Below are 56,847 nucleotides of genomic sequence, written 5' to 3' on the forward strand. Positions count from 1 at the left end.
CTGCCCATGGCGCACAACTTCACCCTCTGCTGCCCCGGGGTGATCGGCACCTTGCTCGCCGGTGGCCGGGTGGTGTGCAGCCGCCGCCCCGACCCGGACACCTGCTTCGCCTTGATCAGCGCCGAGCGGGTCACCGTCACCGCCCTGGTGCCGCCGCTGGCCATGCTCTGGCTCGACGCCCAGGCCCAGCGCCAGGCCGATCTGTCGAGCTTGCGACTGCTCCAGGTCGGCGGCGCGAAGCTGCTCAGCACTGCTGCGGCGCGGGTCAAACCGGTGCTCGGCTGCACCTTGCAACAAGTGCTGGGCATGGCCGAGGGGCTGCTCTGCTACACCCGCCTGGACGATCGCGAGGAATTGCTTCTGCACACCCAGGGCCGGCCACTGTGCGCCGATGACGAGCTGCGCATCGTCGACGAACAGGGCCAGCCAGTACCCGACGGTGTAGTCGGCGAGCTGCAAGTGCGCGGCCCCTACACCATTCGCGGCTACTACCGGCTGCCCGAACACAACGCCAAGGCCTTCACTGCTGATGGTTTCTATTGCAGCGGCGACCGCGTGCGGCGCACCGCCGAGGGTTACCTGGTGGTCGAGGGGCGGGACAAGGACCAGATCAACCGCGGCGGCGAAAAGGTCGCCGCCGAAGAAGTGGAAAACCTGCTGATCAACCATCCCCAGGTGCATGACGCGGCGCTGGTGGCGATGCCCGACGCGGTGCTGGGCGAGTCCACCTGCGCCTTTATCGTCGCCCGCGATCCGGCGCCCTCGGCGTTTGGCCTCAAGCAGCACCTGCGCAGCCAGGGCCTGGCCGCGTTCAAGGTGCCAGACCGCATCGAGTTCGTGGCGCAGTTCCCGCAGACCGGGGTCGGCAAGGTCAGCCGCAAGGACCTGCGCGCAACCCTGCGCCAGGCCTGGCTCGATGCCAACTGTGGGAGCGTCGCCTCGTGATGGCCGGACTGTTGTCCCAGGGCGAGCGCTGGGTGCGCCCCTATCGATTGACGCCGATGCCGCGCTGGCGCCTGGTGTGCTTTGCCCATGCCGGCGGCAGTGCGAGTTTTTTCCGCGACTGGGCCAGCGCCCTGCCCGCCGATATCGACCTGTTGGCCATCCAGTACCCGGGCCGTGAAGACCGCTTCGGCGAAGCCTGCCTGAGCGACATGCCCAGCCTGGCCGAGGCCGCGAGCGTTGCGCTGCGTGGCTATGCCGACCGGCCGCTGGCGCTGTTCGGCCACAGCCTCGGCGCGGTGGTCGCCTATGAAGTGGCGGTGCGCCTGGCGCAGCAGACAATCGCCGTCGAGCAGTTGTTCGTCTCCGCCCACCCGGCGCCGCAGTGCCAGCGTGGCGGGCAGTTGCACAGCGGCCCCGACCAGGCCCTGCTCGACGATGTGCGGCGGCTGTCGAGCCGGCCCAACCCGCTGCTCGAAGACCCGGCCCTGTGCCAGATGTTCCTGCCCAGCCTGCGCCATGACTACCAGATCGTCGAAACCTACAGCCGCGCCGCGCCGCAGCCGCTCAACAGCCGCATCACCGTGTTCTACCCCGAGCAGGACCCGGAGATCGACCTTGACGAAGCCCTGGCCTGGCAAGCCGCCAGCCTCCAGCCACTGCACCTGCAGCGCTGGCAGGGCGAGCACTTCTACCTCATCGAGCAGCGCCAGGCGCTGCTCGATGCCCTGGCGGCCAGCCTGCTCGGCCGTCGCCCGCTGACATCACCTGCCCTTGAGGAAGCCCTCTGATGAAATCCCCTGACGCTTGTGAAGGCCTGCCGGACATCCGGATCGCCATCGATTCACTGGACCACCAGATCATCGAACTCATGCGCCAACGCATGGCTTACGTCAAAGCCGCCGCCCGCTTCAAACCGACCGAAAACAGCATCGCCGCGCCCGAGCGCGTCGCCCAGATGCTCCCGCAACGGCGCCAGTGGGCCGAGGACGCCGGGCTCGATGCACACTTTGTCGAAACCCTGTTTGCCCAGATCATTCATTGGTACATCGCCCAGCAAGTCGTGCACTGGCGCAGCATGAGGGTGCCGGCATGAAAGCCCTGACCCGACTGGAAGAGCACCTCGGCGAGCTGACCCAGGTGTTCGAGCAGGCCCGCCAGCGCGCGGTGCTGCAAGCTGAGCCGGTGCTGGCCAGTTACGCCCTGGCGATCGATGCGGTGGACCTGCTGGAGCTGTTTTGCCGGGTCGACCAGCCCTGCGCCGAGGCCGTGTTCTGGCGCGCCGCCGATGGCGGCAGGAGCCTGTTCGGCTGGGGCGTGGCTGCAGAGCTGAGCGGTGCTGGCGAGCAGCGTTTCGCCAGCGTTGACCAGCAGTGGCAGCACTGGCTGCGCAGCGCGGTGATCCACGGCCCGCAGCCGCCGCTGCTGTGCGGGGGGTTTCGCTTCGACCACCAGGTCCAGGCCAGCAGCGCCTGGCAGGGTTTTGGCGACGCCTCGATGCGACTGATGACCTTGCTGCTGATACGCGACGCCGACGCCTGCTGGCTGCTGTGCCAGCAGTTGGTCGGCCCTGCGGACACTGCCCAAAACCGCTGCGAGCAGGTGCTCAATGAGTGGCACGGGCTGATGGATCGCTACCTGTCGGCGCCGGTTGTCACGCCGCCCGCGCAGCACCGCCGCGACCAGAGCCTGCCGCGCGCCTGCTGGGAGAGCAAAATCGTCCAGGCCCTGGACGCGCTGCGCGATACCTCGATGAAAAAGGTGGTGCTGGCGCGCGAAGTGCTCAGCGAGTTTTCCCGGGCCGTCAGCCCGGGACGCACCCTGGCGCGCCTGGCCAGCAACGATCCGGCGGCCTACCTGTTCGCCTTTCGCCGCCAGCAAAGCTGCTTTATCGGCGCCTCGCCGGAACGCCTGGTCAAGCTCGACGGCGGCCGCCTGCAGACCCTGGCGCTGGCCGGCACCAGCCGCCGCGACCCCGACCCGCAACAAGACGCGCAACTGGCACAGGCGCTGCTGGACTGCGAGAAAAACCGCCACGAACATGCACTGGTGGTGCAGATCATCGAAAGCGGCCTGGCGCCATGGGCAAGCCAGTTGCAGGTACCGGCGACCCCGTCGGTGCAACGCCTGAGTCGGGTCCAGCACCTGAGTACAGTGATCGAAGGTCGCCTGCGCCCGCAAACAAGCCTGCTGCAAGTGGTCGAAGCCCTGCACCCGACACCCGCCGTCGGCGGCCACGAGCGCCAGCAGGCCATGGCGCATATTCGCCACTGCGAAGGTTTTGACCGCGGCTGGTACGCCGCGCCCCTGGGCTGGCTGGACGCGCGGGGCAACGGCGAATTCATCGTCGGCCTGCGCTCGGCGCTGTTGAACGGCGAGCAGGCCCGTCTGTTCGCCGGTTGCGGCATCGTGCCTTGCTCGGACCCGGCCAGTGAATACGAGGAGACCTGCATCAAGCTTGCGGGGATGCAGTTGGCGTTGCAGGCGTGAGTGCGGTTGGGGTTGGGATAAGCCCGCTGCCCCAACGTCCAAACCCAAGGATCAATTTCCCCGGTTTGCGCCAAGAACCTATAATTGAGTTGACCGGTAGCCAACCCGGGCACAGCCCCCTTCGGCGATCCGGACTGCCTCTGACATGAACACTACCCTCTTCACCACCTGCCTGCTCGCCCTCTGCCTGGCACTCACGGCCGGTTGCTCGAGCAAACCCAAGGCCAAATACCTGGCCGCCAATGCCGGTTCCAACTGCCACGCCAAAGCCGTGCCCACAGCCGGCGAAGGTGGCCTGGCGTGGGGCCCGACCTTGCAGATCGCCCGGCAGAAATCCATGAACAACTGCATCCGCTACGCCGGGCGCTCCGGCGGCCAGCCCAGGACCTGCAAGGTGGTGCTGGCCGAATGCAAACGCTGATCCGCATGTAAGCCATACGCTATATAAATTCTTATATAGCGTTGTCAATTTGCTCGCCTGGCTCTAGTATCGGCGGCGTTCTGCCGTTGCGCGTACCCGCTTGATCGATGCGATCAGACGGCTCCGGGGAGGGAGCTGTCGGTCGTTTTGCGCCACGCGCTATATAAAATAATATATAACGATACCGACCAAGGAGCGTCATGACCCCGTTCGCCCCCCGTACCCTGCTGCTCGCCCTGGCCGCCATCAGCGCCGAGGCTGCCGTGGCCGAGCAGAAGAAAACCTTCAGCCTCGGTGAAATCCAGATTTGGGCCCCGCAGGATGAGGCGCTCGCCACCGGCAGCAGCGTCGTCGAGCTCGAAGACATGCGCCTGCATGACCGCGAGACCGTCGACCGCGCCCTGGCCCTGGCGCCTGGGGTGAACCTCGCCTACATGGGCGGGCGCGCCGAGCAGGTGGTGTACGTGCGCGGTTTTGACCGCCTGCAGGTGCCGGTGTATATCGACGGCATTCCCACCTATGTGCCCTATGACGGCAACATCGACCTGGGACGTTTCACCACCTACGACCTGTCGCGCATCGAAGTGGCCAAGGGTTTCGCCTCGCTGCTGTACGGCCCCAATACCCTGGGCGGGGCGATCAACCTGATCACCCGGCGGCCCACCGAAACCTTCGAAGGTGAAGTCGGTGGCGGCCTGGAGCTGACCGACCACGGCAACGTCAACGCCTATCGCAGCTACGCCAACCTGGGTTCCAACCAGGGCAACTGGTGGATGCAGGGTGGCGTATCGTATGTCGACTATGACTACACGATGCTGCCCGACGACTTCGAGCCAACCAACAACCAGCAAGGCAAGGGCCGTCGGGAAAACAGTAACAAGCGCGACGGCAAGTTCAGCTTCAAGCTCGGCTTCACCCCCAACGATACCGACGAGTACGTGCTCGGTTATGTCCAGCAGGAAGGCCGCAAGGGCCAGCCGCCCTACGCCGGCGACCTGCCCGCCAGCGGCCAGCGCAAGCGCTGGTGGGAGTGGCCGCAGTGGGACAAGACCAGCCTGTTCCTGGCCACCAACACCCGCTTCGGCGAGCACGGCCTGAAGACCCGGGTGTTCCGCGACACCTTCAAGAACTCGCTGGAAAGCTTTGTCTACAACAACGGTATCCATGGCGCGATGCAGCCGGGGTTCCCGAGCAAATACGATGACGAGTCCACCGGTTTCTCGGTCGAGGGCGACCTGGCCCTGAGCACCGGCAACCGCCTGGGCATCGCTTATCACTTCAAGGAAGATGTGCACCGCTCGCGCGATGGCAGCGACCCGCAAACCCACTTTCGCGACCAGACCCAGTCCATCGCCCTGGAAGATACCCTGCGCCTGAACGACATCTTCAGCGTGGTCGGCGGGGTGTCGTACAACTACCGCAAGAGCCTTGAGGCCGAAAACTTCGGTACCAGCGCCGCCTCGCCCCGGGTCAAGACCCTGTATGACGAGCCGACCGGCAGCGACGATGCGGTCAACAGCCAGTTGGGCCTGTTCATCAACACAGGCCCCTTGCTGGGCATCGACCACAACGGCCAGGTGCGCCTGACCGTGGCGCGCAAGAGCCGCTTTGCAACCATCAAGGACCGCTACTCGACCCGCTTTGGCACGGTGATCCCCAGCCCCGATCTGAAGTCCGAACGCGCCACCCACTACGAGCTGGGCTACAGCGGCGCGATCAGCCGCCAATGGACCCTCGACACGGCGCTGTTCGTCAGCAACATCGAAGACTCCATCCAGCAGGTCACCGTCGCCCCGGTCGCCGGTTGCGCAGCGCCGTGCGGCCAATACCAGAACATCGCCAAGGCGCGTAACCAGGGTGTCGAACTGGGCCTGCGCGGCGATCTGGGCAACTGGGAATTCAACACCAGCTACACCTACCTCGATCGTGAAAACCGCAGCAATCCCGAGCTGCGCCCGATCGATACACCGCGCCACAACCTGTTCGCCTCGGCCAACCTGAACCTCGACGCCTGGCGCCACACCGCCAGCGTCGAAGCCGCTTCGCGGCGTTACAACATGTCCGATGGCAGCCAGATGAGCGGCGGCTATGCGCTGTACAACCTCAAAAGCGGCTATCGCTTGAGCAATGACGTGCGCATCGAAGCGGGCATCCGCAACCTGTTCGATCGCCTTTATGAATACAGCGAGGGGTACCCGGAAATTGGCCGCAGCTACTTCGTACAGTTCAATGTGCCGCTCTAAGGCCTGGCTGCTGGCGCTGCTGCTGGGCGCAGCCAGTGCCCGGGCGGGCGCGCCGCAGCCGGTGGTGGTGTTGACCAGCTACCCCGAGGAGATGATGACGCGCTTCGAAGAGGCCTTCGAGCGCGCCAACCCCGATTACCGCCTGCAGATCCTCTGGCGCCAGGGCTTCGATGCCCTGCCCTATCTGCGCCAGGCCGACCAGGGCGGGGTCGATGTCTACTGGGCGCCGTCACCGGGCAACTTCAAGCGTCTGGCCCAGGACGCCGGCTGGCAGCCGCTAGGGGTCGAGCTGGACGGTTTGCCGCCGCGCATTGGCGGCATCGCCCTGCGCGATCGCGCGGCGCGCTACCAGGCCACGGAGCTTGCCGGTTATGGCTTTGCCATTAACCCGGAAGAACTGGCCAAGCTGAACATGCCTGCCCCGCAAGACTGGCCGGACCTGCTCGATGCCCGCCTGCGCGGGCGCGTCGCCTTGCCCGACCCTGCGCGCGTCGGCTTTGCCCCAGTGCTGCTGGATATCGTTTTGCAGGCCTACGGCTGGGATCAAGGCTGGGCGCTGTGGAGCGAGCTCGCCGGGCAATCGCGGCTGGTCAGTCGCGGCGGCACCCTGGTCAGTGACGAGGTCGCCAGCGGGCGTTCGGCAGTGGGTGTGTCGATCGACTTTTTCGTGGCTTCGGCGGTGAGTAACGGCGAAGCGGTCGAGTTTGTCTACCCGGCCCACGGCGGGCTCAACCCGGCGCATATCGCCATCCCTCGCCAGGCCAGGCAGGTCGAGGGAGCGCGGGCCTTCGTGCGCTTCGTGTTGTCGCCTGAAGGGCAACGCCTGCTGGCCGACCCGGACATTCGCAAGTTGCCGGTGCGCCCCAGCATTTATGCCGACTTGCCGGCGGGCTATCACGACCCCTTCGCCGCCGCCCGCCAGGGCGCCTATGCCTACACCGACGACAGCTCGCGCGAACGCCTGGCGCTGATCACCTCGCTGTTCGAGCAATGGCTCGGCCAACCCCATGAACGCCTCGCCGTGTTGTGGGCGCGGGTGCATGCCGGTGAAGCCCAGGGCCGCGACCTGACCGCGGTGCGCGAGTTTCTCAGCGTGCCGCCGATCGACGAAGAGCAAGCGGCGTCGGCGCCGTTGCTGGCACTGTTTGCCCAGCGCCAGGACCATGGCATGCAGCGCCAGCCCGCGAGCGACCAGGATGCCCTCGGCCGCGAGGAAATCGCCTGGCAGTTCCATAGCGCCCGGCAACAGGCGCAAGCCGAGCGCCTGCTATCGGCCATGGGCCTGTGAAGCGCGCTATCTGCTTGCTGCTCGCCACGCTGCTGAGCACACCCGCCAGCGCCGCCGTCAGCCGTGAAGCCTTCGCCCAGCCCTTGCCGGGGCTGGACGATGCGCAGCAACTGGAGCGTTTCTTTCACGGCCGCAGCCTGTTCCGCCAGGCCTGGGTGGTGGCGCCTTCGCGGGACGAAGCGGTCGATGGCCTGGGGCCGCTGTACAACCGCATCAGCTGCATTGCCTGCCACCCCAAGAATGGTCGCGGGCAGGCACCTGCCAGTGAACAGCAACCGCTGCGCACGATGCTGGTGCGCCTGTCGCTACCCGGGCACGATGCCCACGGCGGACCGCTGGCGCATCCGGTCTATGGTGATCAGCTCAGCGAATCGGCTGTTCCCGGCGTGGCCGCTGAAGGTCGGGCGCAAGTGCGCTGGCAAGAGCAATGGGTCACCCTGACCGATGGCGAACGCATCGGCCTGCGTTCGCCGCGCCTGAGCTTCAGCGAACTGGCCTACGGCCCGTTGGGTAACGTGCGCACCTCGATGCGGGTCGGCTCGCCGGTGTTCGGCCTGGGCCTGCTCGAAGCCATCGAGGCCAGCACCCTGCAGGCACTGGCCGACGCGCCCAAGCCCGATGGCGTCAAGGGCCGCGTCAACCAGGTATGGAGCGTCGAACGCCAGCGCCTTGAGCCCGGGCGCTTTGGCCTCAAAGCCAACCAGCCGGACCTGCGTCAGCAGATTGCCGGCGCCATGCACGGTGACCTGGGGATCACTTCGCCACTGTATCCCCAACAAAACTGCACGCCGTTGCAAGCGGCCTGTCGCCAGGCTGCCAGCGGCGGCGAACCGGAGCTCGATGCCGTGCAACTGGGCGACCTGCACTTCTACCTGGCCCACCTGGCGCCACCGCCGCGCCGCGACCGGAGCAAGCCCGAGGTGCAGCGTGGCGAACAGTTGTTCAGCCAGGCTGGCTGCGCCCAATGCCACCGCCCGCGCCTGAGCACGGGGCAGCATCCGCTCTACCCGCTGTTGTCAGCGCGGCAGATCGAGCCTTACAGCGACCTGTTGCTGCATGACATGGGCCCGGACCTGGCCGATGGCCGTGACGATTACCTGGCCACCGGCCGCGAGTGGCGCACCCCGCCACTGTGGGGCCTGGGGTTGCTCGAACGGATCAACCCCGGTGCCGGGTACCTGCATGATGGCCGGGCGCGTACGCTTGAGGAGGCGGTGTTGTGGCATGGCGGGGAAGCGCAAGTGGCGCGCGAGCGCTTCAAGGCGCTGGTGGCCGATGACCGCCGGGCGTTGCGGGCGTTTTTGCGGTCGCTGTAATTTCAATCGCGGGCCAGATGCCCTCATATCATTCCCAATGATAATAACCTTCGCCCCATTCGATTCGTCGTTGATAGTTTCAAATCGCAGAATCCGCCCACTATCAATAAATTGGCGGACTCCCCATGGAACAGTCACTCAAACCTTTGCGTTACCCCCTTGCTCTATTGGCTGTATTGGTGATGAGTGCCTGCGGTCGCACCCCGGAGGCCGTGCAGGCGCCGGCGGCGGCCAAGGTCAGCGTGGCCAAGGTGCTGGAACAACCAATCAACGAATGGGACGAGTTCACCGGCCGCCTGGAGGCGCCGGAAACCGTCGAGGTGCGTCCGCGCGTCTCCGGGCAGATCGACCAGGTGGCCTTCACCGAAGGCGCCCAGGTGAAAAAAGGCGATCTGCTGTTCCAGATCGACCCGCGTCCGTTCCAGGCTGAGGTCCGCCGCCTCGAAGCCCAACTGCAACAAGCCCGCGCCACCGCCATCCGCAGCGAAAACGAAGCCCAGCGCGGCGAGCGCCTGCGCAGCAGCAACGCGATTTCCGCCGAGCTTGCCGAGTCGCGCACCAGTGCCGCTGCCGAAGCCCGCGCCGGTGTCGCCGCGATCCAGGCGCAACTGGACCTGGCGCGCCTGAACTTAAGCTTCACCCGCGTCACCGCGCCGATCAGCGGCCGGGTCAGCCGCGCGCAGTTCACCGCCGGCAACATCGTCACGGCTGACGTCACGCCGCTGACCAGCGTGGTCTCCACCGACAAGGTCTACGCCTATTTCGACGCCGACGAGCGCGTGTACCTCAAGTACACCCAGCTGGCGCGCGACGGCCAGCGCGGCCAGAGCACCCCGGTGTACCTGGGCCTGTCCAACGAAAACGGCAACCCGCACCTGGGCCAGATGAACTTCGTCGACAACCAGGTCAACCCCAAGACCGGCACCATCCGTGGCCGCGCGGTGTTCGACAACCGCGACGGGCAGTTCACCCCGGGCCTGTACGCACGCCTGAAACTGGTCGGCAGCGCCACCTACTCGGCGGTGCTGATCAACGACGAAGCGGTCGGTACCGACCTTGGCAAGAAGTTCGTGCTGGTCATGGACAAAGACAACAAGGCCGCCTACCGCGCCGTCGAGCTGGGGCCGAAACTCGAAGGCCTGCGCATCGTGCGCAACGGCCTGAGCAAGGATGACCGCATTGTCGTCAAGGGCCTGCAACGGGTACGCCCGGGCTCGCCAGTCGACCCGCAGGACACGCCAATGGCCAGTGACGCGACCATCGCCGCCCTCGCCCAACAACGTCAGGCGCTCGAAGCCAGTATCCAGGGCAAAACAGTGGCCACCCCCAGCGTAAAACTCGCCAGTGCCTCGGCACCGCGCGGTTAAGGGATCAGTCCGATGAATTTTTCCAAGTTTTTTATCACCCGGCCGATCTTCGCCGCGGTGCTGTCGCTGCTGATTCTGATCGCCGGCAGCATCTCGCTGTTCCAGCTGCCGATCAGCGAATACCCGGAAGTGGTACCGCCCACCGTGGTGGTGCGTGCCAACTTCCCTGGCGCCAACCCGAAAGTGATCGGCGAAACCGTCGCCGCGCCGCTTGAGCAGGCGATTACCGGGGTCGAGAACATGCTCTACATGTCCTCGCAGTCCACCGCCGACGGCAAGGTCACCCTGACCGTCACCTTCGCCCTCGGTACCGACCTGGACAACGCCCAGGTTCAGGTGCAGAACCGCGTGACCCGCACCCAGCCCAAGCTGCCCGAGGAAGTCACGCGTATCGGTATTACCGTCGACAAGGCTTCGCCCGACCTGACCATGGTTGTGCACCTGACCTCGCCGGACAACCGTTACGACATGCTCTACCTGTCCAACTACGCCATCCTCAACATCAAGGATGAGCTGGCGCGCCTGGGCGGTGTCGGTGACGTGCAACTGTTCGGCATGGGCGACTACTCGCTGCGGGTCTGGCTCGACCCGAACAAGACCGCTTCGCGCAACCTCACCGCCAGCGACGTGGTCGCCGCCATTCGCGAGCAGAACCGTCAGGTAGCCGCCGGTCAACTTGGCGCGCCACCCGCACCCGGGGCCACCAGCTTCCAGCTGTCGGTCAACACCCAGGGCCGCCTGGTCAGTGAAGAAGAGTTCGAGAACATCATCATCCGCTCCGGCGCCGATGGTGAGATCACCCGCCTGAAGGACATCGCCCGCGTTGAGCTCGGCTCCAGCCAGTACGCCCTGCGCTCGCTGCTGAACAACCAGCCGGCCGTGGCCATCCCGATCTTCCAGCGCCCAGGCTCCAACGCCATCGAGATCTCCGACGAGGTCCGAGCGAAAATGGCCGAGCTGAAGAAGGACTTCCCTGAAGGCATGGACTACAGCATTGTCTATGACCCAACGGTATTCGTTCGCGGTTCGATCGAGGCGGTGGTCCACACCCTGTTCGAAGCGCTGATCCTGGTGGTGCTGGTGGTCATCCTGTTCCTGCAGACCTGGCGCGCCTCGATCATCCCGCTGGTGGCGGTTCCGGTTTCCTTGATCGGTACCTTCGCGGTAATGCACCTGTTCGGCTTCTCGCTCAACGCCCTGTCGCTGTTCGGCCTGGTGCTGGCCATCGGTATCGTGGTGGACGACGCCATCGTCGTGGTGGAAAACGTCGAGCGTAACATCGGCCTGGGCCTCAAGCCCCTGGAAGCCACACAAAAGGCCATGGGCGAAGTGACCGGGCCGATCATCGCCACGGCGCTGGTGCTGTGCGCGGTGTTCGTGCCGGCGGCGTTCATTTCCGGCCTTACCGGGCAGTTCTACAAGCAGTTCGCGCTGACCATCGCCATCTCCACGGTGATCTCGGCCTTCAACTCCCTGACCCTGTCGCCGGCCCTGGCCGCGGTACTGCTCAAGGAGCACCACGCACCCAAAGACCGCTTCTCGAAAGTGCTCGAACGCCTGCTCGGTGGCTGGCTGTTCGGCCCGTTCAACCGCTTCTTCGACCGTGCCAGCCATGGCTATGTCGGCGCTGTCGGCCGGGTCATCCGCAGCAGCGGCATCGCCCTGTTCGTCTATGGCGGCCTGATCATCATGACCTGGCTGGGCTTCTCGTCGACGCCTACCGGCTTTGTACCGGCGCAAGACAAGCAGTACCTGGTCGCCTTCGCGCAGCTGCCGGATGCCGCCAGCCTTGACCGCACCGAGGCGGTGATCAAGAAGATGAGCGAGATCGCCCTCAAGCAACCGGGCGTGGCTGACTCGGTGGCCTTCCCGGGCCTGTCGATCAACGGCTTCACCAACAGCCCGAACAGCGGCATCGTCTTCACCCCGCTCAAGCCCTTCGACGAGCGCAAGGACCCGAGCCAGTCGGCCGCCGCGATTGCTGCCGCGCTGAACGCGCAGTTCGCCGATATCGAAGACGCCTACATCGCGATCTTCCCGCCGCCGCCGGTACAGGGACTGGGCACCATCGGTGGTTTCCGCCTGCAGATCGAAGACCGTGGCAACCTGGGTTATGAAGCGCTGTACAAGGAAACCCAGAACATCATCGCCAAGAGCCACAACGTGCCGGAGCTGGCCGGGCTGTTCACCAGCTACCAGGTCAACGTGCCGCAGGTCGATGCTGCCATCGACCGCGAGAAGGCCAAGACCCACGGTGTAGCGATCAGCGATATCTTCGACACCCTGCAGATCTACCTGGGTTCGTTGTACGCCAACGACTTCAACCGCTTTGGCCGCACCTACCAGGTCAACGTCCAGGCCGAGCAGCAGTTCCGCCTTGAAGCCGAGCAGATCGGCCAGCTCAAGGTGCGCAACAACCAGGGCGAGATGATCCCGCTGGCGACCTTCATCAAGGTCAGCGACACCTCGGGGCCGGACCGCGTCATGCACTACAACGGCTTCATCACCGCCGAGATCAACGGTGCCGCAGCACCGGGCTACAGCTCCGGGCAAGCGGAAAAGGCCATCGAGAAACTGCTCAAGGAAGAACTGCCCAACGGCATGACTTTCGAATGGACCGAGCTGACCTACCAGCAGATCCTCGCCGGTAACACCGCGCTGTTCGTCTTCCCGCTCTGCGTACTGCTGGCCTTCCTGGTGCTGGCCGCCCAGTACGAAAGCTGGAGCCTGCCGCTGGCGGTGATCCTGATCGTGCCGATGACCCTGCTGTCGGCGATTACCGGGGTGATTCTGTCCGGTGGCGACAACAACATCTTCACCCAGATCGGCTTGATCGTACTGGTGGGGCTGGCGTGCAAGAACGCCATCCTGATCGTCGAGTTCGCCAAGGACAAACAGGCCGAAGGCCTCGACCCGCTGGCCGCGGTACTGGAAGCCTGCCGCCTGCGCCTGCGGCCGATCCTGATGACCTCGATCGCCTTCATCATGGGTGTGGTGCCGCTGGTGTTCTCCTCCGGCGCCGGTGCTGAAATGCGTCATGCCATGGGTGTGGCGGTGTTCTCCGGGATGATCGGGGTGACCTTCTTCGGTCTGCTGCTGACGCCGGTGTTCTTTGTCCTGATCCGCCGTTACGTGGAACGCAGCCAGGCCCGCAAAGCGGCGCGTGCGCTGAAGCTGGAGACTCATGCATGAACCGCAGTGTGAAATTCTTTATGCCCAGCCTGCTGGTGCTGGCCCTGGCCGCTTGTGCGGTGGGCCCGGACTACAAGGCCCCGGACACCGCGGCGGCGCAATTGAGCGCGGCCAACGAACCGAGCGCCAAGGCCGCCTTCGACCGCAGCCGTTTTGAAAGCATCTGGTGGAAGCAGTTCGACGACCCGGTGCTGAACAAACTGGTCAGCCAGTCGCTGGACGGCAACCGCGAACTGCGCGTGGCCTTCGCCCGCCTGAAAGCGGCGCGGGCGATTCGCGACGATGTCAGCAACGACGCCCTGCCCACCGTCACCAGCCGCGCCAGCGCCGACCTGGGCAAGGGCCAGGTGCCTGGCCAGAGCGAAGATCGGGTCAACAGCGAACGCTATGACCTGGGCCTGGACATGGCCTGGGAGCTGGACCTGTTCGGCCGCATCCAGCGTCAACTTGAAGCCAGCGAAGCCGAGCAGGACGCCGCCCAGGCCGACCTGCAGCAACTGCAGGTGAGCCTGATCGCCGAACTGGTCGATGCCTATGGCCAGCTGCGCGGTGCGCAATTGCGCGAGAAGATCGCCCTGGCCAACCTCAAGACCCAGCAGGATTCGCGGGGTATCACCGAAACCTTGCGTGACGCCGGGGTCGGTAACGACCTTGATGTGGTGCGGGCCGATGCCCGCCTGGCGGCGGTCGAGGCCAGTGTGCCGCAACTGCAGGCCGAACAGGTACGGGCGCGCAACCGCATCGCCACTCTGCTCGGCCAGCGCCCGGACGCCCTGGCGGTTGACCTGTCGCCGGCGCAACTGCCGGCCATCGCCAAGGCGCTGCCGGTGGGCGACCCCGGCGAGCTGCTCAAGCGCCGCCCGGATATCCGCAGCGCCGAGCGCCAGTTGGCAGCGGCAACCGCCAACATCGGCGTGGCCACCGCCGACCTGTTCCCCCGGGTCAGCCTCAGCGGCTTTCTCGGCTTTACCGCCGGGCGCGGCTCGCAACTGGGCTCCTCGGCCGCCAAGGCCTGGGCCCTGGGCCCGAGCATTACCTGGGCGGCCTTCGACCTGGGCAGCGTGCGCGCCCGCCTGCGCGGCGCCAACGCCGATGCCGAGGGCGCCCTGGCCAACTATGAGCAGCAGGTATTGCTGGCCCTGGAAGAGTCGGAAAACGCCTTCAGCGACTACAGCAAACGCCAGCAACGGCTGCTGGCCCTGCTGCGCCAGAGCGAAGCCAGTCGCAAGGCGGCCGATCTCGCCTCGATTCGCTACCGCGAAGGCACGGTCGACTACCTGGTGCTGCTCGACGCCGAACGCGAACGCCTGAGCGCCGAAGATGCCCAGGCCCAGGGCGAAGTCGACCTGTACCGCGGCATCGTCGCCATCTACAAGGCCCTCGGTGGCGGCTGGCAGGCCGAAAGCGTGGCTGCGGCGAACTGATTCAACGGCTCCTTTGGTTGGTTTCTGACCGGCCTTTTGCCCCGCTTGCGGGGCTTTTTTATGGCCAATCGCGGGGCAAGCCCGCGCCTACAGGTTTGGCATCGCTGCGATATCTGTAGGCGCGGGCTTGCCCCGCGATAGGGACCCACCCCCCTTTTACATTTGACGTCACCGGCCCTCGTGACCCAAGCTCAAGCCTTTGCAGCCGCGACACGCTTCGGATTCACCATGTCGAAACAGCGCCAGTACACGCTTATCAGCCTGACCCTGCTCATCATCCTCGGCCTGGGTGGCTATTTCTGGCGTGACGACAGCCCGGCGCCGACGCCTGCCCTCAAGCACAGCTACACCAAGGCCCTGACCATGGCCCATGACGGCCAGCCCGGCGCCGCCCGGGTGCTCTACCAGCAACTGGGGCGCAATGACCTGTCGCCGATCCGCCGCGCCAGCCTGTACGCCGAACTGCCCAACTACCCCTCGCCGCTGGCATTGAAACTGGCCAGCCGCGACCTGCAGCATGACGAGCCGCTGGTGCGTCGCGCGGCCATCGCCAGTATCCAGACGATGCTGCCCGGCGCCCAGCGCAGCCTGGTGCTCGGGCCGTTGCTCGATGATGAGGAGCAAAGCGTACGCTTTGCCGTGGTCGATGCCCTGCTGGGGCTCAGCGCCGATGACATCGGCCTGTACTTCGGCCCGCTGCAAGAGGTGCTGGAGCAGTATCAGCAGGTGCTGGCGCAGCGCGACGACGATGCCAGCGCGCAGTTGCACCTGGCGCAGCTGTACCTGCATGAAAACAGCTACCAGGAGGCCGCGCAGGCGCTTGAGCGCACCTTGCAGCTGGCGCCGGATAACCTCGAAGCACTGGCCGCGCAGGTGCAGTTGCTGGAGCGCCAGAACCAGACCGACGCCTCGCGCCAGGTGCTGGCCAAGGCCCTGCAACAACGTCCCGACTCGGCCTTTCTACAACATGAACTGGGCCGCTGGCTGCTGCGCCACGGCCAGGACGAATACGCCCTGCTGGCCTTTGCCCGGGCCCTGGAGCTGGAGTCAGACAACAATGACTACCGCTACACCCTGGCCACCAGCCTGCATCAGTTGGAGCAGGTCGACGCCGCGCAAAAGCAACTGGAAACCATCCTTGCCCGGCAACCGGCCAACCGCAAGGCCCGGGTGCTGCTGATCGAGTATTGGAAAGAGACCGGCCAGTTGCAGAATGTGCAGGTGCTGCTGGCCCAGCTGGAGCAGCAGAATCCCGACGATCCGTTGGTGCAGCAAGGCCTGTAGGCTTGCAAACGACCGTCTGACAACCCGGTTGAACCCCTCAACCCAGCCTGTGGTCCAGAGATAGTGCGAACACGGCAGGCACCGGCGGTGCTTGCCTGAGCGTTATCAAAGGAGAACACCCGTGGGCGACGCGTTAGCCAATGCCGAACGAGCGCTGATCCTGGCCCCGGCCCAGCTTAGCCAGCTGGCCCAGCGCCTGCTCGACCAGGCCGGCATCCAGGCGCTGCAAGCGGCCAGCATGGAAGACCTGGGCCTTGCCCTGGAGCAAGGCGTGGGCCTGGCGATCATTGCCGACACTTGCCTGGACGGCAGCGTACGCTCGCCTTTGCACCTTTACCTTGGCAAGCAGCCGGTTTGGTCGGACTTGCCGGTGGTGCTGCTGACGGGCCCGCCAGTCCAGGGCCAGAGCCCGCCGCAAAGCCAGCACGCCGCGCTCGGCAACCTGTTCCTGCTGCAGTATCCATTCGAACCCGACAACCTGCTGGCCCTGACCCATTCCTCGTTGCGCGCGCGGCGGCGCCAGTACCAGGCACGCAACCAGGGCCAGGAACTGGAGCGCCAGAGCCAACGGGTCGAAGAGCAATTGCGCCAGTTGCGCGAAGAAGAACAGTACCTGCGCCAGGCGCAGAAAATGGAAGCCATCGGTCAGCTCGCAGGCGGCGTCGCTCATGACTTCAACAACCTGCTGACTGGCATCGGCGGCAGCCTGGAAATGATCGGCAAACGCCTGCAGCAGGGTCGCCACGACGCCCTGCCCGCCCTGCTCAGCCTCAGCCAGGCGGCGGTCAAACGCGCCGCCAGCATGACCCACCGCCTGCTGGCGTTTTCCAGCCGGCAATCGCTCGATGCCCAGCCCGTGGAAGTTGCCACCCTGCTCACGGCCGAGCGCCTGCAGCCGTTGCTTGACCCGCAGATCAAGCTGCAACTGCATATCGAGGCGGATCTGTGGGCCGTGGAAGCCGACCCGGCGCAGCTGCAGGAAGCCCTCGGCAACTTGCTCAGCAACGCCCACGACGCCATGCCCAACGGCGGGCGCCTGACCGTCAGCGCCAGCAATCAGCGCCAGGACGGCAGCCTGTTCGGTGGCCACTCGCTGGCCGCTGGCGACTATGTGCTGATCAGCTTCAACGATAATGGCTGTGGCATGCCGCAAAGTACCCTGGACCGCGCTTTCGACCCGTTCTTCACCACCAAGCCAATCGGCCAGGGAACGGGCCTGGGGCTGTCGATGGTGTATGGCTTCAGCAAGCAGTCCCAGGGCCATGTGGCGCTGCAAAGCCGCATCGGCCACGGCACCCGGGTCGATGTCTACCTGCCGCGCCACGCCGCACCCAACCGTGAAAGCGAAGAGCCAGCAACGCCGGCGCCACCTTGCGGCAACAGCCACACGGTGCTGATTGTCGAGGACGACCCCGCTGTGCGCCAGTTGGTGCATCAGGTGCTGAGTGACCAGGGTTACCCGTGCAAGGTGGCCGAGGATGCCAATGTCGCCCTGGCCATTCTGCAGGCCGGAGAAGCGGTCGACCTGCTGGTCAGCGACGTCGGGCTGCCAGGCATGAACGGTCGGCAACTGGCGGAAATCGGCCGGCAACTGCGCCCGCAACTCAAGGTGCTGTTCATCACCGGTTATGCCGAAACCGCGGTGGCCCGCGGCGGCTTTCTTGACCCCGGCATGCAGATGATCTGCAAACCCTTCGAGTTCGCCCAGTTGACCGCCAAGGTCGCGCAGATGCTCGGCAAGGGCAGCACCTCATGAGCCAGGTGCAACCCAGCGCCGCCCTGGCGGCGGCGCCGGCCGTGCAGCGGGTGCGGGTGCTGACGGTCAATGCGCACAAGGGCTTCAGCGCGCTTAACCGTTACTACGTGCTGCCAGAACTGCGTGAGGCGGTACGCAGCGAAAACGCCGACCTGGTGTTCCTCCAGGAAGTGCTCGGCAACCACCGCCAGCACGCTCTGCGCCACCGCAACTGGTCGGATGTGCCGCAATATGAGTTTCTTGCCGACAGCCTCTGGCCAGAATTCGCCTACGGCCGCAATGCGGTGTATCCGGACGGCGAACACGGCAATGCCCTGCTGTCGAAATACCCGATCCGGCGCCACGCCAACCTCGATGTCAGCGTCCATGGCACCGAGCAGCGCGGCTTGCTGCATTCGGTACTGGCCTTGCCCGCCGAGTGCGAGCTGCATACCGTCTGTGTGCACCTGGGCCTGGACGAGCGCCAGCGCCAGCAGCAGTTGCACCTGCTCTGCGAATTACTGCACAGCCTGCCGAACGACGCGCCGGTGATCGTCGCCGGCGACTTCAATGACTGGCGCCAGCGCGCCGATGCAGTGCTGGCCGAATGCGGCCTGAATGAAGTGTTCAGCCAGGCCCATGGTCGCCCGGCACGCAGTTTTCCGGCGCGCTGGCCGCTGTTGCGCCTGGACCGCATCTACCTGCGCAATGCCCGCGCACAGGCGCCCAAGGTCATGGCGCGCAAGCCCTGGACCCACCTGTCCGATCACCTGCCATTGGCAGTGGAGGTGCTCTTGTGAACAGCCAATGGCGACCTGACAACCAGGTGCAACTGCTGATCAACGGCGAGGACTATTTCGCCAGCGCCTTTGCCGCGATCGAGCAGGCCCGGGCGGAAATCCTCCTGGAAACCTTCATCATCTTTGAAGACAAGGTCGGCAAGCAGTTGCAGCAACTGTTGATCGCCGCCGCCCGGCGCGGGGTAAAGGTCGAGATGCTGGTCGACGGTTATGGCACCGCAGACCTGAGCCTTGACTACCTGCGCGAGCTCAGCGACGCCGGCGTGCATTTGCAGGCCTTCGACCCGAGCCCGAAACGCCTGGGCATGCGCACCAATCTGTTTCGCCGCCTGCACCGCAAGATCCTGGTGGTCGATGGCGAGGTCGGTTTTGTTGGCGGCATCAATTATTGCGCCGATCACCTGGCCGATTTCGGACCGATGGCCAAGCAGGACTACGCGGTACAAGTGCGCGGGCCGATCGTCGCCGACCTGCAGCGCGCCACCTTGACCCTGCTGGAGCAACAGAGCGCGCTCAAGCCCGGAACCCGGCGCTGGTGGCAACGCCGGGTGCCGATCGCCGCCGACAGCGAACAGGCAAGCATGACCCTGTGCATCCGCGATAACCAGGATCACCCCAACGACATCGAACAGCACTACTTGCGGGCGCTGAACGGCGCCCGCGAGCGGATCACCATTGCCAATGCCTACTTCTTTCCCGGCTACCGCCTGCTGCGGGCGATCCGCAATGCCGCGCGCCGGGGCGTGAAGGTTACCCTGGTGCTGCAGGGGATGCCCGACATGCCCTGGGTGCGTTTGTGCTCGCGCTTGCTGTACAACTACCTGATCCGCGACGGCGTGCGCATTTTCGAGTACTGCGAACGGCCCTTGCACGGCAAGGTGGCACTGGTGGACCGGCACTGGTCGACGGTCGGCTCAAGCAATCTCGACCCTTTGAGCCTGGCCCTGAACCTTGAGGCCAACCTGGTCATCCGCGACCAGACCTTCAACAGCCGCCTGCATGAACACCTGCAGGAGCTTACCGCCCACCGCTGCAAACCGGTAAGCCTGCAGCGGGCACTGCGTGGCTACTGGTGGCGGGCGCCGCTGATCTTTTTGACCTTTCACTTCATCCGCCGATTCCCGGCCGTGATCGGCTGGCTGCCGGCCCATGTACCACGGCTCAAGCCGCTGTATGACGGCGAGCAACCTGCGGGCAAGCCGACATGAGCAAGCAGCACAAGCACTGGCGCCGTGCCCGCCAGGCGCTGACCCTGGCGTTCTTCATCCTGGTGCCGGTGCTGCTGTTCAGCGTGCTGAAAAACCTCGACTGGCAAGAGGTGTACCAAGCCCTGGCCTCCTATCGCTGGCGCACCCTGGCAATGGCTGCAGGCGTAACCCTGTGCAGCTTTGCCCTGTTCAGCAGCTTCGACCTGCTCGGGCGCTACTACACCGGGCATCATTTGCCGGCGCGCCAGGTGTTGCCGCTGGCTTTCGTGTGCTACGCCTTCAACCTCAACCTCAGCGCCTGGGTCGGCGGCATCGCCCTGCGCTACCGTTTGTACAGCCGCCTCGGCCTCAAGGTCGCGACCATCACCCGGATCCTCAGCCTGGGGCTGTTGACCAACTGGGCAGGCTATTTCGCGGTGGCCGGTAGCTTGTTCGTCTGCGGGCTGCCGAAGTTGCCAGCGGGCATGGAGATCGGCAATACCGGCCTGCGCCTGATCGGTGCAGCGTTGTTATTGGTGGTCATCGCTTACCTGCTGGCCTGCGCCTTCGCGACTCGCCGCACCTGGCACTTTCGCAAGCAGCAGATCACCCTGCCAGGCATCCGCCTGGCAGCGTTGCAAGTGGTGATGGGCGCTCTGAACTGGTCGTTGATGGCGCTGGTGGTGTTCATCCTGCTGGCCAAGGGGGCTAGCTACCCGACCGTGCTGGCGGTACTGATGATCAGCAGCATTGCCGGGGTCATTACTCATATTCCGGCCGGGCTTGGGGTACTCGAGACGGTGTTTTTGACCCTGCTGCAAGACACCTACGGCAAGGGCACGCTGCTCGCGGCGCTGATTGGCTACCGGGCGGTCTACTTTCTGTTGCCGTTGCTGGTAGCCACGCTGACCTACCTGATGCTCGAGCGCCTGGCCAGTCAGCGCGCCAGCGGGGAAAGTTCGCAAACCACCGGCTGAACCGGTTCGAGCATCTCGTGTACCTGATGCACCAGGTCTTGCAGGGCGAAGGGCTTGGTCATCAGGGCCATGCCGGGCTCCAGCACCTCCTGGTCGGTCACTTCCTGTTCGGCGAAGCCGGTGATCAACAGCACCTTCTGCTGCGCCTGCAGCATGCGCAGGGCATTGGCCACCTGACGGCCACTGAAGCCGCCTGGCAGACCGATATCGGTGATCACCAGGTCAACCGTGCCCAACTGGCGATACTGCTGCAGCGCGCTGTTGGCGTCAGCGGCGGTAAACACCTCGAAGCCCTCCTCCTCCAGCGCCTCCTTGATCAGCAAGCGCAAGGTACTCTCGTCGTCGACCAGCAGGATGCGTTCGCCATTGGCGCGTGGGTAGCGCTTGCGCCCCGGCTGGCCGGCCAGCGGCTGCGGCAGCTCGCCCACATAGCGCGGCAGCAGGACCTTCACCCGGGTACCCTGGCCAGGGCTCGAATCGATCCACACCCGGCCCCCTGACTGACGGACAAAGCCATAGACCATCGACAAGCCAAGCCCGGTGCCCTGGCCGACCGGCTTGGTGGTAAAGAACGGGTCAAAGGCCCGTGCGACGATATCGGCGTTCATGCCGTGGCCGTTGTCCTGCACCTGCAAGGCAAAGTAATCACCCGGGCCCAGGCTGTCTTCGCCCTCCAGGGCCAGCTCGTGACGTTCGTTAGCGGTGGTGATGCGCAGGCAGCCACCGGCGCCCATGGCATCGCGGGCATTGATGCACAGGTTGATCAGGGCATTTTCCAGCTGGTTGGCATCAATCAGTACCCACCAGGGCGCCGGCTCCACCTGGACCTGCAGATCGATATGGCTACCCACGGTCTGCTGGACCAACTGCTCGATATCCTGCACCAGTTGGTTGACACAGGCAGGCTTGGGGTCGAGCGCCTGGCGCCGGGAAAAGGCCAGCAAGCGGTGGGTGAGCGTGGCGGCGCGCTTGGCCGCACCCCGAGCGGCATCAAGGTAGACCTGCAGGTTGTCCAGATTACCCTGGGCAATGCGTCGTTCGAGCAACTCCAGGCTGCCGCTGATGCCGGTCAACAGGTTGTTGAAGTCATGGGCCATGCCGCCGGACAGTTGGCCGATGGCTTCCATCTTCTGGCTCTGGCGCAACAGTTCTTCAGCATGGCGCAGCGCCTCTTCGCGCTCGCGCTCCTGGCTGATGTCGGTGCCCACGGCGGTAAAACCAAGCTCCGAGGGTACCGCTGCCCAGTTGAACCAGCGGTAGTGCCCGTCCTTGTGGCGCAAGCGGCTGATGGTGTTCTCGGTGCGCTGGCCGGCGCGCAGGCGCTCGACCAGCGAGGCGACTTGCGGTTGGTCGTCGGCATGCAGTAAGTCCATGATCGAGGTGTCCAGCACCTCGTCTGCTGCCCAGCCAAGGATCTGGCTCCAGGCCGGGTTGACCGCACTGATGCGCAAATCCGGCAGGACAATCACCATGATGTCGCCGGACAAGTCCCAGAAATGGTTTCGATCAGAGGTGCGTTCCTGCACCTGGCGCTCGAAGGTATTGGCCAGGTGACGCCACTGCTGCGCCGACTCGACGCTGGCGGTGGTTTCGATCACCGTGTCGAGAAAGCCGGCCACCGCCCCGCGCTCGTCTCGAATGGGGCTGTAGCAGAAAGTGAAATAGGCCTGTTCGAGGCTGCCGTTGCGATTGATCATCAACGGGAAGTTCTCGATGAAGATCGCCTCCCCCGACAGGGTACGGAAGACCAGCGCGCCGATGTTCTCCCAGGCCTCGCTCCACACCTCGTCAAAGCCGCGTCCCAGTGCCTCGGGCTTGGCCCCGAGGATCGGCTTGAAGGCATCGTTGTAAATGGTCACCAACTGCGGCCCCCAGACCAGGCAACCGGGGAATTTTGACGCCAGCAGCATGTCCACGGCAATGCGCAAGGGCGCCGGCCACAGGTGCAAAGGCCCAAGGGCGGTACTGGCCCAGTCGTGGTTACGCACCTTTACACTCATTGATCCTGACATGGGCAAACTCGGCTGACGGTGGGGGCCTGAACAATCGGACCTAAACGCCGATATCTTCGTTCCAGAGTTCGGGGCTGTCCTGGATAAAATCGCGCATCATCTTGACGCAGTTATCATTGTGCAGCACTTGCACATCGACGCCGCGCGCCTTGAGCAGCGCTTCCTCACCCAGGAAGGTCTGGTTTTCACCAACGATCACGCGCTTGATGCCATACAGCAGGATCGCCCCGCTGCACATCGGACATGGCGACAAAGTGGTGTACAGGGTCGCCTCGCGATATACCCTGGCCGGCTGGCGGCCGGCGTTTTCCAGAGCGTCCATTTCGCCGTGCAGGATCGCGCTGCCCTTCTGTACCCGGCGGTTGTGGCCACGGCCGATGATCTGGTTATTGTGTACCAGCACCGAACCGATCGGTATGCCGCCTTCTTCGCGGCCCAGTTGGGCCTCATCGATAGCAGCCTGCATGAACGCATCTACGTCTTGGTTCAACGTGCTCATCGGTTGGTCGACTCCCTGTTGCAAAGCGGTTTTCTTCGCAGGCTAGCATACCGCCAGCAAGGAATGGCATCCATGCCAGTCACTACTATGCTGAACAGGTTTCTCCTCTGCGACCTGGGCAGTCCGGGTCCGTTCCAGTATAGGGAGCGTTGCGATGAGCAAGAAAATACTGGTGGTGCTGACCAATACGGCCAAATACCCGACGCTGAAGCGCGCCACCGGATTGTGGCTGGGCGAGGCGGTGCACTTTGTCGACAAGGTCGAAAAGGCCGGTTACAAGGTCGATTACCTCAGCCCCAGCGGCGGTTACGTGCCGATTGACCCGCACAGCCTGCAGATGGCCGCGGATATCGACTGGCAGTGGTACCAGGACAAGGCGTTCATGAACCGCCTGGGCAAAACCCTGAGCCCCGGCGAGGTCAAGGCCCAGGACTACAGCGCCATTTATTATGCCGGCGGTCATGGGGTGATCTGGGACTTCCCCGACAGCAGCGAGCTGCAGGACCTGGCCCGGCGCATCTTCGAGGCCGGCGGCGTGGTGGCCTCGGTGTGCCATGGCGCGGTCGGCCTGCTCAATATCAAGCTCAGTGACAACACCTTGCTGGTCAAGGATCGCGAGGTCACCGGCTTTTCCGATACTGAAGAGAAACTGGCCGAACTGGACAAAGTGGTGCCTTACCTCACCGAAACCGAGCTCAAGGCCCGCGGCGGTTTGTACCGCAAGGCAGAAGAGCCGTGGCAGGCCTTCGCCATCGCCGACCAGAAAGACGGACGCTTGATTACCGGACAGAATCCCGCCTCCGGGGGCGCGGTGGCTGACCTGGTAGTGGCCGCACTGAAAAAGCGCTGAGGCGCCTACCCAGATTGCCGATGGGTACTGCACCCAGGTTAAACACGGCCTACATCCGCCGCTGATTGCGCTCTTTATGCTGACGAGTGTCACCCGACCAGGAAGGTCGGGCTCTTGTTCAGCATAGAGGTGCACTCATGGCTCCAACCCGTCTTGCCGGCCGCAGCCTGCTCGAGTTTCTGATAACCCTGCTGATCGGCCTGGCGCCCGTGGCCTGTGGCCTTCTGGTGTTGGCCCTGCAGGTCGAGCGCAAGCAGGAAGAAACCGCCGAGGTGTCTGTGGTCGAGGCTATCTATGCTATCGACCGGGTCTTCGATGCCATGCACGGCTCCAGCAATACTGTGCTCGGGTTGGTCGGGCAACCCTGCGAGAAAATCCTCCCGACTCTGCGCCAGGAAGCGCTGAGGCAGCCAAGCGTGCGCTCGCTGGTGCTGACCCGGGAAAACCGTGCCTACTGCAGCACCCTGCTCGGCAGCATCGACACGGCAATCGACCCGGGCAGCTACTTCAACCAGCGCCTGCGCCTGGACTCGCGCAACGAAATCACCCCGGACATGCCGGTGCTGCACTACCGCCTGCAGGAATATCCCATGGGCGTCATCGCCATCAGCGATGCGCGCTCCCTGCAAACAGAACTGCAGGGCTTCAAGAACGCCATTGTCCTGGCCCTGCAGTTCGGCAGCGATTTTGTCTGGGCAACCGGCAGTGGCAGCGCCGAGCAGGTACCCAACCATGAAGAAGACAGCCAGCGCATGGTCTCGGAGAAGTACGGCTACACCGTCCACGCCGGCTACCCCGATGGCCACACCCGCAAGATGCTCAGCCAGGCCATGGCCTCCACAGCGCCTTCCCTGCTTCTGGTCGGCATTATCACCTGCGCCGTGGCCTACTGGGGGCTGTTCAGGCAACGACGAAAAACAGCGTGAGCTCCACCATGAAAAAAGGCCATTGAGCGTTTGCTCAATGGCCTTTTTCAGTGACGGTCCGGATCAGTCGGTACTGAGTACGCCACGACGGACCTGGTCACGCTCGATCGACTCGAACAGGGCCTTGAAGTTGCCTTCGCCGAAGCCATCGTCACCCTTGCGCTGGATGAACTCGAAGAACACCGGGCCCATCAGGGTTTCGGAGAAGATCTGCAGCAGCAGACGCTTGTCACCGGCCGCGGAGGAGCCATCGAGCAGGATGCCACGGGCCTGCAGTTCGCCGACCGGCTCGCCATGGCCCGGCAGACGCCCTTCGAGCATCTCGTAGTAGGTTTCTGGCGGCGCGGTCATGAAGCGCATGCCGAGCTTTTTCAGGGCATCCCAGCTCTCGAGCAGGTTGTCGCTGAGGAAGGCCACATGCTGGATGCCCTCGCCGTTGAACTGCATGAGGAACTCTTCGATCTGCCCGGCGCCCTTGGACGACTCTTCGTTCAGCGGGATGCGGATCATGCCATCCGGCGCGGTCATGGCCTTGGAGGTCAGGCCGGTGTATTCGCCCTTGATGTCGAAGTAACGGATTTCGCGGAAGTTGAACAGCTTCTCGTAGAAACCGGCCCAGTAGGCCATGCGCCCGCGATAAACGTTATGGGTCAGGTGATCGATGATCTTCAGGCCCGCACCGACCGGGTGACGATCGACACCTTCGATGAAGTTGAAGTCGATGTCATAGATCGAACTGCCTTCCTCGAAACGGTCGATCAGGTACAGCGGCGCACCGCCAATGCCCTTGATCGCCGGCAGACGCAGCTCCATCGGCCCGGTTTCGATCTCGACCGGCTGGGCACCCAGCTCCAGGGCGCGGGCGTAGGCTTCGTGGGCGTTACGCACACGGAAGGCCATGCCACACACCGACGGACCATGCTCGGCGGCAAAGTACGAGGCGACGCTTTTCGGTTCGTTGTTCAGGATCAGGTTGATACCGCCCTGGCGGTACAGATGCACGTCCTTGGAACGGTGGGTAGCCACCTTGGTGAAGCCCATGATCTGGAAGATCGGTTCCAGGGCGCCCGGGGTCGGCGATGCGAACTCGATGAATTCAAAGCCCATCAGGCCCATCGGGTTTTCAAAGATATCAGCCATGCTCGTTTCCTCATCATCAAAGCGGGTAAATAACGGTCGTTAATTGCTATCGATGTCGAGCAGGCGTGGTGGCGCGCAAGAGATGCCCCTCACACTTCTGGCGAGGTAGTCACCATAGATCAGCTTGAACCCATGACACTTCATATGGACCCATTCTCGGCGGGTTGATTCCCCGAAGGTGGAGAACCTTATTATTGTATGCGTAACGGGATTCTACAGTGCGTAAACCGTTTTGTCCGCACTTTAGTTGACGCCCGAGCGGCGACGAACGGCTATCCTAGGCACACAGCCGTTTTCATTCCCCCGCTTGTACAGGTTAGCCGCCATGCCGCTCACGGTAAAACGCCCCGGACGCTGGACCCTGCGTGCCCTGCTGCCCTGGGCGGTTGGCGCCCTACCGGTGCTGTGCGGGCTGCTGATCATGCACCTGCAGGCCCAGCGTGAGCTGGACGCCCGCAGCCGCGCCACGGCGCAGCAGGTGGTGGCCCAGGTAGAGCTGATCCTCGACAACATTTCTGGCGCAGCCAGGTCGTTGCTGCCCTTGGCCGGAATGCCGTGCGTGGAAGAGAAACTGGCCCTGCGCGACCAGGTCACCCGCCGCTCGTTCGTACGCTCGACCAACCTGGTGTACCGCAACGAGCTGTATTGCAGCTCGCTGTTCGGCCCCTACAGCGAACCGGTCAATGCCAGCGACTATGTCGACGGCAAGCTCTGGCTGATGAACGGCAACTCGGTGACTCCTGGCCACCCATTGCTGGTGTATCGGGTCTATGAAGGCGAGCGCGGCGCCATCACTACCGTCGATGGTGACCACCTGCTGACCGCCCTGCGCCTGATCGGCCCGCAGACCCAGTTGCTGCTACAGGTGGGCCGTTACTGGATGGGCAAGGACGGCCTGGTCCATGAAGGGATCGCCCCCGCCGCTGAGGTTGCGCCAGTGCGCCTGACCTCCAGCCACTACCCGTTCTCGATCCACAGCGGTTATGCGCCAGGCAAGGTCGGCCAGGTAATGCGCGATGAATATCCTGCCCTGTTCGGCCTGCTGGTGTTTCTCGGGGTGATTGCCGGTACCGTATGCCGCTGGATGCTGCGCCGTGCCAGCTCCCCACGGGCCGAGCTGCAGCGGGCCATGGAAGCCAACGAGTTCTTGCCGTACTTCCAGCCGGTGGTGCGCAAGGGCGACTACCGCTGGGCCGGCGCCGAAGTGCTGATGCGCTGGCAGCACCCGCGCGACGGTCTGGTGCGCCCCGACCTGTTCATTCCCTACGCCGAGCACAGCGGCCAGATCGTACCGATGACGCGCATGCTCATGCAGCGCACTGCGCAATTGCTGGCGCCGCATGCCGCATTGATGGGCGAGGGTTTTCATGTCGGCATCAACATCACCGCCGATCATTGCCAGGACCTGGCCCTGTACGACGACTGCCGGGCCTTTCTCGGCGCCTTCCCGCCTGGCCGGGTATTGCTGACCCTGGAGCTGACCGAACGCAAGCTTATTGCCCCCAGCGAAGTTACCCAGACGCTGTTCGGCAAACTCCACGAACTGGGGGTGATGATCGCCATCGACGACTTTGGCACCGGCCAGTCCAGCCTCAGCTACTTGCGCCAGTTCAAGGTCGATTACCTGAAGATTGACCAAAGCTTCGTCGCCCTGATCGGGGTCGATGCGTTGTCGCTGCACATTCTCGACAGCATTATCGAACTGTCGGCCAAGCTTGAGCTGGGCATCGTCGCCGAAGGCGTCGAGAACGAAACCCAGCGCGATTACCTGGCGCGCCACAATGTCGATTTCCAGCAGGGTTACCTGTTTGCCCGGCCGATGCCGATCGAGGACTTTGTCGCCGCCCTGGCAGCCCAGGCCGAAACCGCGCCGCAGGTCGCGAAGGTTGCCGGTTAGGCCTGCGCCCTGAGATCATGGCGGGTTCCCCGCTCTGTTTTCTTCTGTAACCGAGGCATTTGTGTCAAAAGGCATCATTACATCGGTCACGGCCTCGTTCCTGTTTGCCGTGATGTACTACTACACCTCGCTGCTCACCCCGCTCGATGGCGAGGAGGTGTTCGGCTGGCGCATGCTCCTGACCTTGCCCTGCGTTACCCTGTTCATGCTGTTTACCCGCGACTGGCCGCTGGTCACCGGCTTGCTCGCGCGGGTTAGGCGCACGCCGCTGCTGTTGCTCGGCCTGCTGGGTACTTCATCATTGATGGGCGTGCAGCTCTGGCTGTTCCTCTGGGCGCCGTTGCACGGACGCAGCCTGGAAGTGTCGCTGGGCTACTTCCTGTTGCCGCTGACCATGGTCCTGACCGGCCGCCTGGTGTATGGCGAACAATTGTCGCGGCTGCAGAAACTCGCGGTAGCCTGTGCGATGACCGGTGTCGGCCATGAGCTCTACCAACACGGCAGCTTTGCCTGGGAGACCTTGCTGGTCGCCGCAGGCTACCCGCTGTACTTCGTGCTGCGGCGCAAATGCGCGACCGATCACCTTGGCGGTTTGTGGGCCGACATGTGCCTGCTGCTGCCGGCGGCGCTGTACTTTGTCATCCAGGGGCCGCTGTCAGCCGAGGACCTGGCCGCGCATCCGGGGCTGTACGGCCTGATCCCGCTGCTTGGGGTGATCAGCGCCCTGGCGCTGATCTGCTATGTGCTGGCCAGCCGCCTGCTGGCCTTCAGCCTGTTCGGCCTGCTCAGCTATGTCGAGCCGGTGCTGCTGGTGGCCGTGGCCCTGCTGCTGGGCGAGACCATCGGCCCCGACCAGTGGCTGACCTACCTGCCGATCTGGCTGGCGGTGCTGGTATTGATCGCCGAAGGCGTCAGGCACCTGCTGCGTCAACGGCGGCGTTCGGTGTAAGGCGCACCTGGCGCACGCGGCGCTCCTCCACCGCGACCACGGTCATTTGCCAGTTGTTCCACACCAGGCTGTCGCCGACCATCGGCAAGCGATCGAGCAGGCTCATGACCAGGCCGGCGAGGGTCTGGTAGTCCTCGGTGGGCTTGGCGGCAAAACCGGTGCGTGCCTGGATCTGGCTGAGGTTAAGGGCGCCGCTGACGACAAAGCCGTGGCCGTCCTCGACGATGCCCGGGCCTTCCACCTCACTGGCATCGGGCAGTTCACCGGCGATGGACTCAAGGATGTCGGTCATGGTCAGCACCCCGGTGAAATCACCGAACTCGTTGACCACGAAGGCAATGTGCGTCGACTGGTTGCGCATCTGCTCCAGGGCGTTGAGGATGCTGAAACTCTCCAGCAGGTTCACCGGCGCCCGGGCCAGGCTCTCGAGGTCAGGCTGATTACCGGCCAGCAGTTCCTTGAGCAGCTCCTTCTTGTGCACGAAGCCCAGCGGTTCTTCGATACGCCCGTCACGAATCAACGGCAGGCGCGAGTAGGACGAATGCATCAGTGCGGTACGAATCGCCTCGGCCGGCTGCGCCAGGTCGATGGCATCGACCTCGGCGCGCACCGTCATCACCGTCTTGATCGGCCGTTCGGCCAGGTTCAGCACGCCGCTGATCATCACCCGTTCGCGGCGGTCGAACAGCACCTGTTCTTCGCCACCTTCGACCAGGTCGGCAATCTCCTCGCCGACATCATCAGCCTCGACCCGGCGCCCGCCCAAAAGGCGCAGGACCGCGTGGGCGGTGCGCTCACGCAGCGGCCGGTGTTGCTGCAGGCTGCGCTTGCGCCGCGCCCGGGCCAGCTGGTTGAACAGCTCGATCAGAATCGAGAAGCCAATGGCCGCGTACAGGTAGCCTTTCGGAATATGAAAGCCCAGGCCCTCGGCGGTGAGGCTGAAGCCGATCATCATCAAGAAGCCCAGGCACAGCATGATCACCGTCGGGTGATTGTTGACGAAGCGGGTCAACGGCTTGCTGGCAACGATCATGATGCCGATGGAGAAGATCACCGCGATCATCATGATCGACAACTCTTCGACCATGCCCACGGCGGTGATCACCGCGTCGAGGGAGAACACTGCATCGAGCACCACGATCTGCGCGACGATCGGCCAGAACGCGGCATGGCGCACACTGCCGGTGTTCTGCGCAACGTGGCCTTCGAGGCGCTCGTGCAACTCCATGGTGGCCTTGAACAACAGGAACACACCACCGAAGAGCATGATCAGATCGCGCCCGGAGAAGCTCTTGCCGAACACCTCGAACAGCGGCGCGGTAAGGGTCACCATCCACGAGATACTGGCCAGCAGGCCCAGGCGCATGATCAGCGCCAGCGACAGGCCGATCACCCGCGCGCGGTCGCGCTGATGGGGCGGCAGTTTGTCGGCGAGGATGGCGATGAACACCAGGTTGTCGATACCCAGTACCAGTTCCAGCACAATCAGCGTGGCAAGGCCCAGCCAGGCCGTGGGGTCGGCTAGCCATTCCATGGGCGATTACTCATGTGCGAGAACGGGCGGGAAACGTCGCAAGGACGGGAGAATGGCCGGGACGGCCGGGTACTGGGAGGCTCCGAGAACGAAGTCATATCAACCTGAAATCAATTGGGGATGTGATCCTACAATTGCAGCAGGCTTTTCTCACAGCGCGAAACTATTTCAAATTCTGTACCCGCCCGTTCCCACAACTGCCTAAATCAACCCACCACCATCGATATCAATGACGCTGGCGGTCATGAAGCCGTTCTCCATGGCCAGCAGATACCCGGCCGCCACTTCATCCGCCGCCCCCACCCGTCCGACCGGCAGGCCCGCGCCGGCGCGGGCGAACATCGCCTGCCGCGACTCGCCGTCCATCCCGGCGTAGGCTTCGGTTTCGGTCAGCCCCGGGCTGACAACGTTGACCCGGCGTGGCGCCAGCTCCTTGGCCAGTTGCCTGGCCAGGGCTTCGAGCGCCGCATTGAGGGTGGTCTTGATCATCTGCCCGGCGACGAACTTGCGTGACAGCAACCCCGAGGTCAGGCTGATGCTGGCGTGCGCAGAAAGGTGCGGCAACGCCAGCTGGATCGCCTGCAAGGCGCCCCAGAACTTCACCTCGAAAGCCTCGCGCGCCAGTTGCAGGTCGCTCTGCGCCAGGGGCCTGGCCTGCACGGCGGGGCCAGCGCTGATCACCAGATGATCGACGGTGCCAACGCCGGCAAACAGCGCCTGCAGCGCCCGGATATCGGTGATATCGGCAACACATGCCTCGATCCCCTCACCCGGGCTTACCGCCTGGCGGCTGGCAACGATGACCCGTGCACCACGTGCCCTGGCCTGGCGCGCTACCGCCGCGCCGATACCGCTGGCGCCGCCGAGCACCAGCACGGTCTGGTGCAACAAGGATTGATGAGCGTTGTACATGATGATCACTGCCTGTGCTTGAAAGTGATTACATCTTGCTCTGCGAGCAATCAGGGAAAAACCAGGCTGTACGCCAAGCACCTGTAACCATTGCTTGAAGATATCCAGGGTAATTTTCTTCAATACCCGGCCATTCGCCGCGCCTTAGGCTGTGTCGGTCTTCCACTGCTGGATACCCCTCATGAGCCTGATGTTATCAATGGCCGCCTTCGCCCTGGCCGCCTCAATCTCTCCCGGCCCGGTCAATATCGTCGCCCTGAGCGCCGGCGCCCGCCACGGCTTTCGCGCCAGCTTGCGGCATGTCAGCGGCGCAACCCTCGGCTTTATTCTGCTGCTGGTGCTGATCGGCCTTGGCTTGCACGAGTTGTTGCGCCATTGGCCGGCCATGACCCAAGTGTTGCACTGGGCCGGCGTGGTGTTCTTGCTGTACATGGCCTGGAAACTGGCCAGCGACAACGGCGAACTGGGCGCTGGCGGCGCTACGAGCGCACCCTCGGTGCTCGCCGGTGCCACCCTGCAATGGCTCAACCCCAAGGCCTGGCTGGCCTGCGTGGCCGGCATCGGCGCCTATGTCGGCGAGGGCGATAGCCGCCGGTTGTGGCAGTTCAGCGCGATCTACCTGGTAATCTGTTTTCTGTCGATTGCCAGCTGGGCCTGGGCCGGCAGTGCAATCAGCCACTCCCTGAGCAATGCCCAGCGTATGCGCCGGTTCAACCGCTGCCTGGCGCTGCTGTTGCTGGCCAGCGCGCTGTACCTGCTAGTGGGCTGAACGATAGTGCCCAGGCGTCGCCGCCAGGTGGCGCTTGAAGGCTCGCTGCAAGTGCGCCTGGTCGGCGAAACCTGCCTCCAGTGCCACCTCGGCGATCAACCGCCCGCGGCGCAACTGGGCACGGGCATACTGCACCCGTTGATCGAGCAGGTAGCCATGGGGCGTCAAGCCGAACTGCTGCTTGAACGCACGGATCAGGTAGGACGCGGACAAGCCGGCAGCGCGGCTGATGTCTTCAAGGCGCAAAGGCTCGGTGCAGTGCGCGCGGATGAATTCGGCTGCGGCCAGCAGGCGCGGGTCGCCCTGGCCCAGCGCGCTTGCGCTTTCGCCCAGGCGCAGGCGCAGTGCGCTGCAAAACACTCGCAGTGCCGCCTCTTTGCCAACTGGCAGCTGCTGCTCATCCAGCAGCACGGCAAACAGCTGCAGCAAATCATCGAACAGCCCCGCCTCGGTGCTGCTGACAGCCGCCAGCGGCGAGAAACCCAGGCCCTGCAACCAGGCCCAGTCGATGAACAGCATCAAGTAGGACCAGGGCTCGCCCGCGATAGGGTTGCAGGTGTGCACCACTCCGGGGTTCATCAGCACCACGGTGCCGGCAGCCACTTGCTGCTGGCGATCGCCACTGATGTAGGTGCTGCGCCCTGCGGTAATCGCACCAATCGAGAAACTCTCGTGCGAATGCGCCGCGTAACAGACCTTGCGACCATCGGCGACGCTGCGCACTTCAACGAAGGGCAGCGCCGGGTCACGCCAGAATCGCGAATTTGCGTGCATAGGCTTCAGCCCTCGGCGTCGTGCACCACCACCAGCAACTGGGCCTGCACCGGCCCCAACGAACGCAGGCGGTGCGGGGTCTGGGCGTTGAAATACAGGGCATCGCCACGCTCGAGGATCACCCGCTCGTTCATGAAGTCGACCTCGACCTGGCCTTCATGGACGAACAGAAACTCCTCGCCAAGGTGCTCCTTGAACGAGGCATCGCTGAACTCCGGCGGCGGGCTGATGATGAACGGCAGCAGGCTGCGGCTGCCGATCTGCTTGGCCAGCACCGAATAACCCGGCCCCTGCCCCGACACCGCCTGGCGTTCATGGCTGCGCACCAGGCTGTAACGGGCCTGGCCTGGCTGGTCTTCGGCAAACAGCTCCTCGACATTGACGTTCAAGGCACGCGCCAGCTTCAACGCTGCAGCGATGGAGGGCGTATTCAAGCCGCGCTCGACCTTGGACAGGTAACTCTTGGTCATGCCAGCCGTATCAGCCAGCGCCTCCAGGGTAATACCCAGTTTTTTTCTCAACAGTTTCAATCGGATAGACATGTGACGCGATTTTCCCAATGCCATGGGCAAGTATTTTCTTGCTAATGACACCTTGTGTCATATAGCCTTGATTGTGTCATTCAGTTGACCACCCCGTCACCTTCCAAGCAACCGGGGTGGGCCAGCCGTGACACTCCATCACGCCACCGAGGATAGCCCCATGGCCAAGACAATGGCACTCCCCAAGGACCAACTGATCCAGCAGGCCCTTAAGCAGATGCAAGGCTCGCTTGCCGATAATACGTGGACTGTGCGCGAAAAGCTGGCACTGACCTGCCGGATTCTGTTCGACAACGGCCACGACTCCGGCCTGGCCGGGCAGATCAGCGCCCGCGGCCCGCAGCCAGGCACCTTCTACACCCAGCAACTGGGCCTGGGTTTCGACGAAATCACCGCCAGCAACCTGTTGCTGGTCAACGAAGACCTGGACGTGCTCGAAGGCCAGGGCATGCCCAACCCGGCCAACCGCTTCCACAGCTGGGTGTACCGTGCCCGCCCGGATGTGCACTGCATCATCCACACCCACCCGACCCACGTCGCCGCCCTGTCGATGCTGGAAGTGCCACTTGAGGTCTCGCACATGGACCTCTGCCCGCTGTACGACGATTGCGCGTTCCTCGAGGCCTGGCCCGGCGTGCCGGTGGGCAACGAAGAAGGCGAGATCATCAGCGCCGCACTGGGCGACAAGCGCGCCATCCTGCTGTCGCACCACGGCCAGTTGTCGACCGGTGCCAGCATCGAGGAAGCCTGCGTGATCGCCCAGTTGATCGAGCGCGCCGCCAAGCTGCAACTGCTGGCCATGGCCGCCGGCAGCATCAAACCGATTGCCCCGCAACTGGGCCGCGAAGCCCATGACTGGATCTCCCGGCCCAAGCGCCACAGCGCCGCCTTCAACTACTATGCGCGCCAATGCCTGCGGGTACATGGCGACTGCCTGAACTGAACCAAGCCTGTCACTGACCTTGCGGAGTAGATTTCATGTCCAAGACTTTTCACGGCATCATCGGCTACACCATCACCCCGTTCAGCGCCGACGGCGAACAGCTTGACCTCGAGGCCCTGGGCCGCTCGATCGAGCGCCTGATCGAGGGTGGCGTTCACGCCATTGCGCCACTGGGCAGCACCGGCGAAGGCGCCTACCTGAGCGATCTGGAATGGCAGCAGGTAGCCGCCTTCAGCCTGCGCCAGATCGCCGGGCGAGTACCGACCATCGTCAGCGTCTCCGACCTGACCACCACCGGTGCCATTCGCCGCGCGCGCTTTGCCCAGGAACACGGCGCCGACGCGGTGATGGTGCTGCCGGCCGCCTACTGGAAGCTCACCGAGGAGGAGATACTCGAGCACTACCGGGCCATCGGCGCCAGCATCGAGCTGCCGATCATGCTCTACAACAACCCGGCCACCAGCGGTACCGACATGTCGGTGGAGCTGATCCTGCGCATCGTGCGCGAGGTCGAAAACGTCACCATGGTCAAGGAGAGCACCGGCGACATCCAGCGCATGCACAAGCTGCAGCTACTGGGTGAAGGCAAGGTGCCGTTCTACAACGGCTGCAACCCGCTGGCCCTGGAAGCCTTCGTGGCCGGCGCCAGCGGCTGGTGCACCGCCGCTGCGAACCTGATCCCGGCCCTCAATCAGCAGCTTTACCAGGCCGTCCAGGCCAACGACCTGGGCACAGCCAAGGCGGTGTTCTACCGTCAATTGCCGCTGCTGGAGTTCATCCTCAAAGGTGGCCTGCCGGCAACCATCAAGGCCGGTCTGGGCATGACCGGTTTGCCGGTGGGTGAGCCGCGGCGGCCGGTATTTGCCCTCGACAACGCAGGTCAGGCGCACTTGCAACAACTGCTCAAACAAATGCTGTAGGACGACCGTAACAACCCGGCACTGCAACAGTGCCGGGGACCGGTGCAGAGTCACCCAGCAGTTCCGGAGAAGTCCGACACTGCTTGAAGAAAGCCCATCTGGGGCTGTTGTCCTGCCGTTTCTATCATCGGCTGCTCTAACCCATGACAGGACAGTCACCATGAGCACCCGACGTTTTTCAGGCTTTACGCTGGGCGTACTCGCCTCGGCCGTATTGATTGCCAGCACGGCATTCGCCGCCCCGCTAACTCGCGACAATGGCGCCCCGGTGGGCGACAACCAGAACTCGCAGACCGCTGGCAGTACCGGCCCCACCCTGCTGCAGGACGTGCAGTTGATCCAGAAGCTGCAGCGTTTTGATCGCGAGCGGGTGCCCGAGCGTGTGGTGCATGCCCGCGGTACCGGTGCCCATGGCGAGTTCACCGCCAGCGCCGATATTTCCGCACTGACCCAGGCCAAGGTATTCACCCCGGGGGAGCGAACCCCGGTGTTCGTGCGCTTCTCCTCGGTGGTGCACGGCCTTCATTCCCCGGAAACCCTGCGCGACCCGCGCGGCTTTGCCACACGTTTCTACACCACTGATGGCAACTGGGACCTGGTCGGCAATAACTTCCCGACCTTCTTCATTCGTGATGCCATCAAGTTCCCGGACATGGTTCACGCCTTCAAGCCCGACCCGCGCACCAACCTTGGCAACGACGCGCGCCGCTTCGACCTGCTCTCGCACATGCCCGAAGCCACCCGCACCCTGACGTTGCTCTACTCCAACGAAGGCACGCCGCTGAGCTACCGGCACATGGATGGCAACAGCGTGCATGCCTACAAGTTCGTCAACCGCGATGGCGAAATCACCTACGTGAAGTTTCGCTGGAAAACCCTACAAGGTCAGAAAAACCTGAGCCCTGGCGAAGTGGCCAAGATTCAGGGGCATGACTTCAGCCACATGACCAACGACCTGGTCAATTCGATCAATCGTGGTGATCATCCGAAGTGGGACCTGTATATCCAGACGCTCAAGCCCGAGCAGCTCGCCGGTTTTGACTTCGACCCACTGGACCCGACCAAGATCTGGCCAGATGTGCCTGAACAAAAAGTCGGGCAGATGGTACTCAACCGCAATGTCGGCAACTTCTTCCAGGAAACCGAGCAGGTGGCCCTGGCGCCCTCCAACCTGGTGCCGGGCATCGAGCCTTCGGAAGACCGCCTGCTGCAAGGCCGGCTGTTCTCCTATGCCGACACCCAGATGTACCGGGTCGGCGCCAATGCCGCCGGTTTGCCAATCAATCAGCCCAGGGTCAGGATCAATAACGCCAATCAGGATGGTGCCCTTAACAGCGCGCGTAGTGTCAGCGGGGTCAACTACGAGCCCAGCCGCCTGATGCCACGCCCCCCGACTGAGTCGGCACGTTACAGCCAGCAACCCTTGAGCGGCAGCACCCAGCAGCAAGGCATCGAGCGTCAGCAGAACTTCAAACAGGCCGGCGAGCTGTTCCGCTCCTATAGCGCCAACGACCGCCGCGACCTGATCAATAGCTTCGGTGGCTCATTGGCCAGCAGCGACGACGAAAGCAAGCACCTCATCCTCGCGTACCTGTACAAGGCCGACCCTGCCTATGGCAAGGGCGTGGCCAAGGTTGCCGGTGGCGACCTGGTAAGGGTCAAGCAACTGGCAGCGCAGCTGCGGGACTGAGCATGCGCTGGCGGTAACTGCCGGGGCTCTCGCCGGTCCATTTCTTGAACGCCCGGTGGAACGCACTGGGCTCCTGGAAGCCGGTGTGCTCGGCGACTTCGGCAATACTCAGGTGCGTCTGGCGCAGGCACTCAAAGGCCATGGCCCGACGCACTTCATCCTTGATCTGCTGGTACGAACGGCCCTCGCGCTCCAGCTGGCGGCGAAAGCTGCTGGGGCTCAGGCCCTGGCGTTCGGCCATGGCCAGCAGGGTCGGCCACTGGCCATACCGGCGGGCACGCAGATAACGGTACACCTGAGCCACCTGGCCATTCTGGTTGCGGTAGCGAATCACCAGCCACTGCGGTGCGCTGCGCAGGAAGGTCTTCAGCGCCGCCAGGTCCTGGACCACCGGCAGGCGCAGGTAATCGGCGGCAAACTCGATCTCGGTACGGCCACCGCCCATCTGCACGTTGGCGCCCCACAGCAACGGGTCATCGTCCTGGGCCGGGCGTGTGTCGGCCAGTGCCGTTCGATCGATGACCACGCGTCGCCCGACCAGCCAGCACGCCAGGCTGATCACCAGGGCGAGAAAGGTTTCCTCGGCGTAGACCCGGGTCAGCGGATCTTCGATGCCAGTGCGCAGGCTGATCACCGCGCGCCCACCCTTGATCGTCAACTGCCCGCGGATATCGCGCAGGAACAACGCAAAGTTGTTCAGGCACTGGCGCAGCGCCCTTTCCAGGTTCGGCTCCTGGATCAGCCCGCGGCAGATCAGGGCAAAGCTGCCCAACGGCATGCCATGGCTGTCGAGGTTGAAGAATTCGTCGTCAAGGGTCTCGATCAGCAGCAACCACAGGCGTGCAAACGCAGACGCTGGCACCCGTGCGCCAGGCGCTTGGAGCACCGCCGGGTCGATTCCGGCTTCGACCAGCAGCGCCGCCGCCCGCGCCGGTTGCGCGCGCAGGGCATGGAGCATGGTATGGACGAAATAGACGGCGACTGTATCGTTTTCCCGCATGGCGGATTCCGCAAGGGTGTGGCAAAAAATACCAGTGTCACTGGACAGTTATGGCATAGGCCCGTACGCAGGCTTTGCCTAGACTCGAAGCCACCCTGAAGGTGGCTGCGGGCAGCATTCTGGCAGACGCCGGGCCTGCCCCGCCACGCTTTCGCACACTGGAGTCGATCATGAGTACCCCGGACATCTATGTAGTCAGCGCTGTACGCTCGGCCATCGGCAGCTTCGGCGGCGCCCTCAAGGACCTGCCCCTGGCGGACCTGGCCAGCAGCGTGACCCGTGCCGCCATCGAACGTGCAGGCGTTGCCCCCGAGCAGATCGGCCATGTGGTCATGGGCAACGTGATTCCGACCGAGGCGCGCGACGCCTACCTGGCGCGGGTAGCGGCCATGAACGCCGGCATTCCCAAGGAAACCCCGGCGTTCAACGTCAACCGCCTGTGTGGCTCGGGCCTGCAGGCCATTGTCTCGGCGGCGCAAAGCCTGCTGCTGGGCGACGCTGAAGCAGTGGTCGCCGCTGGCGCCGAATCCATGAGCCGCGGCCCTTACCTGCTCCCGCAAGCCCGCTGGGGCGCACGCATGGGTGACCTGCAGGGCATCGACTATATGCTCGGCATCCTTCACGACCCGTTCGCCGGCTTTCATATGGGTATCACCGCGGAAAACGTCGCCGAACGCAATGGCATCACCCGCCAGATGCAGGACGAACTGGCCCTGACCAGCCAGCGCCGCGCCGCCCGCGCCATCGCCGAGGGCCGCTTCGCCAGCCAGATCGTGCCGATCGAGATCCCCAGCCGCAAAGGCCCGGTGCGTTTCGAGGTGGATGAACATGTGCGCGGCGAAGTCACCGCAGAGCAACTGGCCGGCATGAAGGCGGTGTTCAAGAAGGACGGTACGGTCACCGCCGGTAATGCCAGCGGCCTGAACGACGGCGCCGGCGCCCTGGTGCTGGCCACAGGTGACTTCGTCAAGCGCCACAACCTGCAGCCGCTGGCACGCCTGGTGGCCTACGCACACGCCGGCGTCGAACCTGAGCTGATGGGCCTGGGCCCGGTACCGGCGACTCGCAAGGTGCTCGACAAGGCCGGCCTGAGCGTTGCCGACCTCGACGTGATCGAATCCAACGAAGCCTTTGCCGCCCAGGCCTGCGCGGTTGCCGGTGAACTGGGCTTCGACCCGGAAAAGGTCAACCCCAACGGCTCGGGCATCTCCCTCGGCCATCCGGTCGGCGCCACCGGGGCGATCATCGCCACCAAGGCCATTCATGAACTGCAGCGCATCCAGGGCCGCTACGCCTTGGCAACCATGTGCATCGGCGGCGGCCAGGGTATCGCCATCGTCTTCGAACGCGTCTGAGCAAGGATTTAAAAGTGAGTATTCAGAACATTGCAGTAATCGGCGCCGGCACCATGGGCAATGGCATTGCCCAGGTCTGTGCGGTTGCCGGTTACCAGGTCACCTTGATCGACGTTTCCGACGCCGCCCTGGAGCGCGGCCTGGCCACCCTGCGCAAGAACCTCGAGCGCCAGGTCAGCAAGCAGACCCTGGCCGCAGAAGATGCCGAAGCCGCCGTGGCACGCATCCGCACCAGCACCGACTACGCGCAACTGCAACAGGCCGAACTGGTGATCGAGGCGGCCACCGAGAACCTCGAGCTCAAGCTGCGCATCCTCAAGCAGATCGCCGCCAGCGTCAGCGACCAGTGCGTGATCGCCACCAACACCTCGTCGCTGTCGATCACCCAGTTGGGCGCGGCGGTCAGCCAGCCGGAGCGCTTTGTTGGCGTGCACTTCTTCAACCCGGTGCCGATGATGGCCCTGGTCGAGATCATCCGCGGCCTGCAAACCAGTGACGCCACCTACGCCAAGGCCCTGGCCCTGACCGAAAAGGTCGGCAAGACCCCGATCAGCGCCGGCAATCGCCCGGGCTTTGTGGTCAACCGCATCCTGGTGCCGATGATCAACGAGGCGATCTTCGTGCTCCAGGAAGGTCTGGCCAGCGCCGAAGACATCGACACCGGCATGCGCCTTGGCTGCAACCAGCCGATCGGCCCGCTGGCCCTGGCCGACCTGATCGGCCTCGACACCCTGCTGGCAATCATCGAAGCCTTCCACGAAGGTTACAACGACAGCAAGTACCGCCCTGCTCCGCTGCTCAAGGAAATGGTTGCCGCCGGCTACCTGGGGCGTAAAAGCGGTCGCGGCTTTTTCACCTACTAGGGAGCCCTGCCATGGACGCCGCTTTGCGTTGTGCGAACTTTGAAGAGCGGCGTGACAAGGCCCTGGAGCTGTTCGCCGAGAAGGGTTTCGGCCAGGTCAGCATGCGCGAACTGGCCGCCCACCTGGGCCTGACTGCAGGCTCCTTGTACCACCACTTCCCGAGCAAGCAGCACTTGCTGTTCGACCTCATCGAGGAGTTGTTCGAGGAGCTACTGGCCACCCTTAACCCGGGGCGGCGCAGCCAGCAGCAGACCCTCGGCGAGGTGATTGCCGCGCACTGGAGCCTGCATGCCGAGCGGCCGCTGCAGTTTCGCCTGGCCGAGCGTGACCTGTGCTGTTTGAGTGTCGAGCAGCAAGCGCGCATCGGCCAACTGCGTCAACAGTATGAAAGCGCCCTGCTGCGCCTGCTGGCGCCCAAGGCAACTCTGCACGGCAAGGCACTGCAAGCCACCGCCCATGTCATCGCCAACCTGCTCAACAGCCTGCCCGGCTGGCTGCAAGCCTCGCAACTGCCCCAGGCCCAGGGCCTGGCGCTGATGGAAAGCATGCTGCTGGGCGGAATCGAGCGGACCCTGCGCGGTGAAAGCCTGAACTCGATGGCCTGACTTACCAGGCGCCATAGGGGATACCGTGGGCGTCGATGTAGGCTTGGGATTCGGGTTCCAGGGGTAGGTAGCCAACGCTGGAGCGCCCCAGGTCCGGTCCCAGTGGCACTATGCGACCGACCGTTCGAGTCACCTTGATGCGCCCAAGGCAAACTCCACGCAGCCAGGTTTGGGCGACACCGCCAGGGGCCAGGCCGATGGTCACGTATGTACGGTAGTTATCGATGACTCGATCATTCAAACGACAATAGGCGCGCTCAGGTTTCAACATGCTGTGGCGCGTTGCCTCAGGAATCTCAATGACTACTTCGTAGGTCTGTGCTTCGGCCAATGATTGCCAGCGAACATAAATCAACTTGGGCAGATCACTGCCCGATACATATTTTCCCGACCCCACTCCCGTGCGCGTTGACCAACCATCCTCAGGCTTGAATGTAAAATCCATTCTGGCGTTCCCGCCCATGACTCGTCTGAACCCGCGGTCCTTGATGTCCAGCACATCGGCAGTCTCAATCCACACGGCCATGTGGGTAGGCGCCACAAAACCCAAATACCATGGGCCAGCAGGCAGCCGAATACTGTCTTGACCTGCACACCCTGCAAGCAGCAAAGCAGTGAGCAGCAGCACGACTCGCCAGGTACTACTCATTGGGTAATGCCGTGCGTTGACCGTTTGCATTCGGCCTATGGATAAACACCACTTCTGTGCTGTCGCGTACTAGATAACCCAGGGGGTTCCAATGGCTGGACAGATGAATGTATCGAGTACGCAATAATGTCTCTTCATCAGGGGTGAGCCCAGTACTGGCCCGATCGCCTAGCGCATAAGCGGTCAGTTTCGCTGCAATCCCCTGAAGCTCATCGGGCAAGTCCGGTTGATCACCAATTTCATGGAACGGCACACCACTTCGTATGCCAAGTTCGCGCATAATGCGCAAATAGACCCACGATAAATCGGCAAACACATCGCGCTCACATCGAATAAAGGCAAATACACGCTTGTACGGGTGTGCGTCTCGATTGGGAATAAAGGGCAGGTCCACCGACCATGTAACTATGTTCATTTGCAACTTCAGGCGTTCCCACTTCGAGCGATTGCGCAAGTAATCTTCCTGTACTTTTAGATAGGACTGGCTCCGTTCGTTGGCCAGGCTACGTAGCTCGACACTGCTACGCGGCCTGGACAGCAAGACTTTTTCTCGCATACGTGGCAGGTAACCTCCACCGACATCAGAGTGCGCACCAGGCACCTCGATATCATTATCGGTTCGGGTCAGAGGGAAATTTTTGCGCCGCTCATCCCTTGCCACCAGTTGTACGACCTTATGGGCAACACCTGCCTTGAGGCCCATTTCCACACCAGAGTAGTTAGCGTTCGCCGGACTGAAGTTACCGCGAAGAACCGCAACAATCGCTGCAACAGAATCAAACAGGCCAATAAACTGAATGCTCAAATGACGTTTTGAGTTCCAGTCGAAGTCATCAGAAAGTTTGACGCGCACCGGCCAGCGTGCAGCCAGACCGCCGCGCTTGCCCCTGTGAAGACTGTTAGCAAAGTGCCTCGCCGCGGCAGCGCCTCGACTGAAGCCAAACAGGTCAAATTGCAGTTCGGATACTTTTGCCTGAGGATTTTCATCAAACCAAATGTTGACCTGATTCAAGACCTCGGCGTGTGCCTGTTCTGCCCGAGCAATCACCCCTGTCCCGTATCGACCGGTTGCCTGAGAAAGAGCGGAATCCTTGCCCCCGCTCGTAGTGCCGACCCCTTCGATATAGACCTTGAGCACCACCTGGCGCCTGCCCTGCTGTTCATCACCCCACACCCGATCCTGATACAACTCATACAACCGCGCGACATTGGTCATGTCATTGCCGTAGCTGTCATCCGGCACACTCCCCTGGCCGTCATAGCCATACCTGGCGCAATGGCGACGCACTTCCTCGGCCTCCTCTGCCAGCTCTACATCGCGGGCAAAACACTGGGCGACGGTGGCGCTGTTGGCGAGGTTGTTACCCGTGCCATCAAAGAACACGCCAATACGCAGGGTGACGCCATTGTCTGCCTCGACCTCTTCCTCCTCTTCTTCGAGGGCAATAGCGGGCGGTAGCGTTCGCCCGGTGGTGGTCAGGCCCATGCGTGCGCGCCGCTGGCTGGCAATCAGCGCGTGGCTGCCATAAGGGCAGGCGCAACGCACCAGGTGACCTTCGCCGGCCACCGCCTGGCCGCTTACCCGGTAGGCCGGGTTGCCCTGGGCAATTTCGCCGGTACGCTGGCAGCGAGGGCAATACACCGGGTCGCCCATGCGGGCGATGGGCCGACCGCCAAGCGGGTGCTTTGCGCAGCCATTGCGTACTTCACCACCGGTGCTGGTGGCGTCTCCCTGGCGAACGATAAAGCGCATGCGCCGACTCCCTGTGGCGACTCACAAGGATGCTATCGGACGCTTTTTACTCGGCGGGGAATATCAGCCAGCCATGCTGGATGGCGTGGGAAGAGTCAGCAGGCTCCTAGCGCAATTGCTCCTGAATCTGCTCGCGCAAGCTGTTCAGGTCGAACGGCTTGGCCAGGATCGGCGCCTTGAAGGCGATCGGGCTGCCTGATTCGCGAATTTCCGCCGGGTAGCCACTGATGAAGATCACCTTCAGGTCCGGGCGCATCTTCACCGCAGGTTCGGCGATCTGCACCCCGGTGATTCCTCCCGGCAAACGAAAATCGGTGACGATCAGGTCCAGGTGCGGCTTGCTCGCGAGAATCTTGAAAGCTTGCTCACCGTTCTCCGCCACCAGCACGTGGTAACCCTCGCCCTTGAGGTAGTCCTCGAGAATCATGCGAATCACTGGCTCGTCTTCGACCACCAGTACTACGTCTTGCGCATCTTCACTCATGCCAATGCCTTGTTCGATAAAATATTCAGCTGTTTGGCTATACGACCCCGGCCTCAGGCAGAGGTTGCCTGGTGCCGGTCATTTTCCCGCAGCGATTGCGGCAGCGGCAGACGCACGGTAAAGGTCGCGCCCGCACCCTCAATGCTGTGCACGCTGATGCTGCCGCCATGGGCCAGCACAATCTGCTCGGAGATATACAGGCCAAGGCCCAGGCCGGCGCTGCTCTGGCTGGAGGCAACCCGCTCGAACTGCTGGAAAATCCGCTGCTGGTTGTGCTCGCTGATGCCGATGCCGTGGTCGCGCACTTCGACGCAGGCCATGCCGCCTTCCTCGAAGGTGCGCACCTGCACCGGGCTTTTCGCCCCATAGCGCAGGGCGTTGGTCAGCAGATTGGCGACCACCTGCTCGATGCGAAACTCGTCCCATACGCCGGCCAGCGGCACGCCGGCGTTGAACTCGATATGCGACTCGGCAGCTGCGGCCTGGGCCTGGAAGTTCTCGATCAAGCCGCCGACCAGTTGCCCGAGGTCGAACTGGCTTGGGCGGATCGACAGCTTGCCGGTGCGGATCCGCGACACGTCGAGCATGTCTTCGATCAAGCGGATCAGGCTGTTGATCTGCCGCTCGTCGCGCTCGACCATGGCGCGCATCTTGTCCAGGGTAAAGGCATCGGCGTTGTCCTTGGCCAAGTGCAGCTTGCGCAACTGGGTTTCCAGAATCAGGCCGTTGAGCGGCGTGCGCACCTCATGGGAGACGATCGACATGAAGTCATCGCGCATGCGCACCGCGTGCTCAAGCTCCCGGCGGGTCACCTGCAACTGGGCCAGCAGCAGTTCCTGCTCTTCGCGGCTGCGCTCCAGGGCTTCCAGTTGCTGGCCGAGGGCCTTGCGCTGGCGGAACAGGTCGACGAACACCGCCACCTTGCTTTTCACCGCCAGGCTGTCCAGCGGCTTGTGCAGGAAGTCCACCGCGCCGCTTTCATAACCCTTGAAGGCATAGTTCATTTCGCGCCCGGCGGCGCTGACGAAGACGATGGGGATGTTCTTGGTCTTCTCGGTGCCGCGCATCAGTTCGGCCAGCTCGAAGCCGTTCATGCCGGGCATCTGCACGTCAAGAATGGCCAGGGCGAATTCGTGCTCGAGCAGCAGCGCCAGCGCCTGGTCGGCGGACTGGGCCTGGTGCACCTCGCGGTCTTCGCCTTTGATCAACGCCTCCAGGGCCAGGAGGTTCTCCGGCAGGTCGTCGACGATCAGCAGTTTTGCTTGTATGTGCCTTAGCATTCTGGGGCTTCCAGGCTGGCGAGCAGTTGCCCGATGCCATTCAAAGGGAGTATGTAGTCGGGCCGATGCAGGGCCAGCGCCGCACGCGGCATGGTCGACACTTGCGCTTCAAGCGGGTCCTGGACAATGGTCCGGCCGCCTTGGCGCTTGATGCAGGCAAGGCCGCGGGCACCGTCCTCGTTGGCACCGGTCAGCAGCACGCCAAGCAGGCTCGCGCCGTAGGCATCGGCGGCCGACTCGAAAAGGAAATCGATTGAAGGCCGGGAAAAATGCACGCGCTCTTCCTGGCTCAACGACAGGCTGTGGTCGCGCTCCACCGACAGGTGATAACCGGGCCCGGCCACATAAATGGTGCCGGGGGCGATGTCTTCCTTGTCGCGCGCTTCGCGCACCGGGCGCTTGAGCCTGCGGGCAAGGACCTCGGCCAGGTGGCTGCGCCGGTCATCCGGCAAGTGCAGCACGCACAGCAGCGGAATGCGAAACGCCGGCGGCAAGGCATGAAACACCGTGAGCAAGGCGCTGACGCCGCCCGCCGAAGCGCCCAGGGTAATCGCCTGAACGCCGTTCATGATTTGCGGTAGATCCGTTCGGGCTTGACCAGCGCCTCGAACTTGTCGGCATAGGCCGAAAAGTCCAGGGTTTCCTTGCTGCCCAGCACCAGGAAGCCGCGATGGCACAATGACTCGTGAAACAGGCCAAACGCGCGATCCTGCAGGGTCTTGTTGAAGTAGATCAGCACGTTGCGGCAGGAGATCAACTGGGTTTCGGAGAACACGCTGTCGGTGGCCAGGCTGTGGTCGGCGAAGGTCACATTGTCGCGCAGGCTGCTGTCGACGATGGCGTTGCCATAGGCCGAGGTGTAGTAGTCGCTGAGCTCGCCGCGCCCGCCGGCCTTGCGGTAGTTGTCACCATACAGGCGCATGTTGTGCATGCTGTAGATGCCCTGCTTGGCCTTCTCCAGGGAGCTGGGGTTGATGTCGGTGGCATAGATGATGGTGCGCTCCAGCAAGCCTTCTTCACGCAGCAGGATGGCCATCGAATAGACCTCCTCGCCGGTGCTGCAACCGGCGATCCAGATCTTGATCGACGGCCAGGTACGCAGCAGCGGCACCACTTCCTGGCGCACTGCAAGGAAGTGCTCGGGGTCGCGGAACATCTCGCTGACCGGGATGGTCAGGAACTGCAGCAACTGCATGAACATGCCCGGGTCGTGCAGCACCCGCTCCTGCAGGGCCGAGACGGTCTTGCAGTCGAACTGGCGCAATGCGTGCTGGATCCGGCGCTTGATCGAGGCGCCGGAGTAATCGCGAAAGTCATAGCTGTACTTGAGGTAGATCGCCTCGATCAGCAGCCGTATTTCAATGTCGGTGTTGCGTTCGATACTCAAATTCGCTCCAGTTGCGGCAGCCAGACACGGATCAGCGAGAACAACCGGTCAAGGTCGATGGGCTTGGCCAGGTAGTCATTGGCCCCGGCCTGCAGGCAACGCTCCTGGTCATCCTTCATCGCCTTGGCGGTGACGGCGATGATCGGCAGTTTGCGCCAGCGCGGGTCCTTGCGGATCAGGCGGGTGGCTTCGTAGCCGTCCATCTCCGGCATCATCACGTCCATCAGCACCAGGTCGATGTCCTCGTGCTGCTCCAGGCGCTCGATGGCTTCGCGGCCATTGCGCCCGATCTCGACAATCGCGCCCTTGTGTTCCAGGGCACTGGTCAGGGCAAAGATATTGCGCACATCGTCATCCACCAGCAGCAGCTTGCGGCCCTCGAAGACCTTGTCGCGGCTGCGCGCGGTCTTGAGCATGCGCTGTCTTTCATGGGACAGCTTGGATTCGACTTTGTGCAGAAAAAGCGTCACTTCATCGAGCAGGCGCTCGGGCGAGCGCGCGCCCTTGATGATGATCGAGCGCGAGTACTTGAGCAGGTCGGCTTCTTCTTCGCGGGTCAGGTTGCGCCCGGTGTAGACGATCACCGGCGGGAACGCGCGGATGTCGTCGTCGGACATGCGCTTGAGCAGCTCGTTGCCGAGCATGTCCGGTAGCTTGAGGTCGATGATCATGCAGTCGTAGATATTCTCGCGCAGCAGGTCCAGGGCCTGCTGAGCCATGCCCACCGCGGTGATCTCGATGTCTTCGTCGCCGATCAGGCGGGCAATGCTTTCGCGCTGCAGGTCATCGTCCTCGACCAGCAGGATGTGCTTGAGCTTCTGGGTCAGCTTGGCTTCCAGGCGCGCGAACACCTGCTTGAGCTCTTCGCGGGTGGCAGGTTTGACCGCGTAGCCGATGGCGCCCATGTGCAGCGCCGCCTCGACCCGGTCCTCGACCGAGATCACATGCACCGGAATGTGCCGGGTGCTGGCCTGCTCTTTAAGGCGCTGCAGCACGGTGAGACCGGAATGGTCCGGCAGGCGCATGTCCAGCAACACCGCATCGGGAATGAAGCTCGCCGCCAGTTCAAAGCCCTCGTCGGCAGCCTGGGCCACCAGGCAGCTGTAGCCCAGTTCGTGGGCCAGGTCGAAGAGGATACGGGCGAAATTCGGCTCGTCTTCGATCACCAGGATCAAGCGGTTGCTGAACGGCGCCTTGTCGCGGTCGTCGGCAAAGCTCGGCGCCGGGCGTGCTAGCGGCGCAGGCGCAACGGGTGCCGGCAACGGCGCGCTGACCAGGCGCGCTGGCTGATGAACGATCTGCACCGGGCTCTGGTCGACAATCGGCTCGTAGCGCTCCGGCAGGACCAGGCTGAACACACTGCCCTGGCCCAGACTGCTGTCGACACTGATCTGCCCGCCCAGCAACTGCGCCAGGTCACGCGAGATCGACAGGCCCAGGCCGGTGCCGCCATACCGGCGATTGGTGGTGCCATCGGCCTGGTGGAAGGCTTCGAAGATGCTCTGCTGCTGGTCGGCGGCGATGCCGATGCCGCTGTCGCGCACCGAGAAGACAATCCCGGCGCCGGGCTGCCAGCCGATAGTGAGGCTGACTTCGCCGCGTTCGGTGAACTTCACCGCGTTGGACAACAGGTTCTTGAGGATCTGCTCCAGGCGCTGGCGATCGGTGTACAGGGTCGCCGGCACCTGCGGCTCGACCGACACCGTAAAGCGCAGCTGCTTCTCGCTGGCCAGCGGCTCGAACAAGTTGCGCAGGCCTTCGCTCAGGCGCGCCACGTGGGTGGTTTCCGGGCGCACTTCAAGCTTGCCGGCCTCGACCTTGGCAATGTCGAGAATATCGTTGATCAGGTTGAGCAGGTCGTTGCCCGCCGAGTAGATCGACTCGGCAAACTTGACCTGCTCGCCGGTGAGGTTCTCTTCGCCGTTCTCGGCCAACAGCTTGGCCAGGATCAGCGAACTGTTGAGCGGTGTGCGCAGCTCGTGGGACATGTTGGCGAGGAACTCGGACTTGTACTTGCTCGAGCGCTGCAGCTCTTCGGCGCGCTCCTGCAGTTCGACCTGAGCCTGGTTCAGCTCGCCGTTCTTGCGGTCCAGCACGTCGCGCTGCTCGGCCAGGGCTTCGGTGCGCTCGGCCAGTTGCTCGTTGGTCTGCTCAAGCTCGGCCTGCTGGGTTTCCAGGTGCGCCTGGGACTCCTTGAGCACCCGCGATTGCTCTTCGAGCTCTTCGTTGGCGGTTTTCAGCTCTTCCTGCTGCACCTGCAGCTCTTCGTTGAGCTGCTGGGTTTCGGCCAGCACTTCCTGCAGGCGCTGGCGGTAGCGGGCGCTCTCGATCGAAGTGCCCATGTTGCCGGCCACCAGCTCGAGGAATTCGATGTCGCGTTCATCCAGGCTGCGCAAGAAGCCCAGTTCGACCACGCCGTTGATCTGCCCGTCGTTGCTGGTCGGCATCACCAGCACGCTGCGCGGCAGGCCCTGGCCCAGGCCGCTGCTGACCTTGAAGTAGTCAGCCGGCAACTCGTCCAGGCGCAACAGGCGCTCCTGCATCACCGCCTGGGCCAGAATGCCTTCGTGGCTGCCGACCAGCTGCTCTTGCCCGGCCTGCTCGGCCGACATACCGTAAGTGGCCACCCGGCGCAGGCCGCCGTGCTCGTCACGGGCGTACATGGCGCCGACAGCACTGCCCAGGTACCCGGCAAAAAAGCGCAGGATGTTGTTGCCGAGCATCGGCAGTGTCAGTTGCCCCAATACCTGGCTGGCCAGCTCGGTCTGCCCGGTACGCAGCCAGGCCTGGCGTTCCAGGCGCTGGTTGGCCCGTTGCTGCGACTCAAGGCTGCTGGCGTAGCTGCCCGACAGCGCCAGCAGGTCGCGGCGCCCCAGGTAGGCCAGCAGGCCACTGAGCAGGATGACAAACACCAGGTATGCCGAAATCGACACGATGGTGGTGGTATTCACCGTGTCGTTGCGGGCCACCCGCAGCTGATGCTCCATGGCAATGAACGCGTCGAACTCCTTGCGGATCTCGTCGGTCAGGCGCTTGCCCCGTCCGGAGCCGACGGCCTCGCGGAAATTACCGTTGTCGCGGCGCAGGCTGATCATGTTTGCGGCGAAGGTGTTCCACTCATCCTGCAGGCCCAGCAGGCGCTGCAGGCGGTCAACCTGCTGCGGGTTGTCGGCCACCAGTTGTTCCAGGCCCTTGATGCCGGCAATCACCTGCGGCTTGGCCACCTCATAGGGGTCGAGAAAGCGCTCCTCGCCGGTGATCAGGAAGCCGCGCATGCCGGTTTCCATGTCGATCGACAGTTTCACCGTCTCGTTGGCGTTGTTGATCACCCGGTCGGTGTGCTCGACCCATTGAATGGCCGACAGCAGGTAGCTGATGATCGTCACGAACACCACCGCACTGAGCAGCCCTACCCCCAGGGGCAGGCCGATGTTGCGGGTCAGCAGCTTGCGAAAGCTGCGCTGATCGATTGAGGCTGGTTGAATCATCTCAAGACGCCCGAGCAAAGGAAGCAAACGAAAGAGTGTGGCGGAATTTTCGAGTAATCGTTCTATTTTCCGCGGGAACGGCCATTCTGCCAGCCCTTCCTACTCCGAGTCTAAACGCCTTTGGCCATTCTGGCAGGGCATTTAGCCAGCATTTGAGAGGTGTCGCGCGCAAACGTTCCCTGCTTTTTCAATGACCGCTATGCTGTTCATTCGGGAGGCTTTTTTCAGCGCAGAGGGAACTTCAGGGCGTGCCCGGCTTACAGATAATGAACAGACTTTTGTACAGGAATACCGCCATGCCGCAGACATCCCCGCCCCTGCTCGTCGTTGAAGATGACGATATCGTGCGCATGCTGACGGTCGAGGTGCTTGAAGAGCTGGGCTATCAGGTGCTGGAAGCGGCTGATGCGCACACGGCGCTGGTGGTTTTGCAAAACACGCAACAATCCCTGGCCTTGATGCTCACCGATGTCGGCCTGCCGGACATGAACGGCAAGGACCTGGCCGTCAAAGCCCGGGAACTGCGGCCGGAGCTGCCGGTGCTGTTTGCCAGCGGCTATGGCGACGTTGACATACCGCTCGGCATGCACCAGATAACCAAGCCGTTCAGCATCGACCAGTTGCGTGACAAGGTGCAGGGTATTCTCCAGGCCATTTAGTGCACCTACCGGCCCGCCCGGAATCTGCTTTAATACGCACTTTTTGCCAAGGTCCCCGATGCCCATGCCCGCCCCTGCCCTCAACGTCCTGGTCATCGGTTACGTGTGGCCCGAACCGCGCTCTTCGGCCGCCGGCTCGCACATGATGCAGATCCTTGAAAGCTTCGTGCAGCGCGGTTGGCGCGTCACCTTCAGCAGCCCCGCAGCCATTGGCGAGCACAAGGCCGACCTGGCGAGCCTGGGCATCGGCGAACAGGCCATTGCCCTCAACGACAGCAGCTTCGACGCGTTTGTCAGCGAACTGGCCCCGGACGTGGTGCTGTTCGACCGCTTCATGATGGAAGAGCAGTTCGGCTGGCGCGTCGAAAAACATTGCCCCAACGCCCTGCGCGTGCTGGAAACCTCCGACCTGCAAAGCCTGCGCGATGCCCGCCAGCAACTGCTGCGCCGGCGCCTGATCGAAGGCCTGGACCCGAATGACTTTCGCGCGCTGTTCAACACCTCCGGCCCCGACCTCTATCGGCAGATGGCCAGCGCCGACCTGACCCTGCGCGAACTCGCCGCCATTTACCGCAGCGACCTGAGCCTGATGATTTCCGATGTCGAGATCGACCTGCTGATCAACGGCTTCGGCGTGCCCGAGCACTTGCTGCACTGGTGCCCGCTGATGCTCGACGCCCCCAGCGAGCCGTTCAAGCCATTTGCCGAGCGCGCGCATTTTCTCAGCATCGGCAACTTTCGCCATGCGCCTAACTGGGACGCGGTGCTGTGGATGAAGAACAGCCTGTGGCCGATGATCCGCCGGCGCCTGCCCCAGGCGCAGCTGCACATCTACGGCGCCTACACCCCGCCCAAGGCCACGGCGCTGCACAAACCCGCCGAGGGTTTTCACATCATGAACTGGGCTGAAGACGCCCTGGAGGTGATGAGCAACGCGCGCATTTGCCTGGCGCCGCTGCGCTTTGGCGCCGGGATCAAGGGCAAGCTCACCGACGCCATGCAGTGCGGTACCCCCAGCGTCACCACTCCCATCGGCGCCGAAGCCATGCACGGCGCCCTGCCCTGGCCCGGGGCAATCGCCGAAACCGCCGAAGGCCTGGCCGAAGCCGCCGCCGCCCTGTACAGCGATGAAGCACGCTGGAACCGCGCCCAGCAGGACGCGCTGCGCTTGCTCGGCGCACGCTACGACCGGCGCCAGCACGCCAGCGCCCTGGTCGAGCGTATCGAGTACGCCCTGGCCGACCTCGACCAGCACCGGCTGTTCAACTTCACCGGCGCCATGCTCCGTCACCACCAGCACAAAAGTACCCAGTACATGTCGCAGTGGATCGAGGCCAAGAACCGCCTGGCTACAGCGGCCGACGCAGCAGATAAGTGTCCATGATCCAGCCCTTGCGCGCCCGTGCCTGTTCACGGGCGGCGAGGATCTGCGCCTTGACCTCCAGTAGCGGCCCGGCGATCAGGACCTGATCGGCGCTACCCAGGTAAGCGCCCCAGTAGATATGCAACTGCGGATCGTCCAGCGCGGCAAAGGCGCACTGGCCGTCGAGCATCACCACCAGGTTGTCGATGCACGGCTGTTCAGCCAGGCGCCGGCCAGGCAGCACGGTCAGCGGCTCGCCGATACGGTTCAAGGGAATACGGTGAGCGGCGGCCAGGGCCTGGACGCTGCTGATGCCGGGGATCACCTCAAGCGACAGGGCCACGCCACGGGCCTGGACCAGGTCGAGAATACGCAGGGTGCTGTCGTACAGGGTCGGCTCGCCCCAGAGCAGGAAAGCGCCGCATTCGCCGTCAGCCAGTTCGTTTTCGATCAGGTTGGCGTACAACGCCGCACGCTGCTGGTGCCAGTCCTCGACGGCGCCAACGTAATCGCTGGCAGCGCCATCGCGCAGGGGGTCTTCGACCTGAACCAGGCGATAGCCGGGCTTATCGATGTAACGCTCGAGAATGTTCTTGCGCAGTTGCAGCAATTCGTCCTTGACCGCACCCTTGTCGAGCACGAAGAACACCTGGGCCCGGTTCAGCCCGTCGATGGCTTGCAGGGTGATCTGGCGCGGATTGCCCGGCCCGATACCAATCAACAGCAGTTGTTTCATTGCGCGTCGCTTCCATGATTCGGCCAGCCTTCATAGTCGGCTGGCCGAAGCACAATGGCAACGTACTGCGCTTTAGAAAATCGAGAAGTTGTAGCTGACGATCACCCGGGTTTCGTCCATGTCGCGGGCATACTTCTCATAGTTGCTGCGGTAGGTGGAGTTACGCAGGCGCACGCTGACATCCTTGAAGGTACCGCTCTGGACCTGGTACTTGAGTTCGCTGTCGCGCTCCCACTCCTTGCCCTCGGCCAGGCTGCCCGGGACCTTGATATGGTCGCCGTTGATGTAGCGGGTAAAGAAGCTCAGGCCCGGCACACCCATGGCCTTGAAGTCGTAGTCGTAGCGCAGCTGCCAGGAACGCTCCTGGGCCGCCGCGAAGTCGTTGACCTGGGCGTAGTTGACCAGGTACGGGTTGCTGCCATCCAGGTACGGCATGGCGTTCTCGCCATACATGCGCTGCCAGCCGGCGCTGACCTTGTGACCACCAAGGCTGTAGCCGAGCATACCGCTGAAGGCGCGGTGATCGATGTCACCGGCGCGGGCACGGCCAATGTCATCGCTTTTTATCAGGCGCAGGTCGGCCGACAGGCTGCCGACGCTCAGCGGCTGGCTGGCCACCAGGCCGAAAAAGTGCTGGCGGTAGATGTTTTCAAGTTTGCCTACCTGGTATTGCGCACTGAGGCGGTCATTGAACTTGTAGTCGATCCCGGCCATGTCGAAATGATCGGCCGTGGTACCACAGGCGTAGCGCTTGTTCTTGCAGTGAACGCGAATGTCCTCGCGGTCGGTCGAGTCCCGCGCGGTGTACTTGTCCAGGCGCGCCACGGTGAACTTCAGGTCCTTGAATTCTTCGGAACTCAGCATCGCGCCCTGGAACATCGTCGGCAACAGGCGGCCGTCGTTGTACTTGAGCAGCGGCATGTCCGGCATCATCGAACCGACCTTGAGCACAGTCTGCGAATAACGCATCTTGCCGGCTACACCCATCTTCGCGTACTGGTCTACCGAACCACGCGGATCATGTCCGCTGGAGGGCAACAGACCACTGTTGCTATCGGCCGGACTGGAGTCGAGTTTGAAGCCGAGCATGCCGATGGCATCTACACCAAATCCTACAGTGCCTTCGGTATAACCAGACTGCACATTGAGAATAAAGCCCTGGGCCCACTCTTCGCGTTTCGACGCGCCCTGGTCGGAACTGGTATGACCATCGCGAAAGTCACGATTGAAGTAGACGTTGCGTGCTTCGACTTTGGCGCTGCTGTCTTGAAGAAAACCAGCGGCCTGTGTCGAGACAGCAGCAAACATCGCGAGCAGGCCGACAAGGCTGCGCCCGGGCGCGAGAGGGTATGGGGCAAACATGAGAAGCGAAATCCGAAAGAAAGGCAAAAAACAACCGGCGCCGATCCCGGCGCCGACAATGCTCCCAGCGTCGATGGCAGTCGACGGTGACCGATCATGATCTCGCAACCGCTCTATTCCGGGCCATTGGACCATGGTCTAAGGCCGCTGGCGGAATATTGACTAGTTCTTTGGTCAAGGTCCGGTGGCAATTAAGAAAGTTCCATAACACACAATATAAAAGTTTAATGTTTACCCACTGCGCGACGACTACTACACTCTTTATTAGTGCGATGTTGTGCCCAACCCGGTGGCGGCTGCGTTATACAGAATGTTGCTATCTACACGCATGCCGGGCCACTGCAGACTTAAAGGAGTGATGACAGTGTCCAGACTTGCAGAGTTCCGCGCCGCCGAAAAGGCCCTTCAGGAACAAATGGCGCAATTGGAGGCGCTGAAAAAGGACGCCGGCCTGAAGCGTGAAATCGAGTTCGAGAAGAAACTTGTCGACCTGATGAAACACTACGACAAGGGCCTGCGCGATATTGTCGCGATCCTCGACCCGAAGGCTACCCACAAAGCCCCGCCCAGTGCACCGAAACAACGCCGTGCGCGGGTGGTAAAGGTTTATGAAAACCCGCACACCGGCGAGTTGATCGAAACCAAGGGTGGCAACCACCGCGGCCTCAAGGCCTGGAAGGAGCAGTACGGGGCCAAGACTGTCGACAGCTGGTTGCGCAGGTGAAAAAACCCTTCACACTTTTTTCACATCGACTGGCTCAGGATGAAGACTGCTAACGGACTAGCGCCCCATACGCCCGCTTCGGCGGGCTTCTAATTCTTGCGCCCTGCCCCACAAAGGCGGGGCGCAAATCGTTTGCGCAATCGCTTCAGTTCCGTATCATGACGCCCTGACTGTTTTGCTGGCAGCGCTGTTGCCAGCCTCAAATGCGGAGAGCCCATGAGCCTGAACCATCTCGACACCCTCCCTGGTGTCACCGCGCAACCGGATGCCGCGACCCACAAATTCGTTTTCAACCACACCATGCTGCGGGTCAAGGACGTTGCCAAGTCCCTGGACTTCTACACCCGCGTGCTGGGCTTCAGCCTGGTCGAGAAGCGCGACTTCCCCGAGGCCGAGTTCAGCCTGTACTTCCTCGCCCTGGTCGACAAGGCGCAGATCCCGGCCGATGCTGCCCAGCGCACCGAGTGGATGAAATCGATCCCGGGCATTCTCGAGCTGACCCACAACCACGGCACCGAAAACGACGCCGGGTTTGCCTACCACAACGGCAACACCGACCCGCGTGGCTTCGGTCATATCTGCATCTCGGTGCCGGACATCCGTGCTGCCTGCGAGCGTTTCGAGCAACTGGGCGTCACCTTCCAGAAGCGCCTGAGCGACGGCCGCATGAAGCACCTGGCATTTATCAAGGACCCGGATGACTACTGGGTCGAGATCATCCAGCCGACCGAGTTCTGATCCTTCTCGCCGGTTCCCACGGTGTGCGCCAGAGCTGTGGGAGCCGGGCTTGCCGGCGATCGAGCGCGCAGCGCTCGCAGCCAACTATTACACCTGCAAATCACGTATTACGGTCTAGCTTCCGAGGATCACGCCCCATCAACGAAGTGCTGCCAGCGTTTCGCTGAAGCTGACGTTCGTCGGCCCGGATCCAACCGCGCCGCTGCTGTGGTATACCCGAAAAAGCACCCTGACTGAGGCGCTTTCGATACCACAGCAGCGAGGTAAGGACGATGAAAACCCTTCAATGCGAGCATCGCAACCACACCATCACCGCCAGCGTCGAAACCCACCCCGGCATCCCCACGCCCTATAACGCCGGCTGCCTGATCACCGATCCCGAAGGCCACACCAGCCGGCGCTTGTCATTGCCAGTGAAGATGGCCTACCTGGCCGACCTGGAAAACGCCCAGCATGCGGCGCTGGCCCACGGCAAGTGGCTGGTCGATCAGCAACTGGACAGGCGCCAGCAGCTGTTCTGAGGCACCTTCACGGTTCGGCCGCCTGGGCCACGAAGGCGGCCCACGCCTCCTCGGTCAAACGCAACGCCAGGTTCGCTTCGGCTTGCTCGCGGGCACTGGCCAATGCCCGCATGCGCTGAAGATAATCGTCATCGCGCAGCTCGCCCTGGCTGTCCATGATCGCCTCCAGCTGGTTGCGATAAGGCAGGTCGAGGGTGTCGAACTGCGCCTTGTGTTGCTCCTTGAGGTAGTCGAGCCAGAAGTCCCGGCTACCGATGAAGCGCTGCAACGCCTGCGTCTGTTCAAGGCCCTCGATGCGCTGGCGGGCGCTGGCGATCTCGCCCTCATCCAGCGGCGCCAGGGCCGGGAACAACATGCTCTGTGGCTTGCTCGGCAAGTCCAGCGCCTCGCCCAGGGCAATGCGGTAGGCCAGGTTCAGCTCGACGACATCGACAACTGCCGCCGCGTTTGTTGGCGCCTGCGCCTGCTCGGCAACCAGCAGGTCCAGTTGCTCCTGGCGAAACAGCCGCCGACCCAGGCTCAATAGCCGCTGTGCCAGAGGCTGATCGGTCGCCAGGTGCGAGGCGATGTACACCAACGCGCGGATTTCCAGGGTGGCAAAATTGAGGGTGACGCTGTCACCGCAGGTGATTGGTGAGGCCGCAAGCTCGAACAGCGACTCGCGCAGTTCGGGCGCTTTGCTGGCGGCATCGAGCAAAGCCCATACTCGGCCCCCCAGGTCAGCAGGCGTGCGCTGAAACTCGGCAGTCGCGCTGAGGTCGGCCAGCAGCTGGAACAAACCTGTCGCCTGCGGCTCGTCGGCCAATGCCTGCCAGGTAGTCAGCGCCTGGGCGCTGTCGCCGGCCGGCGCCGCTTGC

Annotated in this window: 50 protein-coding genes (2 of these 50 running past the window's edge); 32 read left to right on the forward strand and 18 right to left on the reverse strand. The window is 63.4% G+C overall.

Features of this window, described 5'->3' with window-relative positions; genetic code table 11:
* The 16 genes from LOY22_RS14745 to LOY22_RS14820 all read left to right on the forward strand — a co-directional run.
* Positions 1-945 carry the 3' portion of a (2,3-dihydroxybenzoyl)adenylate synthase gene (locus tag LOY22_RS14745; RefSeq protein WP_258597806.1) on the forward strand. 717 nt of this gene lie to the left of the window's left edge, so only the last 945 of its 1,662 coding nucleotides appear in the window; its start codon lies beyond the left edge, outside the window; it ends in the stop codon at positions 943-945.
* The gene (locus LOY22_RS14750; protein ID WP_045198126.1) at positions 945-1,733 is read left to right on the forward strand and encodes a thioesterase II family protein; all 789 of its coding nucleotides are present in this window, start codon (positions 945-947) and stop codon (positions 1,731-1,733) included. The genes LOY22_RS14745 and LOY22_RS14750 overlap by 1 nt, the downstream gene beginning before the upstream one ends.
* On the forward strand, positions 1,733-2,038 hold the full coding sequence (locus LOY22_RS14755) for an isochorismate lyase (RefSeq protein ID WP_045198124.1): 306 nt from the start codon (positions 1,733-1,735) through the stop codon (positions 2,036-2,038). Before LOY22_RS14750 ends, LOY22_RS14755 begins: the two co-directional genes overlap by 1 nt.
* A complete protein-coding gene (locus LOY22_RS14760; RefSeq protein ID WP_258593709.1) occupies positions 2,035-3,432 on the forward strand; it encodes an isochorismate synthase in 1,398 nt (465 codons plus the stop codon). Before LOY22_RS14755 ends, LOY22_RS14760 begins: the two co-directional genes overlap by 4 nt.
* A 145-nt stretch (positions 3,433-3,577) precedes the next feature.
* Positions 3,578-3,853, forward strand: a complete 276-nt coding sequence (locus LOY22_RS14765; protein WP_093381997.1) for a hypothetical protein — start codon at positions 3,578-3,580, stop codon at positions 3,851-3,853.
* 200 nt (positions 3,854-4,053) lie between these two features.
* Positions 4,054-6,096, forward strand: coding sequence for a TonB-dependent siderophore receptor (locus LOY22_RS14770; protein ID WP_258593712.1), 2,043 nt, complete (start codon positions 4,054-4,056; stop codon positions 6,094-6,096).
* On the forward strand, positions 6,083-7,384 hold the full coding sequence (locus tag LOY22_RS14775; protein WP_093381991.1) for an ABC transporter substrate-binding protein: 1,302 nt from the start codon (positions 6,083-6,085) through the stop codon (positions 7,382-7,384). Before LOY22_RS14770 ends, LOY22_RS14775 begins: the two co-directional genes overlap by 14 nt.
* Positions 7,381-8,700: a di-heme oxidoredictase family protein gene (locus tag LOY22_RS14780; protein ID WP_093381989.1), complete on the forward strand. Its 1,320-nt coding sequence runs from the start codon at positions 7,381-7,383 to the stop codon at positions 8,698-8,700. Before LOY22_RS14775 ends, LOY22_RS14780 begins: the two co-directional genes overlap by 4 nt.
* A gap of 125 nt (positions 8,701-8,825) precedes the next feature.
* Positions 8,826-10,067: a multidrug efflux RND transporter periplasmic adaptor subunit MexE gene (mexE, locus tag LOY22_RS14785; protein WP_093381986.1), complete on the forward strand. Its 1,242-nt coding sequence runs from the start codon at positions 8,826-8,828 to the stop codon at positions 10,065-10,067.
* Positions 10,068-10,079: 12 nt separating this feature from the next.
* Positions 10,080-13,259 (forward strand): efflux RND transporter permease subunit, encoded by a 3,180-nt coding sequence (locus LOY22_RS14790; protein WP_045198110.1) that lies wholly within the window; start codon positions 10,080-10,082, stop codon positions 13,257-13,259.
* Entirely contained in the window at positions 13,256-14,683 is a 1,428-nt protein-coding gene (locus LOY22_RS14795) for an efflux transporter outer membrane subunit (RefSeq protein ID WP_093381983.1), read from the forward strand. The genes LOY22_RS14790 and LOY22_RS14795 overlap by 4 nt, the downstream gene beginning before the upstream one ends.
* A 228-nt stretch (positions 14,684-14,911) precedes the next feature.
* A complete protein-coding gene (locus LOY22_RS14800; protein WP_258593714.1) occupies positions 14,912-15,967 on the forward strand; it encodes a lipopolysaccharide assembly protein LapB in 1,056 nt (351 codons plus the stop codon).
* A gap of 121 nt (positions 15,968-16,088) precedes the next feature.
* Positions 16,089-17,723 carry an ATP-binding protein gene (locus LOY22_RS14805; RefSeq protein WP_093381980.1) on the forward strand — a complete coding sequence of 545 codons (1,635 nt, stop codon included), beginning with the start codon at positions 16,089-16,091 and terminating at the stop codon, positions 17,721-17,723.
* A complete protein-coding gene (locus tag LOY22_RS14810; protein ID WP_258593715.1) occupies positions 17,720-18,502 on the forward strand; it encodes an endonuclease/exonuclease/phosphatase family protein in 783 nt (260 codons plus the stop codon). The genes LOY22_RS14805 and LOY22_RS14810 overlap by 4 nt, the downstream gene beginning before the upstream one ends.
* Positions 18,499-19,710 carry a cardiolipin synthase ClsB gene (gene clsB, locus LOY22_RS14815; RefSeq protein ID WP_045198102.1) on the forward strand — a complete coding sequence of 404 codons (1,212 nt, stop codon included), beginning with the start codon at positions 18,499-18,501 and terminating at the stop codon, positions 19,708-19,710. The genes LOY22_RS14810 and clsB overlap by 4 nt, the downstream gene beginning before the upstream one ends.
* A complete protein-coding gene (locus LOY22_RS14820) occupies positions 19,707-20,666 on the forward strand; it encodes a lysylphosphatidylglycerol synthase domain-containing protein (protein ID WP_258593716.1) in 960 nt (319 codons plus the stop codon). The genes clsB and LOY22_RS14820 overlap by 4 nt, the downstream gene beginning before the upstream one ends.
* On the opposite strand, the gene LOY22_RS14825 is transcribed toward LOY22_RS14820, so the two are convergent.
* Both LOY22_RS14825 and LOY22_RS14830 read right to left on the reverse strand, forming a co-directional pair.
* Positions 20,627-22,654, reverse strand: a complete 2,028-nt coding sequence (locus tag LOY22_RS14825) for a PAS domain-containing sensor histidine kinase (RefSeq protein ID WP_256326725.1) — start codon at positions 22,652-22,654, stop codon at positions 20,627-20,629. The genes LOY22_RS14820 and LOY22_RS14825 overlap by 40 nt on opposite strands.
* Before the next feature lie 64 nt (positions 22,655-22,718).
* Complete coding sequence (locus tag LOY22_RS14830; protein ID WP_258593717.1) at positions 22,719-23,177, reverse strand: nucleoside deaminase; 459 nt, start codon at positions 23,175-23,177, stop codon at positions 22,719-22,721.
* A 154-nt stretch (positions 23,178-23,331) separates the two neighbouring features.
* Here LOY22_RS14830 and LOY22_RS14835 point away from each other — a divergent pair, with 154 nt between their 5' ends.
* On the forward strand, positions 23,332-24,027 hold the full coding sequence (locus tag LOY22_RS14835; protein ID WP_093381940.1) for a type 1 glutamine amidotransferase domain-containing protein: 696 nt from the start codon (positions 23,332-23,334) through the stop codon (positions 24,025-24,027).
* Between the two features lie 137 nt (positions 24,028-24,164).
* Complete coding sequence (locus LOY22_RS14840) at positions 24,165-24,953, forward strand: CSS-motif domain-containing protein (RefSeq protein WP_093381939.1); 789 nt, start codon at positions 24,165-24,167, stop codon at positions 24,951-24,953.
* 63 nt (positions 24,954-25,016) lie between these two features.
* Here LOY22_RS14840 and hppD read toward each other — a convergent pair whose 3' ends face one another.
* Positions 25,017-26,093 (reverse strand): 4-hydroxyphenylpyruvate dioxygenase, encoded by a 1,077-nt coding sequence (gene hppD, locus LOY22_RS14845; RefSeq protein WP_258593719.1) that lies wholly within the window; start codon positions 26,091-26,093, stop codon positions 25,017-25,019.
* Positions 26,094-26,418: 325 nt separating this feature from the next.
* Here hppD and LOY22_RS14850 point away from each other — a divergent pair, with 325 nt between their 5' ends.
* Together LOY22_RS14850 and rarD are read left to right on the forward strand one after the other, a co-directional pair.
* Positions 26,419-27,990, forward strand: coding sequence for a cyclic diguanylate phosphodiesterase (locus tag LOY22_RS14850; RefSeq protein ID WP_093381937.1), 1,572 nt, complete (start codon positions 26,419-26,421; stop codon positions 27,988-27,990).
* 61 nt (positions 27,991-28,051) lie between these two features.
* Entirely contained in the window at positions 28,052-28,939 is an 888-nt protein-coding gene (rarD, locus tag LOY22_RS14855; RefSeq protein WP_093381935.1) for an EamA family transporter RarD, read from the forward strand.
* Here the strand turns inward: rarD and LOY22_RS14860 are convergent.
* Both LOY22_RS14860 and LOY22_RS14865 read right to left on the reverse strand, forming a co-directional pair.
* Positions 28,902-30,473: a TerC family protein gene (locus LOY22_RS14860; protein WP_213604223.1), complete on the reverse strand. Its 1,572-nt coding sequence runs from the start codon at positions 30,471-30,473 to the stop codon at positions 28,902-28,904. The genes rarD and LOY22_RS14860 overlap by 38 nt on opposite strands.
* Positions 30,474-30,674: 201 nt before the next feature.
* Positions 30,675-31,385 (reverse strand): SDR family oxidoreductase, encoded by a 711-nt coding sequence (locus tag LOY22_RS14865; protein ID WP_258593721.1) that lies wholly within the window; start codon positions 31,383-31,385, stop codon positions 30,675-30,677.
* A gap of 181 nt (positions 31,386-31,566) precedes the next feature.
* On the opposite strand from LOY22_RS14865, the gene LOY22_RS14870 reads away from it, so the two are divergent.
* A complete protein-coding gene (locus LOY22_RS14870) occupies positions 31,567-32,154 on the forward strand; it encodes a LysE family translocator (RefSeq protein WP_258593722.1) in 588 nt (195 codons plus the stop codon).
* Here the strand turns inward: LOY22_RS14870 and LOY22_RS14875 are convergent.
* A complete protein-coding gene (locus tag LOY22_RS14875) occupies positions 32,143-32,928 on the reverse strand; it encodes an AraC family transcriptional regulator (protein WP_258593723.1) in 786 nt (261 codons plus the stop codon). The two genes, LOY22_RS14870 and LOY22_RS14875, sit on opposite strands and share 12 nt — an antisense overlap.
* Before the next feature lie 5 nt (positions 32,929-32,933).
* A complete protein-coding gene (locus LOY22_RS14880) occupies positions 32,934-33,470 on the reverse strand; it encodes a helix-turn-helix domain-containing protein (protein WP_258593725.1) in 537 nt (178 codons plus the stop codon).
* 160 nt (positions 33,471-33,630) lie between these two features.
* Between LOY22_RS14880 and LOY22_RS14885 the strand changes: the two genes are divergently transcribed.
* The 3 genes from LOY22_RS14885 (at position 33,631) to LOY22_RS14895 (ending at position 37,023) form a co-directional block, all read left to right on the forward strand.
* The gene (locus LOY22_RS14885) at positions 33,631-34,413 is read left to right on the forward strand and encodes an aldolase (RefSeq protein ID WP_045198075.1); all 783 of its coding nucleotides are present in this window, start codon (positions 33,631-33,633) and stop codon (positions 34,411-34,413) included.
* 35 nt (positions 34,414-34,448) lie between these two features.
* Positions 34,449-35,333, forward strand: coding sequence for a dihydrodipicolinate synthase family protein (locus LOY22_RS14890; RefSeq protein ID WP_258593727.1), 885 nt, complete (start codon positions 34,449-34,451; stop codon positions 35,331-35,333).
* Between the two features lie 160 nt (positions 35,334-35,493).
* Positions 35,494-37,023, forward strand: a complete 1,530-nt coding sequence (locus tag LOY22_RS14895) for a catalase (protein WP_093381921.1) — start codon at positions 35,494-35,496, stop codon at positions 37,021-37,023.
* On the opposite strand, the gene LOY22_RS14900 is transcribed toward LOY22_RS14895, so the two are convergent.
* Positions 36,992-38,023 (reverse strand): AraC family transcriptional regulator, encoded by a 1,032-nt coding sequence (locus LOY22_RS14900; RefSeq protein WP_258593728.1) that lies wholly within the window; start codon positions 38,021-38,023, stop codon positions 36,992-36,994. The two genes, LOY22_RS14895 and LOY22_RS14900, sit on opposite strands and share 32 nt — an antisense overlap.
* Positions 38,024-38,193: 170 nt before the next feature.
* Between LOY22_RS14900 and LOY22_RS14905 the strand changes: the two genes are divergently transcribed.
* Genes LOY22_RS14905 through LOY22_RS14915 form a run of 3 tightly spaced genes read left to right on the forward strand, consistent with a single transcriptional unit; the run spans position 38,194 to position 40,846 of the window.
* Positions 38,194-39,378, forward strand: coding sequence for an acetyl-CoA C-acyltransferase family protein (locus tag LOY22_RS14905; RefSeq protein WP_258593729.1), 1,185 nt, complete (start codon positions 38,194-38,196; stop codon positions 39,376-39,378).
* A 14-nt stretch (positions 39,379-39,392) separates the two neighbouring features.
* On the forward strand, positions 39,393-40,241 hold the full coding sequence (locus LOY22_RS14910) for a 3-hydroxybutyryl-CoA dehydrogenase (RefSeq protein WP_195884325.1): 849 nt from the start codon (positions 39,393-39,395) through the stop codon (positions 40,239-40,241).
* 11 nt (positions 40,242-40,252) lie between these two features.
* A complete protein-coding gene (locus LOY22_RS14915; protein ID WP_045198063.1) occupies positions 40,253-40,846 on the forward strand; it encodes a TetR/AcrR family transcriptional regulator in 594 nt (197 codons plus the stop codon).
* Position 40,847: 1 nt separating this feature from the next.
* Here LOY22_RS14915 and LOY22_RS14920 read toward each other — a convergent pair whose 3' ends face one another.
* The 7 genes from LOY22_RS14920 to LOY22_RS14950 form a co-directional block, all read right to left on the reverse strand.
* Positions 40,848-41,495, reverse strand: a complete 648-nt coding sequence (locus LOY22_RS14920) for a DUF2931 family protein (protein WP_258593730.1) — start codon at positions 41,493-41,495, stop codon at positions 40,848-40,850.
* Positions 41,488-43,248 carry a PAAR domain-containing protein gene (locus LOY22_RS14925; protein WP_258593731.1) on the reverse strand — a complete coding sequence of 587 codons (1,761 nt, stop codon included), beginning with the start codon at positions 43,246-43,248 and terminating at the stop codon, positions 41,488-41,490. The genes LOY22_RS14920 and LOY22_RS14925 overlap by 8 nt, the downstream gene beginning before the upstream one ends.
* A 106-nt stretch (positions 43,249-43,354) precedes the next feature.
* Positions 43,355-43,732 carry a response regulator gene (locus tag LOY22_RS14930; RefSeq protein ID WP_093381910.1) on the reverse strand — a complete coding sequence of 126 codons (378 nt, stop codon included), beginning with the start codon at positions 43,730-43,732 and terminating at the stop codon, positions 43,355-43,357.
* 53 nt (positions 43,733-43,785) lie between these two features.
* Positions 43,786-45,012 (reverse strand): hybrid sensor histidine kinase/response regulator, encoded by a 1,227-nt coding sequence (locus LOY22_RS14935; RefSeq protein WP_045198057.1) that lies wholly within the window; start codon positions 45,010-45,012, stop codon positions 43,786-43,788.
* A complete protein-coding gene (locus LOY22_RS14940; RefSeq protein WP_195884329.1) occupies positions 45,006-45,581 on the reverse strand; it encodes a chemotaxis protein CheB in 576 nt (191 codons plus the stop codon). Before LOY22_RS14940 ends, LOY22_RS14935 begins: the two co-directional genes overlap by 7 nt.
* Positions 45,578-46,399: a protein-glutamate O-methyltransferase CheR gene (locus LOY22_RS14945; protein WP_045198052.1), complete on the reverse strand. Its 822-nt coding sequence runs from the start codon at positions 46,397-46,399 to the stop codon at positions 45,578-45,580. Before LOY22_RS14945 ends, LOY22_RS14940 begins: the two co-directional genes overlap by 4 nt.
* A complete protein-coding gene (locus LOY22_RS14950) occupies positions 46,396-49,887 on the reverse strand; it encodes a response regulator (RefSeq protein WP_258593732.1) in 3,492 nt (1,163 codons plus the stop codon). The genes LOY22_RS14945 and LOY22_RS14950 overlap by 4 nt, the downstream gene beginning before the upstream one ends.
* Before the next feature lie 296 nt (positions 49,888-50,183).
* Here LOY22_RS14950 and LOY22_RS14955 point away from each other — a divergent pair, with 296 nt between their 5' ends.
* Both LOY22_RS14955 and LOY22_RS14960 read left to right on the forward strand, forming a co-directional pair.
* The gene (locus tag LOY22_RS14955) at positions 50,184-50,546 is read left to right on the forward strand and encodes a response regulator (RefSeq protein ID WP_093381907.1); all 363 of its coding nucleotides are present in this window, start codon (positions 50,184-50,186) and stop codon (positions 50,544-50,546) included.
* Between the two features lie 64 nt (positions 50,547-50,610).
* Positions 50,611-51,930: a glycosyltransferase gene (locus tag LOY22_RS14960; protein ID WP_082075442.1), complete on the forward strand. Its 1,320-nt coding sequence runs from the start codon at positions 50,611-50,613 to the stop codon at positions 51,928-51,930.
* Here the strand turns inward: LOY22_RS14960 and cobF are convergent.
* Positions 51,896-52,645: a precorrin-6A synthase (deacetylating) gene (cobF, locus tag LOY22_RS14965; protein WP_258593734.1), complete on the reverse strand. Its 750-nt coding sequence runs from the start codon at positions 52,643-52,645 to the stop codon at positions 51,896-51,898. The two genes, LOY22_RS14960 and cobF, sit on opposite strands and share 35 nt — an antisense overlap.
* A 72-nt stretch (positions 52,646-52,717) precedes the next feature.
* Positions 52,718-54,007 carry an OprD family porin gene (locus LOY22_RS14970; RefSeq protein WP_093381901.1) on the reverse strand — a complete coding sequence of 430 codons (1,290 nt, stop codon included), beginning with the start codon at positions 54,005-54,007 and terminating at the stop codon, positions 52,718-52,720.
* A 364-nt stretch (positions 54,008-54,371) separates the two neighbouring features.
* On the opposite strand from LOY22_RS14970, the gene LOY22_RS14975 reads away from it, so the two are divergent.
* From LOY22_RS14975 to LOY22_RS14985, 3 genes are all read left to right on the forward strand, one after another.
* Positions 54,372-54,731, forward strand: a complete 360-nt coding sequence (locus tag LOY22_RS14975) for a histone-like nucleoid-structuring protein, MvaT/MvaU family (protein WP_093381900.1) — start codon at positions 54,372-54,374, stop codon at positions 54,729-54,731.
* Positions 54,732-54,947: 216 nt separating this feature from the next.
* Positions 54,948-55,469, forward strand: a complete 522-nt coding sequence (gene gloA, locus LOY22_RS14980) for a lactoylglutathione lyase (RefSeq protein ID WP_093381899.1) — start codon at positions 54,948-54,950, stop codon at positions 55,467-55,469.
* Positions 55,470-55,741: 272 nt separating this feature from the next.
* Positions 55,742-55,990, forward strand: coding sequence for a hypothetical protein (locus LOY22_RS14985; RefSeq protein ID WP_195884332.1), 249 nt, complete (start codon positions 55,742-55,744; stop codon positions 55,988-55,990).
* A 7-nt stretch (positions 55,991-55,997) separates the two neighbouring features.
* On the opposite strand, the gene LOY22_RS14990 is transcribed toward LOY22_RS14985, so the two are convergent.
* A protein-coding gene (locus tag LOY22_RS14990; RefSeq protein ID WP_258593738.1) for an NEL-type E3 ubiquitin ligase domain-containing protein crosses the window boundary here: on the reverse strand, positions 55,998-56,847 show its final stretch. 3,680 nt of this gene lie beyond the right edge of the window; 850 of the gene's 4,530 nt are visible here — the last part of the coding sequence; its start codon lies off the right edge, out of view; its stop codon occupies positions 55,998-56,000.

Origin of the sequence: Pseudomonas sp. B21-035 (genome assembly GCF_024748945.1) — a bacterium.
In the GTDB taxonomy this organism is placed as follows: Bacteria; Pseudomonadota; Gammaproteobacteria; order Pseudomonadales; family Pseudomonadaceae; genus Aquipseudomonas.

What these genes read in the sequence shown, in the direction of transcription:
- LOY22_RS14750 (WP_045198126.1), top strand. Translation starts at nt 945, where the DNA reads ATGGCCGGACTGTTGTCCCAGGGCGAGCGCTGGGTGCGCCCCTATCGA.
- LOY22_RS14755 (WP_045198124.1), top strand. Translation starts at nt 1,733, where the DNA reads ATGAAATCCCCTGACGCTTGTGAAGGCCTGCCGGACATCCGGATCGCC.
- LOY22_RS14760 (WP_258593709.1), top strand. Translation starts at nt 2,035, where the DNA reads ATGAAAGCCCTGACCCGACTGGAAGAGCACCTCGGCGAGCTGACCCAG.
- LOY22_RS14765 (WP_093381997.1), top strand. Translation starts at nt 3,578, where the DNA reads ATGAACACTACCCTCTTCACCACCTGCCTGCTCGCCCTCTGCCTGGCA.
- LOY22_RS14770 (WP_258593712.1), top strand. Translation starts at nt 4,054, where the DNA reads ATGACCCCGTTCGCCCCCCGTACCCTGCTGCTCGCCCTGGCCGCCATC.
- LOY22_RS14775 (WP_093381991.1), top strand. Translation starts at nt 6,083, where the DNA reads ATGTGCCGCTCTAAGGCCTGGCTGCTGGCGCTGCTGCTGGGCGCAGCC.
- mexE (WP_093381986.1), top strand. Translation starts at nt 8,826, where the DNA reads ATGGAACAGTCACTCAAACCTTTGCGTTACCCCCTTGCTCTATTGGCT.
- LOY22_RS14790 (WP_045198110.1), top strand. Translation starts at nt 10,080, where the DNA reads ATGAATTTTTCCAAGTTTTTTATCACCCGGCCGATCTTCGCCGCGGTG.
- LOY22_RS14795 (WP_093381983.1), top strand. Translation starts at nt 13,256, where the DNA reads ATGAACCGCAGTGTGAAATTCTTTATGCCCAGCCTGCTGGTGCTGGCC.
- LOY22_RS14800 (WP_258593714.1), top strand. Translation starts at nt 14,912, where the DNA reads ATGTCGAAACAGCGCCAGTACACGCTTATCAGCCTGACCCTGCTCATC.
- LOY22_RS14810 (WP_258593715.1), top strand. Translation starts at nt 17,720, where the DNA reads ATGAGCCAGGTGCAACCCAGCGCCGCCCTGGCGGCGGCGCCGGCCGTG.
- LOY22_RS14820 (WP_258593716.1), top strand. Translation starts at nt 19,707, where the DNA reads ATGAGCAAGCAGCACAAGCACTGGCGCCGTGCCCGCCAGGCGCTGACC.
- LOY22_RS14830 (WP_258593717.1), bottom strand. Translation starts at nt 23,177, where the DNA reads ATGAGCACGTTGAACCAAGACGTAGATGCGTTCATGCAGGCTGCTATC.
- LOY22_RS14835 (WP_093381940.1), top strand. Translation starts at nt 23,332, where the DNA reads ATGAGCAAGAAAATACTGGTGGTGCTGACCAATACGGCCAAATACCCG.
- LOY22_RS14840 (WP_093381939.1), top strand. Translation starts at nt 24,165, where the DNA reads ATGGCTCCAACCCGTCTTGCCGGCCGCAGCCTGCTCGAGTTTCTGATA.
- hppD (WP_258593719.1), bottom strand. Translation starts at nt 26,093, where the DNA reads ATGGCTGATATCTTTGAAAACCCGATGGGCCTGATGGGCTTTGAATTC.
- LOY22_RS14850 (WP_093381937.1), top strand. Translation starts at nt 26,419, where the DNA reads ATGCCGCTCACGGTAAAACGCCCCGGACGCTGGACCCTGCGTGCCCTG.
- LOY22_RS14860 (WP_213604223.1), bottom strand. Translation starts at nt 30,473, where the DNA reads ATGGAATGGCTAGCCGACCCCACGGCCTGGCTGGGCCTTGCCACGCTG.
- LOY22_RS14865 (WP_258593721.1), bottom strand. Translation starts at nt 31,385, where the DNA reads ATGTACAACGCTCATCAATCCTTGTTGCACCAGACCGTGCTGGTGCTC.
- LOY22_RS14870 (WP_258593722.1), top strand. Translation starts at nt 31,567, where the DNA reads ATGAGCCTGATGTTATCAATGGCCGCCTTCGCCCTGGCCGCCTCAATC.
- LOY22_RS14875 (WP_258593723.1), bottom strand. Translation starts at nt 32,928, where the DNA reads ATGCACGCAAATTCGCGATTCTGGCGTGACCCGGCGCTGCCCTTCGTT.
- LOY22_RS14880 (WP_258593725.1), bottom strand. Translation starts at nt 33,470, where the DNA reads ATGTCTATCCGATTGAAACTGTTGAGAAAAAAACTGGGTATTACCCTG.
- LOY22_RS14885 (WP_045198075.1), top strand. Translation starts at nt 33,631, where the DNA reads ATGGCCAAGACAATGGCACTCCCCAAGGACCAACTGATCCAGCAGGCC.
- LOY22_RS14890 (WP_258593727.1), top strand. Translation starts at nt 34,449, where the DNA reads ATGTCCAAGACTTTTCACGGCATCATCGGCTACACCATCACCCCGTTC.
- LOY22_RS14895 (WP_093381921.1), top strand. Translation starts at nt 35,494, where the DNA reads ATGAGCACCCGACGTTTTTCAGGCTTTACGCTGGGCGTACTCGCCTCG.
- LOY22_RS14900 (WP_258593728.1), bottom strand. Translation starts at nt 38,023, where the DNA reads ATGCGGGAAAACGATACAGTCGCCGTCTATTTCGTCCATACCATGCTC.
- LOY22_RS14905 (WP_258593729.1), top strand. Translation starts at nt 38,194, where the DNA reads ATGAGTACCCCGGACATCTATGTAGTCAGCGCTGTACGCTCGGCCATC.
- LOY22_RS14915 (WP_045198063.1), top strand. Translation starts at nt 40,253, where the DNA reads ATGGACGCCGCTTTGCGTTGTGCGAACTTTGAAGAGCGGCGTGACAAG.
- LOY22_RS14920 (WP_258593730.1), bottom strand. Translation starts at nt 41,495, where the DNA reads ATGAGTAGTACCTGGCGAGTCGTGCTGCTGCTCACTGCTTTGCTGCTT.
- LOY22_RS14925 (WP_258593731.1), bottom strand. Translation starts at nt 43,248, where the DNA reads ATGCGCTTTATCGTTCGCCAGGGAGACGCCACCAGCACCGGTGGTGAA.
- LOY22_RS14930 (WP_093381910.1), bottom strand. Translation starts at nt 43,732, where the DNA reads ATGAGTGAAGATGCGCAAGACGTAGTACTGGTGGTCGAAGACGAGCCA.
- LOY22_RS14935 (WP_045198057.1), bottom strand. Translation starts at nt 45,012, where the DNA reads ATGCTAAGGCACATACAAGCAAAACTGCTGATCGTCGACGACCTGCCG.
- LOY22_RS14940 (WP_195884329.1), bottom strand. Translation starts at nt 45,581, where the DNA reads ATGAACGGCGTTCAGGCGATTACCCTGGGCGCTTCGGCGGGCGGCGTC.
- LOY22_RS14950 (WP_258593732.1), bottom strand. Translation starts at nt 49,887, where the DNA reads ATGATTCAACCAGCCTCAATCGATCAGCGCAGCTTTCGCAAGCTGCTG.
- LOY22_RS14955 (WP_093381907.1), top strand. Translation starts at nt 50,184, where the DNA reads ATGCCGCAGACATCCCCGCCCCTGCTCGTCGTTGAAGATGACGATATC.
- LOY22_RS14960 (WP_082075442.1), top strand. Translation starts at nt 50,611, where the DNA reads ATGCCCGCCCCTGCCCTCAACGTCCTGGTCATCGGTTACGTGTGGCCC.
- cobF (WP_258593734.1), bottom strand. Translation starts at nt 52,645, where the DNA reads ATGAAACAACTGCTGTTGATTGGTATCGGGCCGGGCAATCCGCGCCAG.
- LOY22_RS14970 (WP_093381901.1), bottom strand. Translation starts at nt 54,007, where the DNA reads ATGTTTGCCCCATACCCTCTCGCGCCCGGGCGCAGCCTTGTCGGCCTG.
- gloA (WP_093381899.1), top strand. Translation starts at nt 54,948, where the DNA reads ATGAGCCTGAACCATCTCGACACCCTCCCTGGTGTCACCGCGCAACCG.
- LOY22_RS14985 (WP_195884332.1), top strand. Translation starts at nt 55,742, where the DNA reads ATGAAAACCCTTCAATGCGAGCATCGCAACCACACCATCACCGCCAGC.